This is a genomic window from Pseudomonas sp. B20(2017) (genome assembly GCF_002113125.1).
Classification (GTDB): domain Bacteria; phylum Pseudomonadota; class Gammaproteobacteria; order Pseudomonadales; family Pseudomonadaceae; genus Aquipseudomonas.
Genome location: NZ_NEJP01000011.1, coordinates 113,900 through 169,734, shown reverse-complemented (window position 1 = coordinate 169,734; position 55,835 = coordinate 113,900). Strand labels below are relative to the sequence as shown.

Below are 55,835 nucleotides of genomic sequence, written 5' to 3'. Positions count from 1 at the left end.
CGTCGATCTTCAGGCGCAGTCGACGAATCGCCACTTCGATCACATTGGTATCGCTGTCAAAATTCATGTCCCAAACCTGCGAGGCGATCAGCGATTTGGGCAGCACTTCGCCCTGGCGGCGCAGGAGCATTTCCAACAGGGCGAACTCTTTGGCGGTGAGGTCGATGCGTTGACCGCTGCGTTCGACCCGCCGACGGATCAGGTCCAGGCTCAGATCGGCCAGGCGCAGACTGGTTTCCTGAGGCGTGGAACTGCCGCGGCGCAACAGGCTGCGCACCCGCGCCAGCAGTTCGGAGAAGGCGAACGGCTTGACCAGATAGTCGTCGGCGCCCAGTTCCAGGCCGTGAACCCGGTCTTCAACGGTGTCCTTGGCGGTCAAAAACAGGATCGGCGTTTCCAGGCCGGCGCTGCGCACCGCTTGCAGGATCTGCCAGCCATTGCGACCGGGCAGCATCACATCGAGGATCAGCAGCGCATAGTCGCCGCTCAACGCCAATTGCTGGCCAGTGGTGCCGTCGGCCACCAGTTCGGTGTTGAAGCCGGCCTCGGTCAGGCCCTGGCGCAGGTACTGGCCGGTTTTGGGTTGGTCTTCGACGATCAGCAGTTTCATGGGCGACTCGGGTAGCGGGAACGAGGACGTTATACCGTGGGCAAACGCGGTGAGCGCCAACCTGACAAAGTTGTAATCTCCCTGTCAGGTCGCTGCCAGTGCAGGCGGGCTAGAGTTTCCCACAGGCTGAACCTTGATTTGTTGGAGTACGACTATGTTTTTGCGCAACCGTCTGGCCCTTGCCGCGTGTCTGCTGGCGCTGAGTTCGCCGCTGTGGGCATCGCCGGCGCACACCTATGACTTCGGCCAGCCAGCCCCGGCGGCCAAGGCCACCCGCAGCATTGAAGTGGTGATGGGCGACATGAGCTTCGATCCGAAAGCGATCGAGATCAAGGCCGGTGAGACCGTTCGTTTTGTGCTGGTGAATAAAGGCCAGTTGCTGCACGAATTCAACCTTGGCGACGCGACGATGCATGCAAAACATCAGCAGGAAATGTTGCAGATGCAACAAAGCGGCATGCTGACGCCTACCGGTATGAAGGAAATGTCCCACGACATGGCGGGCATGGATCATGCCTCGATGGGGCATGGCATGAAACACGACGACCCCAACAGTGTGCTGGTGGAGCCGGGCAAGACCGCCGAATTGACCTGGACCTTCAGTAAGGCGACCAGTCTGGAATTTGCCTGCAACATTCCCGGGCATTACCAGGCCGGAATGGTCGGCAAACTGACTGTCAGTCAATAAGCACTCAAAGGCGGGAGCAAAGGCTGGTAGAATCCGCTGATTCTTCAGTCAGGTTTCCGCCATGCATCCCGCAGCCGAACATTCGCCGCTGGGCAAATCCAGCGAATACATCGCCACGTACACGCCGTCCTTGCTGTTCCCGATCCCGCGCACCGCGAAATGGGCCGAGCTGGGCCTGACCGCCGAAACCCTGCCGTATAAAGGTGTGGATTTCTGGAACTGCTTCGAACTGTCGTGGCTGCTGCCCTCCGGCAAACCGGTGGTGGCGATCGGTGAATTCAGCATTCCGGCTGACTCGCCGAACATCATCGAATCCAAGTCGTTCAAGCTGTACCTGAACTCGCTGAACCAGACGCCGTTTGCCGATATCGCAAGCCTCGAAGCGACGCTGATCAAGGATTTGTCCGCTGCTGCTGGCAAACCGGTGGGCGTGCGGGTTCGCAGCCTGAAAGACGTCGAAGCCGAAGGCGTCGTGGCGTTGCCGGGCGTGTGCATCGACGATCTGGATATCAGCGTCAGCAATTACGAACATCCACGTCCTGAACTGCTGCGCTGCGACGATTCGCGCGTGGTGGAGGAGAGCGTGCACAGTCATCTGCTCAAATCCAACTGCCCGGTGACCAGCCAGCCGGACTGGGGCAGCGTGGTGGTGCAATACCGTGGCGCGGCGCTGGATCACGCCAGTCTGCTGGCGTACATCGTCAGCTTCCGCCAGCACTCGGACTTCCACGAACAATGCGTGGAGCGGATCTTCCTCGACCTGCAGCGCTTGCTTAAGCCGGAAAAACTCACGGTGTTCGCGCGTTACGTGCGCCGGGGCGGGCTGGACATCAACCCGTACCGCAGCACCGAAAGCGTGCAGCTGCCGAACCATCGTCTGGTTCGTCAGTAACCCGCCTCGCGGACATGAAAAAGCCCTGCCAGTGATGGCAGGGCTTTTTTGCATTCGCGGGTTTCAGATGCCCATGCTGACCAGGGAATTCATGATGTTGCGCAGTGTGCCGGCGATGGTGGGGTGATCAACTTCAAAGCGCTCAACGGCCAGGTTCACGCCATCGGCAATGTTGGAGTCCTTGGTTTTGGTTTCCAGTTCAAGTTCCAGTTCGATCTGTTCCATCAGGGCATGTAGATCAGCGCGCTCGGCTTCGGTCAGCGGAGGATTTTGATCCAGTTGCTCGCGCAGGGCATTGAGCTGTTTTTGCAGTTCTTGAGCGGGCATGGTTGTTTCCTTTTATCGAGAGGCACTGGCATAGACCGCAGCCGTGCGCCAAAGGTCTATGGCTCTCCTTAAGACTAATCCACTCTTGGCCAACCTGCATGATCCCGGTCAGGGCTTTTCACCTTTCGCGCGACGCAGATTGATGTCGGCCAGACAGGTGTCGAGTTCGCCCAAATGATCGATCACCGAGTGCACGCCGAGGCCGAACAGTTGCACGGTCGCCTTGCCGCGCCGTTGTTCGCGTTCCTTTTGGCTCAAGGCTTGCCATTCGCTGGGCGCCAGCCCGCACAGTGAGCCGCAGGACGCCAGGCCGATAGTCCACAGCCCTGCATTCAAGCCCGATTGCAGCAGGCGCGGTTCGCCGCTGACCAGTACGCAACCGTCGAGGCGATCGACATTCAAGCTCATAAGCGCTTGCCAGCAGGCGTTTGGCGCCGGCCAAGGATTGATTGTTGCCGAATATTGCGATGGTTTGATCCAGTCCGGCAGCGCTGATGCCAGTACCTGAGTGCTCGCGATGGACAACTCATCCAGCCAGGCGCAGGGAATTTGCTGGCGCTGCAGGCTGCGCAGGCTGTCGAGGGCGCCGGGTGTCACGTCGGCGTATTCCGGGCCGATGCTGGTCTGATGGCGGGCACGCGCGCCGAAGTCCACCAGACAACCGCTGAGTCCGAACAGCACGGCGGTCAGCGTCGGTGCCGCGAGGGGCGAGGCTTCGGCTTGAGGCATGGAAAACGTCCCTGAAATAGCGATCAGGCTAGGCAACATCGGTGACAGTTGCATGACAGGCCAATGACGAAGCGTCCTACAGAGGGTTTCACCGGGGAACTGCCTAAAGCGCCGTTTCCGTCTTATACTGACGCACTAATCGCCGCGGCCCAGGTGCTGCGTCCGTACTATCCAAGGAGTTTTCTATGCGCTGGAGCCATCCTCTTGCTCAGCTTTGTGTATGTGCCAGCGTAATGCTGGTGCCGTTCGCCGCTCAGGCCGCAACGGAAGAAGACCCTTGGGAAAGCGTCAACCGTCCGATCTTCCAGTTCAACGATTTCGTCGACACCTATGCGCTGAAGCCTCTGGCGCAGGGCTATGAATTTGTTACTCCGCAATTCCTGGAAGACGGCATCCACAACATGTTCCGCAACGTCGGTGATGTCACCAACCTGGCGAACAACATTCTTCAGGCCAAACCGGCCGCCGCAGGCGTCGACACCGCTCGCCTGATCTTCAACACCACCTTCGGCCTGCTCGGTTTCTTCGACGTCGGCACCAAAATGGGCCTGAACCGCAGCGACGAAGACTTTGGCCAGACCCTCGGCTACTGGGGCGTCGGCAGCGGTCCTTACGTGATGCTGCCGCTGATGGGCCCGAGCACCCTGCGTGATGCGCCGTCCAAGTATGTTGACAGCTACACCGGCCCATACCGTTACATCAACGATGTGCCGGTGCGTAACTCGATCTTTGGCCTGAACATCGTCGACACCCGCGCCAGTCTGCTGTCGAGCGAGAAGCTGATCAGCGGCGACAAGTACACCTTCATCCGCAACGCCTACCTGCAAAACCGCGAGTTCAAGGTCAAGGACGGGCAGGTCGAAGACGATTTCTGATCTCGATTGATCGGTATAAAAGGGCGACCGCGAGGTCGCCTTTTTTGTGGGCGCGACCATCCATTGGGTTACCGTTGAGGCCGTTCTTATAACTGCGAGTGATTTGACAAACAAAGTCTCCAAGCGGCGATCGGCGCATGCTTGAAACGCTCGAAGGATGGGAGTACCGTCTGCGCCTTAGAAGGGCACCTCTGGTGCAACCGCGTGCGGAGCAAACGCTTCAAAGCGGTGCAACAGAGAGGCTAGAAAGCGAATCCAGTAGTCTGCGCCGGGCTTTTGCCCCGCCTGCTACGCCAACCTAATTCTGGCGCCGTTTGCCCACATGCCAAAAACCAGTGCCACGCTGCTGATAATCGATGATGACGAAGTAGTGCGCGCGAGCCTCGCGGCCTATTTGGAAGACAGTGGTTTCAGCGTCTTGCAGGCCAGTAACGGCCAGCAGGGTCTTCAGGTATTCGAGCAAGACACGCCCGACCTGGTCATCTGCGATCTGCGCATGCCGCAGATGGGCGGTCTCGAACTCATCCGTCAGGTCACCGAGCGTTCACCGCAGACACCGGTGATCGTGGTCTCGGGCGCTGGCGTGATGAACGACGCGGTCGAGGCCCTGCGCCTGGGCGCGGCGGATTATCTGATCAAGCCTCTCGAAGATCTGGCCGTGCTCGAGCACTCCGTGCGCCGAGCCCTGGATCGTGCGCGTCTGCTGCTGGAAAACCAGCGCTACCGCGAGAAACTGGAAAAGGCCAATCGTGAACTCGCAGCCAGCCTGAACCTGCTCCAGGAAGACCAGAATGCCGGTCGCCAGGTGCAGATGAACATGCTGCCGGAGAGTCCGTGGAGCATCGACGAGTTCAGATTCGCGCACCAGATCATTCCGTCGCTGTACCTGTCGGGTGATTTTGTCGACTATTTCCGGGTCGACGAGCGCCGGGTGGCGTTCTACCTGGCGGATGTATCGGGTCATGGTGCCTCTTCGGCGTTCGTCACCGTGCTGCTGAAGTTCATGACCACGCGCTTGCTGTTTGAATCCAAGCGCAACGGCACGCTGCCGGAATTCAAGCCTTCGGAAGTCCTCGGTCATATCAACCGGGGGCTGATCAGTTGTAAGCTGGGTAAACACGTCACAATGGTCGGTGGAGTCATCGACGAGGAGACCGGTTTGTTGACCTATAGCATCGGCGGCCATCTGCCGTTGCCAGTGTTGTACACGCCTGACAGTGTTCGCTACCTCGAGGGGCGCGGTCTGCCCGTGGGGCTTTTCAACGAAGCCACCTACGAAGATCACGTGCTCGAGCTGCCACCGACGTTCAGCCTGACGCTGATGTCTGATGGCATTCTGGATCTTTTGCCAGAGCCCACACTCAAAGAGAAAGAAGCCGCTTTGCCCCAGAAGGTGAAGTCGGCGGGCGGCAGCCTGGATGGTCTGCGGCAGGTTTTTGGATTGGCCACGCTAGGGGAGATGCCGGATGATATCGCCCTGTTGGTGTTGAGCAGGAATCTTTGATGAGTACCGGTAGAATCCAGTTCGCCGAGCAGGACGGCACCTTCGTCCTGAAGTTCGTCGGTGAAGTTCGCCTGACCCTGTGTTCGGCGTTGGATGCGACTATTGAAAAAATCTTCACCGCGCTGAATTTCAACGCGATCGTGATCGATTTGACCGAAACCCGCAGCATCGACAGCACCACGTTGGGCCTGCTGGCCAAGCTGTCGATCCTGTCGCGGCAGAAGGTCGGCCTGCTGCCGACCGTGGTCACCACCCACGAAGACATCACCCGTCTGTTGCAGTCGATGGGTTTCGAGCAGGTGTTCAATATCGTCAACCATCCCGTGCCTTGCCCGGAATGCCTCGATGACCTGCCGGATCAGGATCAGTCGGAAGAGGTGGTGCGGATCAAGGTGCTCGAAGCGCACAAGATCCTCATGGGCCTGAACGACTCCAACCGCGAAGCCTTCCATGACCTGGTGAATGCCCTCGAAAGGCATTGATCGATCAAGCCGCCAGGCACAAAAAAGGGCGAACCTGTAAGGGTTCGCCCTTTTTGCGTTTGCGTTCGGCCGATTACAGCTTGGCTTGCAGCAGCGCCTCGAGTTTTTCCTGGTCGCGGGCAAACTGACGGATGCCTTCAGCCAGTTTCTCGGTGGCCATTGCGTCTTCGTTGGACAACCAGCGGAATTGCGCTTCGTTGAGGCTCAGGCGCGCTTCGCCGGCATGGCCCGGAGCAAGTTTGCGTTCCAGCTTGCCGGTGTCGGCTGCCAGTTTCTCGATCAGGTCCGGGCTGATGGTCAGGCGGTCGCAGCCGGCCAGTTGCTCGATCTGACTGAGGTTGCGGAAGCTCGCACCCATGACCACGGTCTTGTAGTCATTGGCCTTGTAGTAGTTGTAGATGCGCGTCACGGACTGTACGCCAGGATCGTCGGCACCGGTGTAGTCGTTGCCGTTGGCCTTCTTGTACCAGTCGTAGATGCGGCCCACGAACGGCGAAATCAGGAACACGCCGGCATCGGCGCAGGCAGCGGCCTGAGCGAAGGAGAACAGCAGGGTCAGGTTGGTCTGGATGCCTTCCTTTTCCAGGATCTCGGCGGCGCGGATACCTTCCCAGGTCGAGGCGATCTTGATCAGCACGCGGTCACGGCCAACGCCGGCCTTGTCGTACAGCTCGATCAGGCGATGGGCACGCTTGAGGATCGCGTCCTTGTCGAACGACAGGCGCGCATCCACTTCAGTGGAAATGCGGCCCGGGATCACTTTAAGGATTTCCTGACCGACCGCGACGCCGAAACGGTCACTGGCCAGGCCGACATCGCCCTTGCAGTCGCGCACGCTGGCGTTCAGCAGTTCGGCGTAGGCCGGGATGGCCGCTGCCTTGAGCAGCAGGGAAGGGTTGGTGGTGGCGTCGACCGGTTTGACCCGGGCAATCGCTTCGAAGTCGCCGGTGTCGGCCACGACGGTGGTGAACTGTTTGAGTTGTTCCAGCTTGGAAGTCATGAGCGTGCTCTGTCCTATGGGTCTGGTGACATTACCCGAGCGCCGGCAGCCACTCAAGGGCATGCAGGCGTATCGAGCGCCCCGGCGGCAACAACCTGAAAACGGCTGTTTGAAAGGCGGGGCGCGTTATCGATCAATACGATGCCAAAACAGACGACAGGTTCAAAGCAACTGACCTGTTGCAGCGCCTACTCAAGCTCCAATTGTGTCCTGACTGCCGTTTGTGCCGGTTTCGGCTGGCCGTCTGAGGTCAACAGACCGAAATTCTTCTCCCGGTCGTCTTTTCCCGAGTCGCTGTTTTTCCATTCGTAGATGGAAGTCAGCGGGATCTTGAGTCTTTTCACATCAGCGATGAACGCGGAGATTTTAGTGGCCTGGCCGTCTGGCCCGCCGTTGGAGGCAAGCGCCGAAATCCCCCATTCACTGATCACGCCCGGCAAATGGAAGTTCTGCTGAATGAAATTTTGGGCGTTGCTGATCTGCGTGGCTGTCATGCCGTAGGGGTGATAGGAAATGGCATCAAGGCAATTGGGGTAAGCCTCGATGAGGCTGTTGAGCGCCACGGTGGACGCCGATCCCGCAGTGGGTGGCCGGGCGAAGCCAAAGCCGACCAGAGGCGTGGATTGCGGTTGGCCCTGCAGGGTTTTGCACATGGCGCTCATGAACGGCACGAATGTGGTGTTGAAGTTGCCGGTCGGCCAGTAGGTGCCCAGATCCGGCTCGTTCCAGATTTCAATGGCGACCAGTTGCGAACTCCAGGTTTTTTCCAGCCCGCTGACGGCATTGGCAAATGCTTCGCCGGCTGTCGTGAGGTCGCCCGTCAATGGTTTGGTGGCGCGTACGGTCATCAAAACCGGCAGGCCGGCGGATTTGGCCGCCGCAAACGCATCGCTGATCTGCTTCTGATAGGCCTTGCCGCCGAGGCTGTCGCTCCAGACGCCGAAGCGGACAAAACTGAATCCTGCGGCTTTGATCTGCTCGGCGTCGGCCGCCGTGAAACTCTGGATCTTGACCTGAACGCCGATGGTTTTCGTCGGCAGCGCCGGGAACAACTCACTGGCCTGAACCTGGGCGGCTGCACCGAGCAACAACAAGGCGGCACCAAGATGTTTGAGATGTGCTGATTTCATGTCTGCTCTCCTGATGAGAATGACATCTAGCGAATGGTTATCTCGTTACATTGGTTTCGAGGGCAATAAAGATACTAAGTGCATGAATGTTATTTTTTGTCGGAAAACTTTCACTCGAAAATCACAGTTATTTTTAGTCCGGTAATTCTGGTTGGGGGACTTTTAGACGCCGTGGTACTTAATGCATCGGTATTAACGGGTGAATCTATTTCCGAGTGAAGGAAGGTCTTGCGGGTTCATTCGAATTTGCAAGACATGTTGGCCGATTGACATTACACGGGAAAGTAAACCTTGTTCAAAAAGATTCTTGTCGTCTGCGTAGGCAATATCTGCCGAAGTCCGACAGCGGAACTTCTGTTGCGCAATGCACTGACACCCTCGGCGATCAGCGTGACCTCCGCAGGCCTGTCTGCACGGGTCGGCGAAGGCATGGAGTCGACCGCGCGCCAGGTGCTGGAAGAGCGCGGCCACAGTGCCGAAGGGTTCAAGGCGCGGCAACTGACCGCGGACATCGTCAATGAATCAGACCTGATTCTGGTCATGGAAAAACAACATGTTAATCAAGTACTGAAGATTGCCTCTCACGCCAGGGGCAAAGTGTTTCTGCTGGGCAAGTGGCAGAGCGAACGAGAAATACAGGACCCGTATCGCCAAGGGCAAGCCGCTTTTATTCATGCCCATGCATTGATTGAAGATGCTGTTAGCTCATGGGCGCAACGCCTGGCGCGTTGATGAATATTCTTCAGTTCAGTGAATGGTAAGAAAGACTTATGCAGTTACCGTCAGTAATCGGCACCCGCGACAACGATCAAGACAGTATTGATCTTCTCGGCATCTTCGGCAGCCTGATCGACCAGAAATGGTTGATCGGCGCGTTCACCGGCGCATTCATGATGACCGGTGTGGCCTATGCGATCTTGGCCACACCGGTGTATCTGGCCAACGCGCTGGTGCAGGTCGAACCGAAAAAGAACGACATGCTCGGTTTTTCCGACCTCAACAGCATGCTCGGCGGGCAATCGCCGTCGGTGACCGAAATCGGCATCATCAAATCCCGCGCGGTGATCGGCAAGACAGTCGACGATCTGCGTCTGGATATCGACGTCACTCCCAACACCTTTCCGCTGATCGGCGGCTTTCTTTCTCGTCGCTATCGCGGTGAGACCGAACTCAGCGTCGCGCCGCCGCGTTTCGGCCTGAGCAGTTACGCCTGGGGCGGTGAACGCCTGGAGTTTGCAAAGCTCAATCTGCCCAAGGAACTGCTGGGCAAGAAACTCACCCTGATCGCCGGCGAACAACATCGCTTTCAACTGCTCGACGACAACGACAACCTGCTGGTCGACGGCGTGGCAGGCGAAGCCTTCGCGCAGGACGGCGTAGAAGGGCAGGTCGCGCAACTGTTGGCCAACCCCGGTACCCGTTTCGAAGTGGTGCGCTACCCACGAATCGTGACCATCCAGGGTTATCAGGACGCGCTGGACATTTCCGAGCAAGGCAAGGAATCGGGGATCATCCGTCTGGCCCTGGCCAGCAGCGACGCCGCCGAAGCAGTGAAGATTCTCAACAAGATCGCCTCGCTGTACGTGGATCAGAACGTACGCCGCACCTCGGCCGAAGCGGCGCAGAGCCTGGCGTTCCTGCAAAGCCAGTTGCCGCAGGTCAAGCGTGATCTGGCCAAGGCCAGCGATGCGCTCAACGCCTACCAGACCCACGGCAAGACCGTGAACATCTCGCTGGAAACCCAATCGGTGCTCGGCCAGTCCGTGGCGCTCGAAACGCGGATTTCCGAGCTGAAGCTGCAACAGGCGGAGATGGACCGCAAGTTCACCAAACAGCATCCGGCCTACCGCGCGTTGATGACCCAGATCGGCGAACTGAACCAGCAACAGCGCTCGCTGGAGGGCAAGGTTCAGGACCTACCGGCCACTCAACAGGAACTGTTGAACCTGACCCGCGATGTCGAAGTCGCCTCGCAGATCTACACCCAGTTGCTGAACAAATCCCAAGAGCTGGACATCATTCGCGCTGGTGCCGTGGGTAACGTGCGTCTGGTGGATACGGCGGATGTCGACCTGACCAGTCCGGTCAAACCGAAAAAAGCCCTGATCGTGTTGATCGCCACCTTCCTCGGTGCCTTCGTCGGCGTGGCGCTGGTGCTGTTGCGCAAATCCCTGAGCAAGGGCCTGGAAGGGCCGGAGGGCATTGAGCAGCTCGGCTTGCCGGTTTACGCGTCGATTCCCTACAGCGATCTGCAGCGCGAAGAGGACAACAAAAAGGTAAGGGCCAAGGTTTCGGCTGATACGCCGGCCTACCTGCTGGCATTGCGCAATCCGACCGACCTGTCCATCGAGTCGATTCGCAGCCTGCGCACTTGTCTGCACTTCGCCGCGCTGGATTCGACCAACAACCGGATCATGATTTCCGGGCCGAGCCCGCAGGTCGGCAAAACCTTCGTGTCTTCCAACCTCGCGGCGGTTATGGCGCAGAGCGGGCAGCGCGTTGTGCTGATCGACGCCGACATGCGCAAAGGGCATCTGCACAAGACCCTGAACACGCCGATCACCAACGGCCTGTCGGATCTGTTGGTCAAGCGCTGCACCCTCGATCAGGCGATCAACAAGGTCGAGGTCGACAATCTGCACTTCATCAGCCGTGGCCAGGTGCCGCCCAACCCTTCCGAGCTGTTGATGCACGCCAATTTCCGCGAACTGCTGGCGCAACTCAGCGAGCGCTATGACGTGGTGATCATCGACACGCCACCGCTGCTGGCGGTGACGGATGCAGCGATTGTCGGTCGCGAAGCCGGCATCAGCCTGATCGTCGCGCGGTTCGGGGTGAACCCGGCCAAGGAAATCGAAATGACGATCCGGCGTTTCGCCCAGAACGGTATCGAGTTGAAGGGCGCGGTGTTCAACGGCGTCGAGAAGCGCGCGGCCAGCTATTACGGCAACGGCAGCTATTACAACTACGAATACGCGTCCGACCAGTCCTGAATCTCAGCGACGGTCCTTACAGGCATGAAAGTGGGTGGGTTGTGAAAAAAATACTGCACGTGGCGGAAACGATCAAAGGTGGGGTGGCGACGGTCATCCGCACGATTTCGGCGGCGCCGGAAGACGGGCGCTATGAGCTGGTGTATCTGGTCCCGCTCGACCAGAAGAAAGAACTGCACGGCATCGATGAGCAGCAGATCCGTACCTTCGCCCGAAGTGGGCGGAATGTGCCGTCGCTGTTGCGATTTGCCTGGCAATTGACGCGGGTCCTGCTCAAGGAAAAACCCGATGTGGTGCATCTGCACAGCACCTTTTCCGGGGTAATCGGCCGTTGCGTGTGCGTGCTCCTGCGGCCGTGGCGCAAGCCGAAAATCGTCTACTGCCCTCACGCGTTTTCGTTCCTGATGGAAAGCTCGCCGATCAAGCAGAAAGTCTATGCGTGGATCGAGCGGGTGCTGCAGAAGGTCACGGACAAGATCATCTGCGTCAGTCAGTTCGAGCTGGACAAGGCCGCGAAATTTGGCATCGAGCGCAAGCGCATGACGCTGATCTACAACGGCATCGATCACAAGAATGAAGAGCGCAAGGCTGACGATCCGGCACCGATTCATCTGCTGTTTGTCGGTCGCCTCGACTACCAGAAAGGCTTCGACGTGCTGCTCAAGGCCTACACCGAAGCCAAGCGCAGCGACCTGAAACTGACGGTGGTGGGCAGTGCGGTGAATGAGGACGTCGTCGAATGTCCGCCGCTGGACGGGGTGGAATACCTGCCCTGGGTGACGCCCACCGAAGTGCACGCGCTGTATCAGAAAGCCGATGCGCTGATCGTCCCGAGCCGCTGGGAAGGCTTCGCGATGGTGCCGCTGGAGGGCATGGCGCTGGGCCTGCCGGTAATCGCCAGCGACTGCACGTCGTTGCCCGAACTGGTCACTCATGGTGTGTCCGGTTATGTGTTCCCCGCCGGTGACCACCAGGCGCTGGCCGATCGCCTCAAGCAAATCCAGAAGCCTGCGTTGTCGGCTCTCGGCATCGAAGGCCGGCGCATCGTCCGCGAGCGCTTCAGCGCCGCGTTGATGATCCGCCAGACCTACGACGTGTATTCCGCTCCCTCTTATTAGGTAGAACGCCGCTCATGAACGTAACGATTTTGCATGGCTACAGTGCCTCCAATTCCGGTGATGGTCTGCTGGTCGATCTGGCCATTGCGCTGGTGCAGCGCAACTTTGGCGAAGACACCGTGATCAGCGTCGTGGCCTCCGATCCGGACTCTTTCAAGTATCTGCCGCACCCGCGCTTTGATGCGCCGGTGATGGCGGCCAAGGGCCTGGGCCGGGTCAAGGAGGCGGTATTCCTCAACCAGTCCTACGCGGGGCTGGCGGATCTGTTGAAGAAAACCGACCTGATCGTCGGCGTCGGGGGCGGCTACATGCGCTCGAAAAGTGCCTTCGAGCACATCAAGCTGAAACTCGGTCACGCCAAGCAACTGGAAACCGCGATCCTCAGCAAAGTGCCGTCGGTGTACCTGCCGCAAAGCATCGGGCCGTTCCACGGCGACAGCGACAAGATTGTCGGCCACTACGCCAGCGCCGATGCGGTGTTCGTGCGCGATAACCGTTCCTCGGCGCTGTTCGATGCCTGTGAAAATGTCTACCGCGCGCCGGACCTCGCGGTGCAGGCCCTGGCCGGCAAGATCCTTCAGCAACCCAAGTTCACCCGCTGCGCGTCGACACCCGCGACGGTGTGCGTAGTGCTGCGCAAGCCGCCGGCATGGAGCAAGGAAAAGAAGCTCGCCTACGTGGCCAACTTGAAGGTGCTGCTGCAGCGTTTGAAGAACAAAAGCAAAGTGGTCTGCGCCGTACAGAGCGCCGTGCGCGGTAACGATGACGGCGCGTTCTATCGCGAACTGGGCATCACCGAAGACCTGCTGCCGTTGAAGGCAACGCTGGCCAAATACCAACCGGACCTGGTGATTTCCGTGCGCCTGCACGGCGCGATCGAATCGCTGCTCTCGGGTGTGCCGGCGTATCACATCAGCTACGAACGCAAAGGCTTTGGCGCCTATCAGGACATGGGCGTCGAGGACTGGGTCATCAACGGTGGCGACATCGATGTCGCCACCATCATCGACACGGTTTACGCGCCTGACGCACTGTCGAATTTCGGCAAACGCCTGACCGACACCTGCCGCGAGATCGAGGCGAAAACCGTGGCCATGGACGACATCATCAAGGGCGTCATTCGATGATATTCCGGCTGTTGCTGCGGGGCGGGGCACTGGGCGCGAAGTTCTTGCTGGTGCTCGCCATCACCCATTACCTCGGTTACGAGGCGCTGGGTTTTTACGGCGTGGTGGTCGCGGCGTCGTTGATCGCGTCGAAGTTCTACAGCGTCGGTTTCAGTTCCGAGATCAACCGGCTGATAAGCGTCGGCGGCAGTTCGCGTCGGGTCGTCGACAAGGTGTTGTTGTTGTACCTGGCCGTGGGCCTGGCGTTGTCGGTGCTGACGGTGGTGATTTATTCACTGTTCCAGCCGGTGGAAGCGACCACCGCGCTGATCGCCTGCGTGACGCTGGTGCTGCTCACCGAACACCTGTCGTTCGAGATCAACTCGTTCGTGTTCTCTGCACAGAAAGCCACGGCGGGTGCGCTGCTGTTTTTCATCAAGACCGGGCTCTGGGCGCTGCTGGCTGTGGGTGGAATGGCGCTCGGCTGGGTGTCCGGAATCGCCAGCGTGTTGTGGCTGTGGGTCATCGCCAACGTGCTGGTGATCGTCGCCGGTTATCTGATTGTGGCGAACGTTCATCGCGGGCGGGAAGAGGGAACACTGGCCACCGCCGCAGTGTGGAAAGCCGGGTTGCCGTTTTACCTCGGCACTGGCCTGATCGCGTTGAGTCAGTACGCCGAGCGCTTTCTGATCATCGATCTCGAACCCTACGCCAGCCTCGGTAAATACGTGTACGCGTGGTCGGCGGCCAACACCTTGCAGGCGCTGTCCTACGCGGTGGTGGCGGTGGTCGGGATTCCGGTTCTCGCCAAGCGTTATCAGGCTGATCAGCAACCGTTCACGGTCCGGCAGTTGTTCGTGAACAAATGGGTCGCGCGGTCGCTAGTGGTATCGGCGGCGGTCGCGGTGGGGATTTATCTGTTCTTCAACGTGGTGCTCGATTACATCGCCACCAGCGTTCCGCGTCCGGACAACGGTATCCTCGGCGTGCTGATTTTCTCCTTCGCCCTGCGTGCCATTGGTGACATCGTCTGGGGCGGGTTGATTGCGTCGAAAAACAGTCGGGTGTCCCTCGCGAGCGCGGCCATTTGTTTGCTGGTTTCAGTGCCGGTGAGTTACCTGCTGATCAAGCACTATTCAATCTACGGCGCGGCCTGGGGCAACGTCTTTGCGATCATCGTGCAGCTCGGTGTGATCGCCGTGCTGACCCGTGTGACCCGAGCGAAAAAGGCTGTCGTGTCATGGGCCTGAAACTGCCGTGCATCGAGTTTCGCGGCCGCCGACTCGATTCCTCGCTGTCGTTCCTGATCCTGTTCACCGGGCTGTTTCTGTCGGTGGCGATGCCGCTGCTGATTCCCCGCGATCCGGGCCCGGATGCGATGACCTTGTGGTCGTCCTACGCCCGGGCCGACAACTGCAATTTCTGGAACCCGTTCTCGCCGGATCGCTCGTCCTACGAGTGTTCGGCGTTCCTGCTGCGGCCCACCGGGATCAACCTGACCAACGCCTGGGCCTACGGGATGTTCTGCAACTTTTTCCTCACGGCGATTCCCGTGGTGGTGTTCCGGCGCATGCCGCTGACCATCTTCGGAACCCTGTGCCTGTGGGGCGTCGTGCGTTCGTTTTTCCTGGAAAACCTGACCAAGGAAATCATCGTGTCGGTGGCGGTGCTGAGCATTCTGTTCAGCTCGCTGACGCGCAAGTATCGCGGTGGATTCTTCCTGTCGGCGGTGATTTACGGCGTGCTGATCCGGCCCTACTGGATTCTGTTTTCGCTGTCCTGGGTCGGCGTTTGCGTGATGAAAAAATACGTCTCGCGCACGACCTTCTTCCTGATGCTGTTCCTGTTCTATCTCGCGGTTGCGATGGCGATTCAGCTGGCGCTGGGGTTTCCGGTGTCGTCGATTCGCGCCAGCAACAACGAATTGCGCACGGCGGGCGAGGAGGGTTCAAAATCGCTGATCGTCTCGTGGCTCAGCGGCAGTGACTTCGTCTCGCAGGCCCTGGACTCGATGATCATTTTCTTCCGGTTGTCGTTCCCCGTTGAGCTGATCCTGCTGTCCGGGCCGGGTCAGGTGATCTTCGTGGCGTTGATGATCATGACCGCGTTGCTGCTGTTCAAAGTCATCACCTCGACCGATTACAAGGGCGCACCGATCCAGACCAAGCCCAAGGAACTGATCGCGATTCCGTTGGCGTTCCTGCTGGTTCAAGGCTTGTTCGAGCCGGACTTCGGCTCGTTCGCCCGGCACTTTTCGATGGTGGTGCCGGTGCTGTTCGTGGGCCTTGGTCTGATGCTGCGAGCGAACAAACCGGTGAAGGTTGAATCAAGAATTCTGAATTGAGGCGGGTGCTTTATGTCGAGCAAGAAAAAGTCCCTGGAGATCGAAACCCTGCGCGGCTTGGCGTGCCTGCTGCTGGTGCTCTATCACGTGATCGGGCCGTTGGGCGGTGGTTTGAAAATCGACATCGGCTCGCCGTTCCGGGTGATTGCCGATTCGATGGTGTACGTGCGCATGCCGCTGTTCACCTTCATCTCCGGCTACATCTATTCCATCTACAAGATTCGCGGCAATGATTTTTCGGCGTTCTTCAGCGGTAAGGTGCGGCGCCTGATCGTGCCGCTGTTTTGTGTGGGTGTGCCGTTCTCGGTGTTGCAGGCGGTGGGGCCGGGCGTGAACAAGGACGTCAGCGTGATCGATGCGCTGTTGTCGTTCTATGTGCCGATCAACCACTTCTGGTTCCTGCAAGCAGTGTTCATCATTTTCATGTTCGTCGGCCTGCTGGAATGGCGCGGTTTGCTGCGCACGCCGACGCGTCTGTATCTGCTGTTCGCGTTCGCGGCGGCGGTGTTCCTGTTGCCGCCATTTCCGCTGGACGCATTCGGCATCAACGGGGCGATTTATCTGCTGCCGTTCTTCGTGGCGGGCATGATCGGCCAGGAGAAAGTCAGCGAGTTGAAGCAGACGTTCAAGGTGATCGGCCCGCTGGTGTTTGTGCTGATCTCGCTGACGTTGCTGTACGTGGCGTCGGTGGACCGTGAACTGATCGTCGATCGCCGCAGCCTTGTCGGCCTGACCGTGGGCTGCGTGTCCTGCATCGCGTTGCTGTCGAGTGACATGCGCTCGAAGGCGCTGACCTGGCTCGGCGGTTATTCCTATGCGATTTTCCTGTTTCATGTGCTGTTCGCTGCCACGTCGCGTTCGATCCTCGGTCGCCTCGGTGTGAAAGATGAAAGCGTACTGGTGTTCTGCGGCGTGATGTGTGGCTTGCTCGGGCCGGTGGTGTTGTCGATGATTTTCAGCCGGTTCAATTTCACCTCCGTGCTGTTCCTCGGCGAACGAGCCGCGACGAAAAAAAAACCGGCAGCGCCCACCGCTCCGGTGGCGCAAACCTGATGAAGGAAGCGATGCATGTTGGCAGTTGATGACGTCCGGCCGGTGGCGGCGTCGGTGGTGCAGGTCGGCGACGCTCGCGAGCGGTTTGGCCAGTGGCGCGAAGGCAAGGCCGGCAAGGTGTTGTCGATCTCGGTGATCGGCGACAGCTACAGCGCCGGGCAGGATTTCTACCTGAACAAACTGGTGCAGCGCGTGGCCGGGGAGGTCGGGTTTGCCGGGCCGGGCTACGTCGGCTTCAACCACGGCGCAGCGCTGGGTGGCACGCATTTCAAATACACCCGCAGCAGCGAGAAATACTTTGGTGGGGACTGGAAGGTGTCCGCTCTCGGTCAGGCCAGCCCCGACAGCCGCACGGTAACCGGCCGGCCCGGCGCCTGGCTGCAAGTCGAGGCCAGCCCGACGCCCGCCATCAACACCGCCGTCACTCAGGCGAAACTGCTCTACCTCGGCAACGGTGAGTCCAGTGAGTTGCGTTATCGCTGGTCACCTTCCGCCGACTGGCAGCCGTTGAAACTCGCAGGCGAGGGCGTTCAGGAAGTCCCGCTGCCTGGCACGTCGGCCGCGACCGATTGGGCTTTCAGACTGGAAGTGCTGAAGGGCGCGCCGACCCTGTTCGGCCTGTGGCTGAGCAATGATCAGAACGGAGTTCGGGTGTCGAAACTGGCGGCGTCCGGCGCGGCGTCCGCTGATTTCTATCACGACGATGCCCGCTGGCAAGCGCAGTGGAAAGCCGTGGTGTCGAAGATTCCCGCAGACATTTACCTGATCATGCTCGGTGGCAACGATCAGGGGTTTGGCGTGAAGCCCGAGCAGTATCTGCACAACGTTCAGGGGCTGGTCGGCATGCTTCGCGAGATTCAACCGGCGGCGAGCATCAACCTGATCCTGCGTCAGGACACCACCCGCTCCAGCGCGTATCCGATGTCGGCTTATGCGCAGGTCATCGAGCCCTGGGCCCGTGAGCAGCGTCTGGGTTATGCCAATCTGCAATGCGCGTTCGGCACCGACGTCAAACGCTACGCCGCAGCGATGATCGGGCCGGACAAGATTCATCCGGTGCCGGCCACCGGCGGGCGGGTGATTGCCGATTACTTCTATCGTTGGGTCGTGGGCGGACAGCAAAAAGTCTCGCCACAGGACAACTGTGGCGAGACTTCGCAGTAGCCGTCAGTTGTCGAACAGATCCAGATGGCTCAGCAGCTCTGTGGTTTTCTGCGGCATCAACTGCGTCACGCAACGGGTTTCCACGTTGACGATGATCGCCGGGTCGTTGCAGCAGATCCGCACCCGAAAACGCCAGTCGCTGAAGATCATCTTCAGGCCATCGCGGTCATCGACCTCCAGCGCCTGTTCGCCGTAGATCCGTTTCAGGTGGGCGAGCAGGGGCCAGGGATCGCGCATCGATCGGCGTATGTCCCCGGAGGAGGGGAACACGCCGATGCGGTCGACCAGCAGAAGTGTGCCCAGCCACGGGCCATTGGCGCTGGGCAATGGCTGATGGCGGGATAACCAGCTCATCACCCCGAGGTTGTCCACCTCACGTTCAATCTCTGCGGAATGTTGTGCAATGTTCATGGTTGCCTCGTTGGATGTGCGTGCTGCGATGGATCAGTGGGGGCCGCTCAGCGGCCCTTCAGGTAAACGTTTTCGTAGCAGAAGTTGGTCGCTTGCAGGTAGCCCTCGGCGTCGCCGCAGTCGAAGCGCAGGCCCTTGAACTTATAGGCCAGCACGCAACCGTTCTGCGCTTGTTTCATCAAAGCATCGGTGATCTGGATTTCGCCGCCCTTGCCCGGCTCGGTGTCGGCGATCAGGTCGAAGATGTCGGGCGTGAGGATGTAGCGGCCGATGATCGCCAGGTTCGACGGCGCGTCCTGCGGGGCCGGTTTCTCGACCATGTGGTTGACCCGGTAGATGCCGTCGGAAATCGCCTCGCCGGCGATCACGCCGTACTTGTGGGTCTGGTCGCGCGGGACTTCCTGGATGGCGACGATCGAGCAGCGGAATTTCTTGTAGAGCTCGATCATCTGCGTGAGCACGCCGTCGCCCTCGAGGTTCAGGCACAGGTCGTCCGCCAGCACCACGGCGAAGGGTTCGTCGCCGATCAACGGACGGCCGCTGAGAATCGCGTGGCCCAGGCCTTTCATTTCCACCTGACGGGTGTAGGAGAAGGTGCAGGTGTCGATCAATTCACGGGTGCCGGCCAGGAATTTCTCTTTCTCGGTGCCACGGATCTGATGCTCGAGTTCGTAGCTGATGTCGAAGTGGTCTTCCAGCGCGCGCTTGCCCCGGCCGGTGACAATGGCCATGTGTTGCAGGCCGGCGTCCCGTGCTTCTTCAACGGCGTACTCGATCAACGGCTTGTTGACGATCGGCAGCATTTCCTTGGGCATGGCTTTGGTGGCCGGCAAGAAACGCGTGCCATAACCGGCAGCGGGGAACAAACATTTACGAATCATAAAAGTATCCTGGACATTCATGGCGCAGGGCCATCGGTTAATGCAATAACAAAGGGTTGCAAGTTATTGAAGGTGTACTTTAATACCTGAGTCAGGATATGAGTGGCAAACAGGAATGAGTGTAAAACACGACAATGTTATGAGATGTCGGTTTTATAATTAACAGTTATTTTTAGTCGGTATCTGTTGATAGTGGTGTATGCGCGGGAGTGCTAATAAGTACCAGGCAATACAGTTTGGCTTGTAAAAATATTTATGGCCAGTGATTGAACTGTTTTTGTTTTTGGTTGTTGTCGCGCTGTTTGTGTGAATCAAGACACACATTAAACAAGCAGCGCTTGACACGCGAGTTGGCACTTTTTCCACTTATGGACCGCGCTATGAAGATTCTGGTAACGGGTGGCGCCGGCTATATCGGCTCGCACACCACACTTGCACTACTTGAAGCAGGTTATGAAGTTGTAGTTCTGGATAATCTTTGCAACAGCAGCGACGCCGCCTTGCACGCGGTGGAAGCCATTTGCGGCAAAAGTGCGCTGATGATTCGCGGAGATGTCTGTGACCGGGCCCTGCTGGACCGGATTTTCCAGCAGCACGCCATCGATGCCGTGCTGCATTTTGCCGGACTCAAGGCTGTCGGTGAGAGCGTGCGCAAGCCGCTGGAGTACTACGAAACCAACGTCAGTGGCAGCATCACGCTATGTCAGGCGATGGCGGCAGCGGGTGTCTTCCGGCTGGTGTTCAGCTCCTCGGCCACGGTCTACGGCGAGCCGACGCAAATGCCGATCCGCGAAGATTTCCCGACCGGCACCCCGACCAATCCCTACGGCCAGTCCAAGCTGATCGTCGAGAACGTGCTGCGCGACCTGTGTCAGTCCGACCCGCGCTGGAGCATTGCGCTGCTGCGCTACTTCAACCCGATCGGCGCGCATCACAGCGGCCAGATGGGCGAAGATCCCAACGGCATTCCGAACAATCTGGTGCCTTACATCAGCCAGGTCGCCGTCGGCAGCCTGCAAGAGCTGTCGATCTTCGGTAACGATTACCCCACGGTCGACGGCACAGGCGTGCGTGACTACATCCACGTCGTGGATCTGGCGGACGGTCACCTGAAGGCTTTGGAGTCGATTGCCGGGCGCACCGGCATCCACACCTGGAACCTGGGCACCGGCGATGGCTACAGCGTGATGCAAGTGCTGCGCGCCTTCGAGCAGGCGTGCGGGCGTCCCGTACCTTTCCGGGTCAAACCCCGGCGTGCCGGTGATATCGCCGAGAGCTGGGCCGACGCGTCCAAAGCGGCGAAGGAGCTCGGCTGGAAAGCCACGCGCAACTTGCAGGACATGGTCACCGACACCTGGCGCTGGCAATCGAATCATCCCCGGGGTTATCAGGGATGATGGCGTTTTAGTGCAATGTTAGTTTCAGTCAGGTTGTTAGATATCGTCGGGAAATTAGACTGGCAATGCCTTTTGCAAGTCCGTAGATATAAACCTGCCGTTCGACTTTTATCAGTTGGGTAAGACTGTGAAAGAACAACGGATCTTGTTCGCGCTTTTTGCGACTTGAACTCTACCACCTCTAACCAACACCCGATGTTCAGGTGCGATGTTAGAAAGGAGTTGATATGAAGAAAGTGATGGCGATCGCCCTGTTGACGATGTTGAGCAACTGGGCAGCCGCAGCTGAAGCGCCACTGACGGCGGTGACCAATGTTTCAGGCAGTGTAGCGGCTTCTACAGCCCCTGCAGCGAGTACTGCCATGGTCGCCAGTGCTGTCGCGGCGTCCAACAGTGGTGGAAGTGCCAACGGCGGTACAACGGGTACCACCGGTACCACGGGTACAACCGGAACGCACAACTAACTGAAGTCACTGTTGGTGCAGTACAGGGTCGCCCGGCGAAAGCCGGGTGACTTTGTTTTTGGATTCGCCCTTGAATAGCGTAGTGCCATTATGAATCGTCGTTTTACTCTTTTAATGTTGGCAAGTTTCGCTCTGCAAGGTTGCATGTTTTCCCCCGGTCAGTACCTGAGTACCAGCAGCATCACGCGTCAGGGTGCGAGCGAAAGCAGCCGGGTCGAGCTGATTCCGATCACTCCCAAGCTCATCGCCATGAACCGGGCCACGTACAAGCGCGAGTCGGTGCCGGCGGAGCTGTTGGCAACTCCGGCTGAATATCGCATCGGCAGCAACGATGTCCTGTACATCACCGTGTGGGATCATCCCGAGCTGACTGCCCCCTCGGGCGCGCAGCAACAGATCGATGCCAACGGCCGACTGGTGCGCTCCGACGGCACGCTGTATTACCCGTACATCAAGGAAGTCCAGGCCGCCGGCAAAACCATCCAGCAACTGCGCTCGGACATCGAGCAACGTCTCTCGGCGTTCATTGCCGAGCCGCAAGTGGATGTCGCGGTGCTGCGCTTCGCCAGCCAGAAAGTCGTAGTCTCGGGCGCCGTGGCCAAGGCCGGCCCCCAGGCGATTTCGACCAATCCGCTGAGCGTGGTCGAAGCCCTCGGTTCGGCCGGTGTCGATACCAACAATGCCGACTTGTCCGGGCTGATGCTGACGCGCAACGGGCGGGTCTATCCGCTTAATCTCGATGCCCTCAATCAGCAGGATTCCGAGTTGCAGAACGTCTACCTCAAGGGAGGCGATCAACTCTATCTGCCGTACAACGACAACAAGCGCATCTACGTGATGGGCGAGGTCAACCAGCCTCGCGCACTGAGTTTCAAGACCGCCACCATGAACCTGTCCGACGTACTCGGTTCGGTCGGTGGATTGAGTCAGACCACCTCCAACGGCAACGCCGTTTACGTCATTCGCGGGGTCGAAAACCTCGATGTCGAGCCTGCGAAAATCTACCAGCTGGAAGCCGAATCGCCGACCGCCATGGCGCTCGCGTCGCACTTCGAAGTACGGCCTCAGGATGTGGTGTATGTCGGGCCTGCCAACGTGACTCGCTGGAACCGTCTGATCAGCCAGTTGGTGCCGTCGGCATCGATTGTCGGTACGGGCGCTTCCGCTGCGAAGAACTGGAGCGAATACAGTAACAACAGCAAATAAGGCCGCCGACTGTGAAAACGTTGAAAGTGGGCGTCTGCCTCATGGCGGCCGTGTTGCTCAGTGGCTGCAATCCGCTGATGAGCGCTTCGTTGAACAACCTCAAGTCCGCCGTCATCGGGCCGGATGAACTGGACGTGTCGGCCGAGCAGGTCGCGGGGGTCAAGTATCCCCAGCTGAAACTGACCACGCCTTCCGGCTCCGGCGTGCTGGCGCTGGTGCGCGAGCGCGAGGACCTGCAGTTCTGGGTCGCCTCGGGCAAACAGGTGTTGTTGATGCGCGACGGGTTTGTGGTGCGGACCATCGGCCTGGGCGTGGAAGGCGATCTGGACGGGACGCGTCTGTCCGATGACTCGCCGTTCAAAAAGGGTCTTCAGAATATCCCCGACGGCTACACCAGCCGACGCTGGATCGATCTCTACAAAGGTCAGGAAGTCGGCATCATCCTCAACAGCCGCTTCTCGCGAAAGTCCCTGGAAACCCTCGAGATTCTCGACAAGGAATACACCGTGCTGCGTGTCGATGAGCAGATTGACGCGCCGGCCATCGGCCTGCGTGCGACCAATCGTTATTGGGTCAATCCGGCTGACGGATTCATTGTGCAGAGTGAGCAGCAACTGACTTCGCAACTGCGGGTCAGGATCGTGCAACTGACGCCTGATCGCAGGCACGTTCCGTGAAGCGGCTGAGAGCGCTTTCGGCGTGTCTGTTGTTGCTCACGGGTGCGAGCCAGGCAGCGGTCACCGTTACCGGTGATGTCGCCAATCCGGGGCCGGTCGAATTGCCGGCGGGCGGACGCTTGCGCGATGTGATTGGCGAGGCCGTACCGAATGCTGAAGGGTACTTTCTGGCGGGCATCCTGTTGCGTCAGTCACTACTGGAGGAACAGACGCGGCTCAAGGTCGGCGTGCTGTTCGATCTGGATGTGTTGCAGCGCATGGCGATGCTTTTCGATAAACCTTCGCGGGCAGCGCTGGCGCAGCAGGTGGCCGAGCAAGTCCGACAGATGCCGGTGACCGGACGGCAGATCGCCGATCTCGATCCGGTGGCGGTGGAAGTCGGCTTCGCCCGCAACATTCGTCTGGACGATGGCGATCGCCTGATCTACCCGAAGCGAGTCGACGAAGTCGAAGTGCTGGGCGCCGTCGCCGAGCCGTGCCGCCTGCCTTATCAGCCGTTGCAGGAGGCCCGCGAATACCTGCAGGGCTGCACGTTGCTGACGGCGGACGCCGATGCCGATTATCTGTGGCTGATCCAGCCCAATGGCGTTTCGCGCCGGGTCGGCATCGCTCACTGGAACCGTGAGAGCGGGCAGATGCCTGTCGCCGGCAGCAAGATTCTGGTGCCGTTGAAAAATGATGACCTTGATCCGCCTGTCCCTGAACTGAATCAGCAGTTGGCCGAATTGATTGCCACGCAGTTGGCTGAGGTGGTTCGTTGAATTTGCGTTTTGCAGCTGTGTTGTTATTGCCCTGCGGCCTGGTGCATGCCGAGCCGCGCATTACCCAGAATGATTTCGGTGGCGTCGGCCTGCTACAGACCCCGACCGCGCGCATGTCGCCCGCCGGTGAGTTGAGCGTCAACGCCAACCGCACCGAACCGTACAGCCGATACAGCGTTTCGTTGCAGCCACTCGACTGGCTGGAAGGTTCGTTTCGCTACACCGCCATCACCAACCGGCCTTACGGCTCCGAGGCGCTGAGCGGCAGCCAGAGCTATAAGGACAAGGCGGTCGACGCCAAGGTCCGGCTGTGGCAGGAAAGCCACTGGGCGCCGGAAGTGGCGCTGGGCTTTCGAGACATCGGTGGTACCGGTTTGTTTGCCAGTGAATTCTTCGTGGCCAACAAGCGCTATGACAACTTCGATTTCAGCGCCGGCATCGCCTGGGGTTATATCGGTAATCGCGGCGATGTCGACAACCCGTTGGGTTCGATCAGTGACCGCTTCAACACCCGCCCGGATCTGGAAGGCACCGGTGACGTCAACGCCGGCTCGTACTTTCGCGGCAAGCCGTCGTTTTTCGGCGGCGTGAGTTACCAGACGCCCTGGGACCGCCTCAGCCTGAAACTCGAATACGAAGGCAACGACTACAAGCACGAGCCCAAGGACAACATCATCAAGCAGGACTCGCCGATCAACCTCGGCGCGGTGTTCAAGGTGACCGATTCCGTCGATGTGAGCGCGGCCTGGGAGCGCGGCAACACGGCCATGTTCGGCATCACGTTCCACACCAATTTCGTCAGCCGCAAGGCCCCGGCCAAGACCTTCGATCCGCCGGCCGAACCGCTGCCGGTAAAGGCGCCGAGCACGACGATGGAGGAGGTCAACTGGGCCGACGTATCCCGCCGTTTGCAGCAGAACGCCGGCTACAAGGTGGAGCGCATCACCCAGCGCGATTCCGAACTGATCGTGTACGGCGAGCAGCAGCGTTATTTCCATTCGCCCAAGGCTGTTGGCCGCGCGAGCCGGATTCTCGACAACAGCGTCAACGACGACATCGACTGGTTCACCGTGGTCAACAAGCGCTACGACCTGCCGCTGGAGGAAACCAGCGTGCCCCGACAAACCTTCCGCGAAGTGATCAACAACGAGGAGCCGCTGCAAGCGCTGCATCGCACCACCGAGATCAACCCGGCGATGCCGCACAACGAGAAAACCCTCTACACCGAAGCGCCGCAGCACTTCAATTACGGCGTTGGGCTGGGCTTCAAACAGAACGTCGGTGGCCCCGATGGCTTGCTCTATCAGTTCACTGCGGATCTCGATGCGGAATACCGCTTTAACCGCAACACTTGGTGGAACGGTTTGCTCAGTCAGAACCTGATCAACAACTTCGACAAGTTCAAATACGACGCCCCCAGCGGCCTGCCGCGTGTGCGTACGGATTTGCGCCAGTACCTGACGACATCGGACACCACCATGCCGTTGTTCCAGGTCAGCCACGCCGAACAACTGGACAAGGATTTGTACGGCATGGTCTACGGCGGTTATCTGGAATCGATGTTCGCCGGGGTAGGGGGCGAGGTGCTGTTTCGTCCGACCGGCAAGCGCTGGTCGATCGGTGCGGATTTGAACTACGTGCGTCAGCGTGATTTCGACCAGGGTTTCGGCCTGCAGGATTACTCGGTCTGGACCGGCCACATCACCGGCTACACCGACTTGCCTTACGAAACGCTCGCGGCCGTCAGCGTCGGGCGTTACCTGGCGGGCGACTTTGGCGGCACGCTGGATATCTCCCGCGAGTTTTCCAACGGCGTGCGCTTCGGCGCCTGGGCGACGATCACCACCGCCGGCAGCGCCGAGTATGGCGAGGGTAGTTTCGACAAGGGCCTGTACCTGTCGATTCCGTTCGACGAGATGATGAGCATGTCGACCATGCGCCGCGCCAACCTGGTGTGGGCGCCGCTGACCCGTGACGGTGGTGCGAGACTCAACCGCAGCTTCCAGCTGCACTCGATGACCGACAGCCGTGAAGGGGACATGTTCTACCGGAACTTCGAGAAGATTACCGAGTAGGTTCGGGAGGGTGTGGAGTCAAAGCGGGAGCCTGTGGGCTCCCGTTTTGGTTTGTGGTGAAGGGGGATCTTGATGCAGCCGTGATTGCTGTGGGAGTCGGTGTGTTCTAGGTTCATACCTGATGGTGAATGATCCGGCGCCTTCGCGGGCAAGCCCGCTCCCACAAGTTTCGAGAGTGGCGAAGATTACGGCATCACCTAAAAACCTGTGGGAGCGGGCTTGCCCGCGAAGGCGTCTGTTCAGGCGACATAAGAGCATCTGTCACTCTTGGGTTCAGAACCCCGACCAACCCCCAAATCCCGCCCACAAAAAAGGGGACTCTCGTCCCCTTGCGGTGTTGCTTTCTCAAGCCCTGCGTCTCAGTAAATATCCTTCGACAACAGGGTAAACGGCGTCTTCACCAGAATCTTCAGGTCCAGCCACAGCGACCAGTTGTTGATGTACTTCAGGTCGATCTCGACGCGCTTTTCCATCTTGTCCAGCGTATCTGTCTCGCCCCGGCAACCGCTGATCTGTGCCAGACCAGTGATGCCCGGTTTGATTCGGTGGCGAGCCATGTAGGCGAGGATCTTGCCCGAGTAGTAGTTGTTGTGCGCCACGGCGTGCGGACGTGGACCGACCAGCGCCATGTGCCCTTGCAACACGTTGAACAGCTGCGGCAATTCATCCAGCGAAGTGCGACGGATGAAGCGGCCGACTGCGGTGATGCGTGAATCGTTGCGGCTGGCCTGCTTGACGTCACGGTCATCGTGTACGCGCATCGAGCGGAATTTCCAGACCTTGATCACCTTGCCGTTCCAGCCGTGGCGATCTTGCTTGAAGAACACCGGGCCCGGCGAGTTGAGCTTCACCGCCAAGGCCACGGCCAGCAGCACCGGGCTCAACAGGATGATGGCCAGCAGGGCGACGGCTTTCTCCACCAGGCTCTTGCTCAGCGCAGCGGTCGGGCGACTGGTCAGCGGGCTTTCGTTGAGGTAGATCGCCGGCAGACCGTCCACTACTTTCACCGAATGGTTGAGCAGCGTCAGGCTGTTCAGATCCGGCACCCAGACCACGTCGACGTTGGCATCCAGCAAGTCCACATACATGGCTTCGATCTTGGCGGCTTCCGACAGCGGCAGCGTGATGTACAAGCGGCGGATGTCGTGGTTCTGAATCAGCTCGAGCAACTCGTCCTGAGCGCCGACGACGCGTGGAGCGTCCGCTTCCAGGGAAGGGACTTCGCCGTTGCTGACCAAACCTACCAACGGCAGGTTTTCCAGCTGACTCAGCTTCTTCGCCAGTCCCAGCGCCAATTCACCGGTGCCGACAATCAGAGTCTTGTGTTCGCTTTTGCGCGAGCGCTGATAGAACTTCGAGAACGCGTGCAGCGGTGCGTACAGCAGTGCCTGGCCAAGGAAACCGTACACCGCCCACTCAAGGATGACTTGGCGGGAGAACAGCGCATCGGCCTTGCAGATGAAGGCGATGAACGCCAGACCGGCCATGGTCATGAACCAACCCACGAACAGTCGACCCAGCCCGGTCAGATAGTTGTCGCGCTTTCGATACGCGCCGCTGAATGTATAGGCCGGAACCGACGCCAGTACCGCGAGGATCGTGCACATCCGGTAGTAGAACTCGACGGTTCCGGTGTGCTGTTCGGCCAGAAAGAACAACAGTGAAACAATGAAAGTCTGTGCCAGCGCCCATTGGCCCCAAAAGGTCAGTCCCTTGAGGCCGGTGTTTCGATTGATACGAAGAGAAAGATCCATACGATATCCCCAAAAGACGTCCATTCAGGTTTCGACAGTAGAAAACCGAGTTGTTAAGCAGACTTGTTATTGTTGTTTGAGCCAGTGTCCTGAGGTAACAACGCCGGAATGCGGAACTGTCGTCAGTCAATAGACTAAGTTATTGCCGGGGATGCTGTCTGACGAGTTCTAACAAGATGGCACAGTGCCAACTTATTTAAATTTCCAATATTCAAACGTTAGAAAAGGTCGAAAGGCGGGGGGTGAATAATCGAGATCGGGTTTGCTATCGTAGGAAGGGTAGGGAGGCAGGGATGACTATAAGGACATGAGCCAAACAAAGTGCTTCTTTTATTCTTGTAATAGCACTTGTATCTGTTTGTTTTTTTGCGTTGGCGTTGTTGTCAGGCAACAACTTCCTGGATCAGGCAATAACCACGATTGCGCACGGCTCGAAACAGTCGTTCACCATTGCTGGCACTTTTGAATTTGTCCTGGAGACGACTCAGGCACATTTCCAGGCCCCGGTATTGCTCCGGTTCTCTGCCAATGCTGAGGATTAGGTCGTCTCGACTGACAACGCGTTCTTCGTGGTGCAGCATTTTGCGAACCAGTGCGGTTTCGAGCCCGGTGAGACTGATTTCGACGCCTTCCTTCGTCAATGCACCCTGGTCATTATCGAGATGCCATGCTTCGGTGCAGGACCCAGTGGATTCAAGCGTTCGGGACGTATGGGTGGTTTCTCCGGCTGTTGCCGAAGTGCTGTGAAACGGAGGGGCCGATTGCGCTGCGAGCCATTCCGATTCGAGGGTGGCCAGGATTTTCTGGGTATCGTGTTCAATGCTGCGTGCGACATGCTTCCTTGTGCCGCTTGGGTAAGTGAACTCCATCAGCATCGGAGCGGAAGAGGGCGAAGCAACACCTTCAATAAACATTTGTGCCTGAGACGTACCAAACGAATTGAAACGCTCACTGGAGAGAATGCTCTCGAGTTCGCGTTGCGACGCTGAGCTGTTAGTCACGACAACAAAGTATTTTCTTGGGAGGGTCGTGCTGGTTTCCATGTCTCTCTCCTAAAGTACACACCAAATTTGGCGAAAAAATAATGGCAGGCGAGCAATGTTTTCCTCGGAATTAATCGAAAGGCAGGGTCTGGGCCCAAAAAATGGCCCTCGATAAGTTCCACTCGGTCTGCGTTAGAGTAATGGTTTATTGTTATGTTTAAGTGTTGCAGCGCTCATGCAATTGACGGCTTTTTATTAGATGTGTGATGCGGTTAAAACTATGAGACAGCGGATTTTCAAAGAGTTGCATCAGACGTTCCCTCGTATGCTGCAAAAAGACTGATTCCTTGATTCAGGCGTTGGAGATCAACCCCCTCATCAGACGATAACCATACCCGCGAATGCTCTGTATGGCGTTCGTACCGTACACGTCCTTTATTTTCCCACGCAAGCGACTGATGGATTTTTCCAGCGCCCGAGGATCGTAGAAATGGGTGTTGAGCCCCATGATGCCGGCGATTTCGTCATGGCTGAGAATGTGATTGCCGGTCTGCGCGAAGGCTTGCAGGATCTTCATTTCGGCAAAGGAAATATCCAGTCGGCGGCTGGCGTCCGAGAGGCAGATGCGGGTGGAGTCCAGCACCAGGCTGATATCCCGTTGCCATTCTTCACTGTCGAAGAACTCGCCGAGCGGCTCCGTGCCATCATCGGACAAGGTATTGAGTTTGATACAGAAGTCGGCCCCGGCAAGAAAATACTTGATCTTGTTGTGGGCACCGCGACCTGTGATCACTGCACAAATAATCGGCTTCGAATTGTCGTTGCGCAGGTTTTCCACCAGTGCAAGGTTATCTTCCAGTGCCTGCGGGCTATCAATGACAATGAAGATGGCTCGATGGGAACCGTAATATTCGTTTTGCTGATATGAACTAGCGTAGGCGTCGGCTTCAAGCGCCACATTGTTCTGCACATGCTTTGCGATTAGCGCACTAAAATCTTCTGCCACGCCACGGGTACGAGCCAGGGTGAGAACACCTGGTTCGTTGCTTGTACGGCGCTGGATTTTAGTCGCTAAGTTACCTGTGAGCATCATGCATTGACTCGAAAAGGTGCTGACATCGGGATGTTAAAGCACCGGTTCTCATCTGTGACTGACAATTGGTAACATTTGCGCGGATTTTAGACGTGGCTCCCGAGTTTTCTAACAATAATTAAGCGATTCAAGCTTTTAGTTGATTTTTTCGGGGCTGTGAACTAACGGAATTGAGGCCGTTAGATGGTGGCAATGTGGAATGGTGCCACTATTTTGTAATTATCGCGACCTGTTTTTATGTCCCTTGGCCATCACTCAACTGCATACGTATCAGAGCAGTGTGAGGTGGGTCACATTTTATGGGCAGGCCTGTCTTTTGGCTATAACGTCGACAAGTTCACACACGGACGTTTATTAACATGCCTTGAGTGTGGCTTTTGATAAGACATATTCTCCGTCCCCGAGTCGGGCAATGGGTGTTCATCTGCCAATTGTTTTACTTCAGATACTCAATGCCTGAATGCATTTAACGGGGCGCCCGCAAAGAGCGCTCTGACGGAGGATTAATGGATTTACTGACCTTGTTCAAGGTGCTGATTCTTGGGGCGGTAGAAGGCCTGACCGAGTTCCTGCCCATTTCCAGTACGGGCCACCAGATTATCGTTGCCGACTTGCTGGAATTTGGTGGTGAACGCGCCATGGCGTTCAACATCATTATTCAACTGGGCGCCATCTTGGCCGTGGTCTGGGAGTTTCGCCCGAAGATTTTCGAGATCGTCAAAGGCCTGCCGACCCAAAGCAATGCCCAGCGTTTTACCCGCAATCTGCTGATCGCCTTTTTCCCGGCGGTCATTCTTGGCGTGTTATTCGCCGACACGATTCATGAATACCTGTTCAACCCGATCACCGTAGCGGTTGCATTGGTCGTGGGCGGCATCGTGATGTTGTGGGCCGAGCAGCGCGATCACGTAGTGAGTGTCGACCATGTGGACGACATGAAGTGGGCCGACGCTCTGAAGATCGGTTGCGTACAGTGCCTGGCGATGATTCCGGGCACGTCGCGCTCCGGTTCCACCATCATCGGCGGTTTGCTGTTCGGCCTGTCACGCAAGGCCGCCACGGAGTTCTCGTTCTTCCTGGCGATGCCGACCATGGTCGGCGCTGCGGTGTATTCCGGCTACAAGTACCGCGAACTGTTCCAGAGCGGCGACCTGCCGGTCTTCGCCCTGGGTTTCGTCGTAGCATTCATCTTCGCGATGATCGCCGTGCGCGGCCTGCTGAAGTTCATTGCGAACCACAGCTACGCCACCTTCGCCTGGTACCGGATCGGCTTCGGCTTGCTGATCCTTGCCACCTGGCAATTTGGTTGGGTTAACTGGACGGCGGCCGCAGCCGCCTGACCTCAAACGAGCAGGTCGGGCCTCAACGCCCGGCCAACAACTCCGCCGCCTGATCCAGCAACGCCAGCGGATCCTTGGCCTTGTGGATATCCACCGACAACAACTGACGAAACTTGCGCGCACCCGGAAACCCGGTGCCCAGGCCCAGCACATGCCGGGTGATGTGATGCATCGCGCCGCCGGCCAGCAAATGCTCGGCTATATAAGGCCGCAACTGCGCCAGCGCCTCGGCCCGGCTGATCACCGGCGCGCTGCTGCCGAACAACTGCTGATCCACCTCGGCCAGCAGATACGGATTGTGATACGCCTCGCGCCCCAGCATCACCCCGTCAAAGGTCTGCAAATGCTCATGGCAGGCCTCCATCGTCTTGATCCCGCCGTTCAGAATGAACTCCAGCTCCGGAAAATCCGCCTTCAACCGCGCCGCCACGTCATAACGCAACGGCGGAATGTCACGGTTCTCCTTCGGCGACAACCCCTCCAGAATCGCAATCCGCGCATGCACCGTAAAACTGGTGCACCCGGCATCCCGCACCGTGCCGACGAACTCGCACAGTTCCTCATAACTGTCCCGCCCATTGATCCCGATCCGATGCTTCACCGTCACCGGAATCGACACCGCATCACGCATCGCCTTCACACAATCCGCCACCAACTGCGGATGCCCCATCAGGCACGCCCCGATCATATTGTTCTGCACCCGATCACTCGGGCAGCCAACGTTCAGATTCACCTCGTCATAACCGTGCTCCTGCGCCATGCGTGCGCAAGCGGCCAGATCCAGCGGAACACTACCGCCCAACTGCAACGCCAGCGGGTGCTCGGCTTCGTTGTGACGGAGGAAACGCTCGTGATCGCCGTTGAGCAGAGCGCCGGTGGTGACCATCTCGGTGTAGAGCAGGGCGTTTTTCGACAGGATGCGTAGGAAGTACCGGCAGTGACGGTCAGTCCAATCCATCATGGGCGCGACGGAGAAACGGCGGGAGAGTGGGGCGGGTGTGGCGGAGATTGGGGGCATTGGGGGTACGGAATCGGTGTGGCTGGGAGGTGGGGGAGTTTATCAGGAATAGGGGAGGAGGGGCTTGGGAGCATCGGAAGAGTGGGCCGAGAGGTTTTGGGCCTAAACTGAACGGTACTGAGCCTTTTTAGGAAGGATCGTAACTGGGGTATAGTGCCAGCAGTATGTATAAGTAAATTAGATTGTTCAGGGGGGTTTATGGCGAAGAATAAGAGCTTTGAAGATTTTGTAGCGAAACATTCAACTGAAAGTGAGGCGCCCACTTTTGATCCTGAAAATGAAATCCAAGAGTGGCGGGCTGCCCTCGATTCGCTTTATATATCGATCGAGAATTATGTCCTTCCCTATAAGGAGACAGGAAGCATTGATCTTAAGTTAGTGACAACTACCTTGCATGAAGAACTTCTGGGTGCCTACAAGGTCAATAAGGGCGTTTTGATGGTGGGCAATGCTAAATACATTCTTGCTCCTGTTGGTACAATGTTAATAGGTTCTAAAGGACGGGTTGATGTATTGGGGCCGGCCGGAACTGGGATGCTTGCCTTGGTCAGGGGTGACGGACCAAAAATAAATTTCAGGGTGACTATTGGTAGTCAGGCAGTGCCCCCAGTAAAGAAAATCGAGTCTGAAAAAATCGAGTTGCCATGGAAATGGAAAATTGTCTCAAATAAACCTCCTTATATATACACGGACCTTAACGAAAACAATTTTCTGTCCTTGCTGATGGAAATTGGTGCATGAAGAGAATCGATTTCAATCCTTCTGGGCTGAATCTCGATCTGATAGATATAGCTCACCATTTCGAACTTATGAATTCGGCAATGGCCTCCTACTACAACGATAATGGAGCTTCATTTTTAACTAGATATACTTTTTCCACGCCCCAACAAATAGAGCTCGAATATAAAGATGCTCGCCGTGAGTTTGAGGTGACGGTATGCTTGACTATCTTAGCTGCATTGGAAGCAAGCTTTCGGTTGGATTACCTCGTTAGAGTTGACAGGAAGCTTAAGGATGAACTTAGTCGTGCCTTCATAAAGATTTACAGGCGAAATAAAAACAGGGTGGGTTTTGAAGATTTGCTAGAAGCTTGGAAACGACACGCCCCCAGTTCAACAGACTACGTAAGGGAGCTCAAGGGAGCCTTAGCATTTAGGAACTGGATGGCGCATGGTCGCTACTGGGTTCCGCAACTAGCTAGGACGCATGGTTATACAGATATTTATCGGCTGGCTTATAATATTTTTGATAACTTCCCGTTTGAGAAATAATTACTTCAGGAAAGTTTCATCAAAAGTGGGGTTAGATTTATGTGTTTTAGTGGTAATTAAATTCGCAACCATTGTTTTTGATCATGGTGGCAAATGATATGTCCTAATTTTTTGTGGTCCCCATTTTTGGTTCATTTTTCACCATTTTTCACTTGTTGTTAAATTAAAATAGCCTACTTATTATTTTCGGCTACTTTATTGATGTTGGTATTTACCAAATAGTGCAAAGCTCGTCGAAATTCAATAGCCTTTTAATGTCAAAGCCATGTCCAAATCCATAGTATCTTCCCCCTTGCTGCTTATGCTCTTCAATTAAAGGTGTAAGATCTGTCTTGGAGCTTATTTTTAGCAATGATTTAATTTTCTCGAAATATTGCTGAGAAGCTGCCCGGCTGAATATTTCGAAAGCGCCTGGGAAGTGACCAAGATAAACGAGGGTTTTAGGCCACCAAAAACCAGATTTGTCTAAGCTGTTTCTTACGTAAAGAATAAAGTCAGTTTGCATTAATAGGTGGAAGTCCACTCCTGTGCCGTTGTTGTTGTCTTTTGTCAAGTCGGCGCTGATCGATGCTCTATTCAGATTTAATCGGTTGTTTCTGTATTCTAGGCTTTCGGGGTTTTCGTAGAAGCACTGGCAAGATGTTAGGTGCGGAACTCCGTTGTTCGAGGATTTTATATAGTAATTGCTGTTCAGTATTTCGGCTGCTGCTTGGTATTTATTGTGTTTTATTAGTATGGTTATTGTGTAGAGAAAAATCTCGCCAATGATGAACTTGTAGTTGTCGAAGTCTGAGGTTCTATAGCTTGAGCGGCCATTCAACTCAGTGAAGTATTTGGTTAAAGACTCTAGGAATTTGTGCATGACCTCAGCGAACTCTTGCTGCGATAGGTACCGGCAAGACGTATCTACAATTTGTAATAGCTCATTTCGAACAGGAATAAATAATTGGATACTGCTGACTACGGCGTCATCAAACATTACTTCAGGAGTAGTACTTATGCGGATCTGTTCCAGATTGTCTGAGAAGGTTACTAAATACTCATCAAGAGCTGCTGCAGCGAAAGGTTTGTGCTCCCGGACAGCAGCGATCGCTCGCTTAAATAGTGCAGATGTTCCCAGATTGATGCTGGCCTCGGAATTCAAATATTCAGGTTTTTTTCCAAGTGCAGGCTTTTTAAATTGTGGCTGCCCATGAATGCATCGAATCAATGAGTCGAATCCATCAGCATAGCGATCGGGCTCACTCAGATCTATGTACAGTCGAGAATGATAAAATAAAGGTGTATAAGCTTTCCCATCTAGATCCTTTTCCGCAATTACGGCAATAAAGCGCTCTTGATCAACTTGGTCGTATATTTTTTTCGATATTATTTGAGTTTCTGTCCCAACTCCTCCTGATCGGTTGTCAGCTTTTTCTGCGTAAACTTTATCGGAAATTATCAATACTTTGTCGATGGAGGGGTCTTTTACCATTTGCTCCATGAAGTCTATGGAGTCTTGTCCAGGTTTTAAGTCCCACTTATCAAGTATTACATTGATTCCGGACTCAATCAGCTCTTCGGCCAAATCAAGTACCCAGCGTTCATGAGTGGGTGTCGACCAGCTATAAGAAATAAAAACTTTTGGCTCGCTCAATTTTTAGCTTCCTTTCTTTCGCTTGTTTGTGAAAGTCAATTCTCGTGTGAGCTGGTAAATGGAAATCGAACCAGCCTCTGGATCAGGCCTCCTATGCCGCCCTTACGCTTTCCGTGGGATTTTAGTTGCCGTATAGGTTTTTGTCACAAACTCCTTAGCTAAGCAGGTTGGGGGGCTTCGCATTGTCCAAATCGATCAAGGCAGATAGCGCACGTGCAGAAAACTGCTGATTCGACGTGAGGGCGTGCCTTTCCGAAGGCACGCAAATTCCGTTCTTCTTGAGCAACCTGTGCGGCCCAACCGAAGCGCGATACGCGTCTCTCACAGTCTCAGCCACCAATGACCCGGTCAGTTTTAAGCGAACAAAAGCGAACAAGAGGGATCAGGTTTATTTGTTTTAAATTTCTAGGTGGCAAATAAATCTGTCTCCTGTTTGGTCTTGCGGTTGATTTGTTATTAGTGGGGCGGCTGTTTACAAAAAATCTGTAGGCGATCGATAATCATAGGTGAGCGATTCAAATAGTTTCTCATCGAACGATAGGCGGAAATTCATAACGACGAGTTGGCTTGCACTTCTGACGCTTTCTGTATGTATAATTCCGGTATTACTGTCTCGCCAAGTTGCCACTAACTGCTTTCCGCCAGGAAGGTTTTGAGTCCTCAGCCAAATATCGCCAAGCACATTTGTAACTGTTAATTTAAAATTGCCTTGTGTTTCTATGCTTGAGTTTTTTCCAAGCGTGACAATCATTGTCGTAAGAAGATTACCTTGGTCAGATAATTGGAAGAAATCGGTGCTTTTCGTAAGCCAGTCTATCGAATCCCCTTTTTTTGTTATGATGTTCTTGATTAATTGCGGTTCCTTCAACAAGCGACCGGGCTTTGCAAGCATAGCGTAACCGCCATCAAGTTTTAAAACTATTCGTTTAGGGCCAAACTTCTCATCCGACATCCCTATTTTTCCATCTATTTCAACAACTTTAGTAAATAGGTCGGCGAGTTTGTAAGCGTCAGAGTTTACAGCAGATGGTAATGTTTCTCCAAGACCTGATACTAACTCGAGTAAGTTAGACTGCCAGTATTCTGATTTTTGTTCTATTAGAATTTGTACGTAGCGTAGTGCCGGATCGTATTGCCCCGACTCTCTCGCCAGATAAAGAACTAGGTTTGGTTTCAGTCTTGGCGTTATATTGTCTACATTCTTGTTTGCGAAAGCGATAGCTAACTCCGAATCAAAATTTTTTACATTCTCAAATGCTGCTAGGCGAACATAAATGCTTTGATTTTCGTCATTCAAAATCGACTTCGAATAGGGGAGTAGCGCAGCATCTCCGTTCATTTTCTCTAATATCAGCCTTTTTTTCTCAGGTGATATTTCTTCTACGGTAAGCAAAGATGCTATTTTTTTTCCTACGTCATCTTCCGAAAGAGCAAATCTGAAAGGGCCACGATTTTTAACGATAATTGTTAGGATGTCGGAAAAGTCTGAGTATTTTGTCGTTGGCGTTTGCAGGACGTCTAATAAGCGTTTTTCTTCCGCTCCGTTAATTGGGAAAAGTGATTCACTCGACGAAGAGTAATTTCGTGCAAGTCGAATCATGTACGCGTTGATAATTGCCTCAGTGCGGAGCTCATCGAGTGCTCTTTTCCCCCCACTTCCTTGCTCATCAAATTGCATCCATTTGGTAACTCTGTCTTTGAAAGCGTCGGTTAGAGTATTTACAAGGTTGTTATATCCTAGAAAGCCGCCTAGGAGGAAAATTGCTGAAATAAAAACGGCTGCGATACCTACCCATTCTTTTACTTGCTTAATAATAAAAAGCGTTTTATCAATTGCTTTTTCCGTGATTCTGTTTTCAGCATTTGTGATCTTGTTTTCTACATCGGCAAGCAAGCTCTTGCTAGAATTCGTTAATGCCTCCAGCTCTAGTCGTATACTTTGATTTTCTTTAAGTAGTTCAGTGCGTATTTTGGAAGTTTCGTTCTCTAGATATAGCGATAAGAATTCATTATCTTTTTGCACTTTTGTTCCTGGCCTTTGTTTTTTTTGTATTTGAGAGTTAAGTTGTAATTGTAGGTGGAGGTTTGTGTGTTTGTTTCTGTTCGTTGTTTAACTTGATTTAGCTTAAGGTGCTATGCGAAGGCCATCTGCTTTGTAGTGTTCTCTTATAGATCTATCGATCGCATCTACTACACGACTCGACGAGACTTTAAGCGACTCTCCTGAGAGGTGATACGCGCTTTCAACAATTGCTGCACGTAGTTCTCTATTTGCGAATAATTGAACGGTTACTAGCAGGTTGGGTAATGTGCAAAATTCAATAATTAAACTACGTTGTTTTTTAATTTCGCGTTCGAGCACATCTAACTCGGCAAGCTCATTGAAAACTGATTCAGCCGTTGCCAGCTCGTCTTTAGTAAGTCGTTTTTTTAATGAAATGTTTTGAAGTTTGTGTAGGAACTCATATAGACGCTGTGCGTAGTTTTGGTTTTCTGCTTGTAGCCATGTCCCAAGACCCTTTAACGTTCCACATTCATGAGAATGCCAAGATTTTTCTACGTCGGTCCTTCCACTTTTATCTTTTTCACGTTTAATGATTAGATACTCGCAGCTAACCTTTAGCGCGTTTCGTTTCCACCGGTCAGATAGGGTTTTAACCAGTTGCGTAGGTAAAGACGCGAGCACTTGGCTAGCATCCGATTGTAGTAGCTTCACTTCCCCAAGTATTTGCTTCACATCTCGAGTTAACGTCTCCTTTTTTGCCAAAAGAACATCGATCTTGCTTCGACGAATTTCATCCCTTTCAGTTGCCGAAAGTCGTTTGAAGTCGTTTCGGACTTTTTCATCATCTAAGCCGAGATGGTTCAGAGCACAACAGTGTCCAATGAGAACTTTTTTGTTGTCGCATGTCTCAACTACGAAACCGTGTTGGTGTTGTTGTCCGCAAGTCTTGTTTTTTTTCAGGAATTGACATTTGGCATCTGGATTTATCAGCTCGTATGGCCGGAGGGGGCGACGATATGCATCCTTTGTCAATGTATAGTCATGCTCGATTTTGAATAGGTGATTGATTTCTTCAATCGTTTTAATTTCACTGATAGCAGAAGCGACTGAAAACATAAAATGGTCCTCTAGTGGCAGAGTGCCTAGCTCAGATTTTAATTGGATCCTAAACGCCTGATGCTGGATATGCAATCAGACTGTTTGCCTATACAGTTTTTTCGGACAAGGCACTTTCTTTCGCGCTCTGTCGTCCCCCAACGCGCCTGCGCAGTAAATGGTTTTTTTCCGCAGTCCTGCACGCGACTGAAAGCCGCTGTGGCCGGGAGTCGCCCTTGTAATCATCGAGGACAAAAAAATCTGCGAATTCTTGCGAGGGTTGGGTCACTTAACGTGTCACGGCACGCGGTCGGCAGTTATGGGGCTGCGCTTGGGTTCGCTTTTCAGGAGCGCATTTGGAAAAAAGTAATAATCATGGCATCAGTACGCCGCCGAAAGCCCTGAATTCATTGTCTTTGCTGGATTGCATCAGAAGGTAATTAATAATGAAAAGGTGATGTTTTCGTAACTGGTTGATTTGTATTGGGTACAGAAAAAGAAATGACTTCCTTGAAAGTTAATTACCTTCCCTATTTATTATTTGAAAATTACCTTTTACCGATCCTTTGCAGACACCTGAAATCAAGGCTCTAAGCCGAATAAAACGTTCGGCTTACCAAAATTACTTTTTTCTGATGTCTTTCCCGAAAATCTGACATCTCCTGTAGGGCGGTGCTGCGCTTCGTCTCGCTCGTACTTATGCAAATGACACAGACACACTTCCGCCCAGGTGCTTCGTGCTCGCGCAGGAAAGCTTGTAGGGAGTGCTTTGGATTGGAGCGACAGACACACGCGTCAACGAGGAATATTGGCGTGCCGCGTGGTGAGACAGAAGAAGGGTGGTACGAAAGTGGTACGAGATTTCTTTATGGCGCTGAAGGCTACGAGTTTTAAGGCCTACAGAATTAGCTCATCCAATCCATCATTGGCCCGACGCGCTGCGCTACCCGTAGCGCATGGCTAGTCACTACTCCTTGAGCTTGTTTTAAACAGCAACGTTAGATCGTTTAATTGAATACTATCGACGTCATCTAGGACCTACACAACCTTGCGCCACCCCCTACACCTAAGACAGAATCCGCCGGCTTGTGCGTCTACCCCGTGGCTTTTATCGTTCCCAAGTCACTGAAAACCAGTGGTCGGGTTTGGTAGCCCGTGTGTTAGATGTACAGCGTCATCGTCTCCGGTCGTGCTTTGATCGGGGTCTATGGTGGTCATGTACAGGGCGTCTTCGGGCGCGCCGGCTCCTGACACCCGGTCTACCAACCTGTTCATGGCCGCCACCCTTCGTTTGGTAGCGAAAGGGTGAAGCCTTCACTAAAAGTGTTAGGAGTTTCATCCATGTTCAAACCAACACCCAACCCACCAGAAACCGATCCAGTTTCCCCCTACAAATTCCCCGATTCACGAACCCTGAACGAAGCCGCCGAACGCGCCCTCGATCACTACCTCACCCCACAGCAACGGATCATGGGCAGCCACACCCAACACGATCCGATGTACTTTGCCAACCCGGCCTACGACACCGAATCCCTGCTCGCCAACGCCAGCGAATCCTTGGGATCAGCCTCCGAAATGCTCAACAACTTCGCCGCCTCCCTGGAACCCGCCCACCGTAAAACCGCCATCGGCATTGCGCAGTTGGTGATGTTGGGGTCGTTGGCGGTGAATCAGGCGTTGGATAACGTCGAGCCGAAGTAGGTCGTTGCGGCCCTCTGTCGTGGAGGGCCGCTTTTCTGTGGCTCAAGCACCAAAATTAAACGCAATCGAAATCCTTGGCCTCGTCCCTTCAAACCGTCGAACTGAATGCATCAGCCACGATGGAAACATGATGAAGGTGCCGCTGCTGGCGGCGCAGGTGCTGCTGAAGCCTGCGGTTATGCAGTCTTCGACGCGCATTCGCAGTGCGGGGTTGTAGGTGGAGGCGACCATGCCGCGTGGGTCGGCGAATTCCAGGTCGCCGCCGACGGTCGGGTCGTCTTCTCGGCCGCCGGCATCCACCCAGTAGACGCCTGACCAGAAGGCGCCCGGATGTCCGTGGAGGGCGTTGCTGTGGCCGGCGGTATTCACGTTGGCCCAGGCGTTGAGTTTCCATTCGAAACTCGGTTCGATCAGTCCGAATTGTTCGCTGTGCACTGCCGTCATTTGCACGGCGAACGCTTTGGCGAATTTCACCAGGGCGTCGCTGGCTTCTTCGCCCCATTCATGGAAGTCGTTCGCGGACTGCCAGCCGCCCTCGTTGCTGCGCTGGGCGCCGCTACGATCTTGCGCCATGCGGGTCGTGATGATGGTTTTCAGTTGGGAATTAAGTTTTGCGGCATCGGGGTACTGGATGCTGGCGAGGGGTGTTGTGAACAGCCGTCGAATCTTTATCAGGTCAGGATTTACCAACTGGCTGGTCGACGGCATTGCGGGTTCTCTGGGTTGCTCAAGTTGCAAAAAACTATACCGAGCGAACTGAAAAACCGATGTAAACCTTTGTGAAAGACCGAACCTGAACCCCCGCTGAAAACCCCGCAAGTTTCATCTTCCCGCCACCCGCACAGGCCTACGATCCCTCCACAAGATCCCGACCCCACCCGAGCGCCACACACCATGAACAATCCACTCAAAGCGCTGTTGATCGTCGCAACTGTCTCGGTTCTAAGCGCCTGCTCCGGCTCCGGTGGCTTGACTACCACCAGTTGTTTCTCCAGCGACTGTCAGTCGCCGGAGGCGCGGAACGTGAATACGTTGAAGTTTGGCGGGAGCAATATCGGCAACAGTTTCAACCAGTACAGCTCCGGCCTGATGCATGACGACTGAGGTTCACTGAGCCGCGGGTACGGCGATCCATTCGCTCAGGACTTTCTGGTATTTGCCGGTGACTTTGCTCAGGTGCAGCCACTGGTCGACGTAGAGTTTCCAGCTGATGTCGTCGCGCGGCAGCAGGTAGGCTTTTTCGCCGTATTGCATGAACTGGCTCGGGTTGACGGCGCACAGGCCGGGTTTGAGTTTTTGTTGGTAGAGGGCTTCGGAGGCGTCGGTGATCATCACGTCGGCCTTGTTGTCGAGCAGTTGCTCGAAGATGGTCACGTTGTCGTGCAACGCCAGTTGCGCCTTGGGCAGGAAGGCGTGGACGAAGGCTTCGTTGGTGCCGCCGGCGGGTTCGACCAGGCGCACGTTGGGCTGGTTGATCTGCTCAATGGTCTGGTATTTGGACTGGTCGGCGCAGCGCACCAGCGGGATCTTGCCGTCGACGTCGAGGGTGTTGCTGAAGAAGGCTTTTTTCTGGCGTTCGAGGGTCACCGAAATGCCGCCGACGCCGATGTCGCACTTGCCGGCCTGCATGTCCGGCATCAGGGTTTTCCAGGTGGTCTGTACCCATTCGACCTTGACGCCGAGGCTGTCGGCCAGGGATTGCGCCATGGCAATGTCGATGCCTTCGAATCCGCCGTCCGGGCGTTTGAAGGTGTAGGGCTTGTAGTCGCCGGTGGTGCAAACGCGCAACTGGCCCTGTTGCTGAATGGTATCGAGGTGCGAGGCCGGCTCTTGTGCCTGAGCGGCGCCGGCCATGGCCAGCAGGCCGCAGAAGATCATCGTGCTTTTTGGAATTGTCATTGTGATCGGGCTTGTGCAGTGGGAGTGCGGGCCAGTGTAGTGAATGGGTTTGCCGGGTGTCACCCCGGTTCCGGGCTCAATGTACCCAGCCACGCCACCAGTCCCACGATCAGAAGCGCAATCATCAGCTCCAGTGCCACGCTGCGGCGCAAGGCGTTGGCCGCCACTTGATGCTGCCCCGCGCGCAAAGATTGCTCGAGCAACGGCCCGAGGTGGAAGCGGTTCAACGCGGCCAGCACCAGCATGCCCCCGAACAACACAACCTTGATCGCCAGCAGAATCCCGTAGGTGCCGAGCAGGACTTCGCCCAGTGACGGGCCGACAATGAACAGGTAATTCGCCACGCCGGTGACCGACAGGATGAGCACAATTGCCGCGCCGACGCCTTCGAAGCGTTTGACGGAATCCGCCAGCGAACGAATGCGCGCCTCGCTGCACAGTGCGTCGAGCCGCGCCATCAAGATCAACGCGAGCATGGCGCCTAACCACGCACCCGCCGCGAGCAAGTGCAGGATGTCGCTGAGCAGATGCCACGCGTTATCCATCGCGCCGTGTCCGCTCCAGGCCAGGGAGGCGAGGGCGACGGCGCCGGCCATCGATGCCAGCCACAATCCCGGCCAGATCATCACGACGATCAGCGTAATCATCCGCAGCGCCCACGCCAGCCCGACGTCGGTTTCCAGCACCATCATTTGCAGATGCGGCCACAGCGCCGCGAACTCCGTTTCGCCACTCATGGCGCGGGTCATCAGCACCAGTCCCGCCACTGACAGCAGCGCCCCGATCAACGCCATCCCGCGCAGCATCGGCCGAAACCGCAGCACCGCTTCAACGCTGTACAGCCCGAACAACGCGAGCCCGAACAACAGCAGCAAATCCACATACAACGCCAGACGCAGGAGGATGTTGATCAGTTCAGCCATCGCTCACTTCACTTTGAACGTGACGTTGCCGGTGATCGGGTGCGTGTCCGACGATACTGCGCGCCATTCGACCTTGTAGCTGCCGGCGGGCAGAGGCGAGAGCGGGGTGACGAGCATGGTTTTCGGGTCGCTGCCGGCGCTGACTTTGGCCTTCATCGGCATCGGCGAGTGGGCCATGCCGGGCATTTCGGTCATCACCAGTTTGGCGCCGGAGAACTGGGTCAGCAGATCCTCCGAAAACCGCAGTTCGATCTTGCCGGGCGCCGCGCCGTCGGCACCTTCGGCCGGGGTCGACGACAGCAGTTTCGGATGGGCCTGGGCCAGGGTGCTCAGGAGCAGACCGCCGGCGAAGACGAGGGAGATTTTCAATGTGCGCATGCAAGACCTCGGTGTTGTTTTTTGATGGGATTCAGAACCACAGCCGCACGCCGAGGACGAGTCGCGCTTCGCTGCGATCCTCGCCTTCTTCCCGTGCGTAATCGGCGGTGTGGCCGTAGGTGCGGTTCCAGGTCACGCCGATGTAGGGCGCGAATTCGCGGCGGATTTCATAGCGCAGGCGCAGTCCGGCTTCGGTGTTCGCGAGGCCCGAGCCGATCCCGCGTTGCGGGTCGTTTTTGCCGTAGACGTTGAGTTCGGCGGTGGGCTGCAGGATCAGGCGATTGGTCAGCAGGATGTCGTAGTCGCCCTCCAGCCGCAGCGCGCTCTGGCCGTTTTCGCCGATGAAGGCCGTGGCTTCGGCTTCGAAGTTGTACAGCGCCATGCCCTGCAGGCCGAACGCGGCCCAGGTTTGTGGAGCGCCGGGTTTGAAGTCCTGGCGCACGCCGCTGACCACGTCCCACCACGGCGAAATCGCGTGGCCCCACAGCGCCTGGATTTCCGCATCTTCGGTCTTGCCGTTGCTGCGTTCGCCCTCGGAGCGCAGCCAAAGCCGATCGATGTCGCCGCCGATCCAGCCGGACAAGTCCCAGGCCAGAGTGCTGGCGTCGTCGGCGTCCTGCCATTCGAGTTTGTCGGCGAGGAAGTACGTGTTGATGGCGCTGTCGTGGACCTGATGTCCGGCGTGGCTGGTGAACACGGCGGCGCGGTCGGCGTCGGTCAGCGCCGGAATCGGCGTGCGGCTTTCGGTCGGCGCGGCGGGCTGCATCATGCCCTCGTCCATGCTTTGCAGATCGCCCATCCGGCTGTGATCCATGCCCTGCATGTCGCTGGCGGCGAAGGCCTGGGCCATCGACAGGAGTGACAACGAAAACGCGGCAAATCGAGTCATGGTCGGCGTCCTCATTCTTCCACCCGCACTTCGCGGAACATGCCCATTTCCATGTGGTACAGGAGATGGCAGTGATAGGCCCAACGGCCGAGCGCATCGGCGGTGACGCGGTAGCTGCGGCGGGAGCCGGGCGGCATGTCGATGGTGTGTTTGCGCACCTGGAAATTGCCGTTTTCGTCTTCCAGATCGCTCCACATGCCGTGCAGGTGAATGGGGTGGGTCATCATCGTGTCGTTGACCAGCACCAGGCGGATGCGCTCGCCGTACTTCAAACGCAGGGGCTCGGCGTCGGAGAACTTGATGCCGTTGAATGACCAGGCGAATTTCTCCATGTGGCCGGTGAGGTGCAGCTCGAGGGTGCGGCTCGGGTCGCGGCCGTCCGGGTCTTCGAACGTGCTGCGCAGGTCGGCGTAGGTCAGCACGCGGCGGCCGTTGTTGCGCAGGCCGAGGCCGGGGTCGTCGAGTTTCGCGGCGGTGGTCATGGCTTGCATGTCCACCAGCGGATTGTCCTTTCCGCTGTCGGGGTGCGACTGCATCGGGCCCATGTTCATGCTGGCGTGGTCCATGCCGCTCATGTCCATCGAGCCATGATCCATGCCGCCCATGCCCATGTCGTCCATGGTCACCAGCGGTCGCGGGTCCAGCGCCGGCACCGGGGCCGACAAACCGGCGCGGGCGGCGAGGGTGCCTCGGGCGTAACCGGTGCGGTCCATGGCCTGGGCGAACAGGGTGTAGGCGTCGGCGGCGGGCTCGACGATCACGTCATAGGTTTCCGCCACGGCGATGCGCAACTCGTCGACGCTGACCGGTTTGACGTTCAGGCCGTCGGCGGCGACCACGGTCATTTTCAAGCCGGGGATGCGCACGTCGAAGTAGGTCATGGCCGAGCCGTTGATCAGCCGCAGCCGCAGCTTTTCGCCGGGGCGGAACAGACCGGTCCAGTTGTTATCCGGGGCGTGGCCGTTCATCAGGAAGGTGTACGTGGCGCCGCTGACGTCGGCGATGTCGGTGGGATTCATCTTCATCTGCGCCCACATCGTGCGATCGGCGACGGTGGCGCCCCAGCCTTTTTCGCCGACGTCGTGGATGAAATCGCCGACGGTGCGTTTGTGGAAGTTGTAGTAGTCGGACTGCTTTTTCAGGGTCTTCATCAGGCTGGCCGGGTCTTCGTCGGACCAGTCGCTGAGCATCACCACGTAGTCGCGGTCGTACTGGAACGGCTCCGGTTCCCGGGCGTCGATCACCAGCGGCCCGTAGACGCCGGCCTGTTCCTGCAAGCCGGAATGGCTGTGATACCAGTAGGTGCCGTGCTGGCGAACCTTGAACTGGTAGACGTACACGCCGCCCGGCTCGATGCCCTTGAAACTCAGGCCCGGCACGCCGTCCATGTTGGCCGGCAGCAGAATGCCGTGCCAATGGATCGATGTGTCTGCCTTGAGCCGGTTGCGCACCCGCAACGTCACCGTGTCGCCTTCACGCCAGCGCAGCAGCGGGCCGGGCAGGCTGCCGTTGATGGTCATCGCGGTGCGGGGCTGGCCGGTGAAGTTGACCGGGGTTTCGCCGATGAACAGCTCGAAGTCGGTGCCGCTTAACTCGTTCACCTGGCCGGGGCTGTTCAAGGCCCAGACCGGCGTGCGCCACAGGCCGAGGCCGCCGAGCAGACCGCTGGCGGCGAGGCCTTTGACGAAAGTGCGTCTTGAGGTGGTGGAAGGCATGCGCTGGAAGTCCCCGTTTGACCAATGACGGGGAGCCTAACCAGCGGCAGCTTTCAGCTGGCTGAGGGGCGGATTACAGTTTTGTCAGGTCCGGCCTACAGACCGAGCCCTTCCTGGACTACCAACAGCAGGTTGTTTTCCGTCAACGCAATCGCATCCAGTTGTTGCCCGGTCTCGATGGTCTGCAACCACCAGTGACTTTCGCCGTGTTCGTCGACGGTGCGCAGCAGCGAGGTTTCCTTGCCCGGCAGGTTGATCTGCACGCGCCCGGCGCCGTCTTCGGTGAAACGGGCGATGGGATCGAACGTCAGGCTGTGGTGGTTGGCTTCGATGATCAACTGGTCGATGGCGTAGTCGTGGGTCTCGCCATCCGGCGAACTTTCGCAAACATGAGTAGGATTGCGCCGAATCTTCAGGCCTACCTCGGTGACCGGTTGCAACCAGCCCTCGATACGGTGATACAAGGCGTAGACCTGAGCCGGCCAGCAATCGATTTCCAGGTCGGCGCAGGTGATTTCGTCAGCATGGGTGTGCCGGGTTTGTTTGAGTTTCGCGGCGAGTTCGTCTGCTTTACTCATGTCGGTTCCCTGTGGTGATTTCAACTTCATCGTAGTCCTTTCAAAGTAATGCAGGTTTTGCCCTGCGTCATGCGCTTGCAACACGGGCATGACTCAATCAGCGTCTGACCAAGTGATGGTCAGGCCACAGAAACCACGGACGCACGCGTCCCAAGGAGCGGGAACATGAAAAAGCTTTTTACAATTATGGCGCTGATTGCGCTGACGGTCGGTAGCATCGGCCTGAGTTCGGCACGCCAGTCGTCCGCCAGCAAGGCGGAATCGGTGGCGGGGGTATTCGATTACTACCTGCTGACGTTGTCCTGGTCGCCGACCTTTTGCCTGACCCACAAGGACGACCCTCAATGCACCGGCAAGGGCTACGGTTTTGTCCTGCATGGCCTGTGGCCGCAATACGCCAAGGGCGGCTGGCCTGAATCCTGCCCGCCACTGACCAACCTGTCGGCTGCCGAAACGGCCAAAGGCCTGACGCTGTTCCCGACCAAAAAACTGCTCGATCACGAATGGAGCAAGCACGGCACCTGCAGCGGCCTCGGCGCGATGGGTTATCTGGACGAAGCGGACAAAGCCGTGGCCGCGGTAAAAATCCCGGAAGAGCTGCAACCATTCAGTAGCTCTTATTACTTCGAAGCGCAGGAAATTGCCGACCTGTTCCGCAGGAGCAATCCGGGCATCCCCTCAGACGGCATCGCCGTCATCTGCAACGGCCCGGAACTCTCGGAAGTGCGCGTGTGCATGGGCAAGGACCTGCAATTCGGCGCCTGCGGCAAGGGCGTGAAAACCCAGTGCCGGGCGGGGGACATTCGAGTGCCGCCGTCGCGTTGACCGGAGCGGTTACCGGTCATAAAAAACAGGCGCCTTTTCAGGCGCCTGTTTTTTTTTGCAATCGGGTTTGATCAATGGAAGGACTTTGTTCATGCTGCGCGCCCCACGGATGATGACGCGATACTGCAAGGAGCTTTTTCATGAGCGGAAAACCCGCTGCCCGAGTGACCGACCCGACCGCTTGCCCATTGCCGGGGCATGGCACCAACCCGATTGTCAGCGGTTCACCGAATGTGAATTTCGACGGGCTGCCCGCTGCGCGAATGACCGACAAGTCGGCGTGCGGCAGTCCGATTACCGGTGGCGTTGCCTCGACGGTTTTTATCAATGGCCTGAACGCCGCCACCCTGGACAGTACCGGTGGGCATGGGAATGTGGTCATCGGTGGATCTGGCACCGTGATCATCGGCGATACCGTGGTGAACGCCCCTTTCAGCGGCCTGCTGCCAATGCCGGTGCACTTCACCGACAAGTTGCAGTTGGTGAACGACACGACCGGCGAACCGATGCCGAATCATCCGTACATGATTCAGCGCGCGGACGGTCGGATGGAGCACGGCGTGTCTGACGCCGCCGGTTTTACCCACACGATCAGTTCGCACCTTCCGGAAACCATCAAACTGTTTCTGGAGGAATGAGGCATGGGTGCGGAAACGGTCACGTGCGAGAAAGGCAACAATTACAAGCTGCACAAGGAACATACGCTGACGGACAAGAAGGATGTCAGTGTGAAGGCTGTTCCGGTGGAGAGTACCAAGGCGGTTGTTTTTTTTATCGGCGGGGCGGGTGACAAGGAGAGCTATTACTTTTCCGGCCCCTTTGAAAACGTTAACCAAGCTAAATCTGGCTTTGATGATCGAAACGGTAAGCTGGAAAAAGAGGGCAAGTATAAATCCGAGTGGCTTGGGTACAACGAGGTTCGGGGGAAGAAGGATATTCAGAAATATGTTCTGAACCTGATTCCTTATAAATCCTGCCCTATCTATATAGTGGGCCATAGTTTGGGTGGATGGAACGGAGCCCACTTGACCCGTGTCATGTCTGAGTGGGGATACAGGATCAATATGTTGGTAACGCTGGATCCTGTGGGGGAGGGCACTCTGGTGTGGCTGGGATCTGATATATACGGAGAGAAACCGACGCCGGTGGCCGATTATTGGATCAATATCAAAGCCACACCCTCGAGGCCCGATCAGTCCGATTCGGTAGCCGACTTTGGAGAGAAGTGGCAAGTGGTCAGTGGACCCAATGTCAATGTGAATATGGATACGAACCACGCCAATGCCCAAGCGATGTTCACCAGGCCCATCGCTCAGGGAAAGTCAGCCAGTGACCTTATGTTTGAAGCTATCAACAAGGACGTTTGCTGATATGAAAAACGCTCTTTTACTTCTACTGATTACCTTGTGTTCAGCCTGCGCTAAAAACCATACGGTCCAGCCTGCAAATCTCAATTTTCTGGCGATAGAGAGAAAGCCCAACGGCCTGTATTACGAAATTTACTACGGCTCTGATGTAAATCTTTTGGATCTGTTTGGGAGAGGAATGAGGGAAGGCGCCGCTTCGACAACTCTGAAATGTGCGCTGGGTGACGATCAGGACTTCTCTATCACTAACCGCTTCAGGTATTCGGCGTACGGACTGATTGATGTAGATGAGGCCAACAAGGCAGGTGGGAAATACAACTACGTGACGAGTGCAACTTTAAGGCAGACCGTAAATAACGGTTCAACTCAGGAATTTCTTTCAACTCAGGAGTTGAATGGCCTGTTGTCCGGAAAGCTCCAGGTCCCCTGCAAAGTCGTCATTACCGCTTGGGGCTACAAACCCTACTACTCAAACACCATGAGCCTCCCGGTCGCAGACCTGCTGCGCGAAGTCAACAAGCCCTGAGCTCAGCGCCATTTGGGGGATCAAGCAAATCCCCCCGCATCCACCCCCAATTCCCCCCGCAGAAACTCCACCAACCCTCGCTGCAATCCACTCAACACCCCTTCGCGGCTGACCAGCGCCAGCTCCGTCGGCGGCAATGGTGGCAAGTCCGTGCACACCCGATGCTCCGGCAACACCGCCGACGCCGGCAGCACCGAAACCCCGAGCCCGGAGGCCACCGCCGCTTGAATGCCGGTCAGGCTGTGGCTGCCGAAGGCCACACGCCATGGGCGTTGCGCCACGTCGAGCAGGCGGATTGCCCGTTGTCGGTACAGGCAGCCCTGGGGAAACAATGCCAGCGGTAACACGCCACTGGATGAGTCGAACTCAGCACCCTTGACCCAAACCAGTCGTTCCGGCCAGGTCGCCCAGGCCGGGCCGCTGTCGGGTTCGCGTTTGATCAGGGCGATGTCGATTTCTCCGCTGTCGAGGCGTTGGCGCAAGTCGAGGCTCATGCCGCTGACGGTTTCCAGCCGCGCTTGCGGGTGGCTGCGGGTAAAACCCGCGAGGATCAGCGCCATACGCCGGGCGTCGAAATCTTCCGGCATACCGATGCGCAGGATCTCCAGATCCAGGTCGCTGGCCAGTGCTTCGCTGGCCTCGGCGGACAAGGCCAGCAGGCGGCGGGCGTAGTGGATCAGCAGTTCGCCGTGCTCGGTGACGCTGACGTTCAGCCCGGTGCGGTCGCGCAACAGCAGGGCGTGGCCGACCAGGTCTTCGAGTTTGCGCACCTGTTGGCTGACCGTGGATTGGGTGCGGTGGACGCGTTCGGCGGCGCGGGTGAAGCTGCCTTCATCGACCACGCAGACGAAGGTTTTCAGCAGTTCCAGATCCAGCATGGCGGCGGTCTCGATATTTGCTTGGCAACTGACGGTTGGCTATTTATTTAATTTCACACTATCACCCCAAGTTCATAAGCTGAAGCCCTCACTTGCAGAGGAATGCCCCCATGACCTTGATCAACACACCGCGCCCGCAATGGCTGACCTTCGATTGCTACGGCACCTTGATTCAATGGGACGAAGGCCTGCGCGCCGTGGCCGAACGGATCCTGAGCGAGAAGGGCGAGCACCGGGTTGACGCCGGGCGCCTGATCAAGGTCTACGACCGCCACGAACATCGCCTGGAACAGACGCCGCCGCACCGCTCGTTTCGCGAGCTGAGCACCCTCGGCCTGCAACTGGCCCTGGAAGAACTGGGCCTGGCGAGTGCCAGCGAAGACAGTCAGCGTCTGGCCACCGCGATCCCGCAGATGCCGCCGTTTCCCGAAGTCGTCGAGACCCTCGCGCAGCTCAAGGCCAAGGGTTTCAAGCTGTGCATCGTCTCCAACACCGATGACGACATCATCGCCGGCAACGTCGCTCAACTCGGTGGTCACATCGACCGGGTGATCACCGCGCAACAGGCCGGCGCCTACAAACCGGCGCCGAGGCTGTTCGACTACGCTCATGAGCAATTGGGCGTCAGCCGCGATCAGGTGGTGCACATCTGCGCCAGCCCGATGCTCGACCACACGGCGGCCCGCGACATGCATTTTCGCTGCGTATGGATCGATCGCGGGACCGGTCGTCAGTTGCTGCCGGACTATCGGCCCGACGCCATCCTCAACACGTTGGACGAAGTGCTCCCGCTGTTCGCGTCCCTCGGCTGGTAATAAAAGGAGTTTCGCTATGGCCCATATCCTTACCGGCAGCGCCCGACCCGCGCATTTCGGCTCGTTGAACCTCGACAGCGAAGCCATCATCACCGCCCGCCAAGAGCTGGCGGCGTGCTTTCAACTGGCGGCGCTGCACGGGCTGGAGGAGGGGATCTGCAATCACTTTTCGGCAATGTTGCCGGGACACGATGACCTGTTTCTGGTCAATCCCTACGGCTATGCGTTTTCCGAAGTGACGGCGCACAACCTGCTGGTCTGCGACTTCGACGGCAACGTGGTGGACGGCGAGGGCCAGCCGGAGGCCACTGCTTTCTATATTCACGCGCGCCTGCACCAGCGGCTGCCTCGGGTGAAAGTCGCGTTCCACACCCACATGCCGAACGCGACCGCGTTGTGCCTGCTGGAAGGGCCGCCGCTGTTGTGGTTGAGTCAGACCGCGCTGAAGTTCTACGGGCGCACGGCGGTGGACGAGCATTACAACGGGCTGGCGCTGGACGAGCGTGAAGGCGACCGGATCGCCGGAGTCATGGGCGAGGCCGACATTCTGTTCCTGAAAAATCACGGGGTGATTGTCGCGGCGCCGACCATCGCCGAAGCATGGGACGATCTGTATTACCTGGAGCGTGCCGCCCAAGTACAACTGCTGGCGATGGCCACGCAACGGGTGTTGAAACCGGTGCCGCACGCGGTTGCGCAACGGGCGTACGAGCAGATGCGCGAGGGCGATCCGGAAAGTGCGCGGGCGCATCTGCACAGTGCGATGCGGCGGTTGGCCCGTCAGGGCTGATGCGGGCAAAAAACGGGCAGGCAAAAATAATTCGCGCGGCAGGTCATCCAATTGCCCTGCGCGCCGATAGCAACAGGGTCGGGATTGTCGCGGTGGCACTTGGTTGCCCCACACAACCCGGTGGGCTACGCTCACAAAAAACAAGGGTTTCGGGCCTTTGCCCCTGTCGTACCTGCCCAGGACACGCTTTTGCCTATCCCCATTCACGATCCGCACCAGGCCCCCGGCGGCACCCTCAAGCGTTTGCCCCTGCGCAAGGCGGCGGTGTTGTTCATCGTTGCGGTGTGTCTGAGCCTGTCCGGTTTGCTGTATTTGCAGATCGAGCAGTCGCGGCGCCAGGATCTGGCGACCGCGCAGATGTCGTCGGCGAACCTGACCCGGGCCATGGCGCAGCAGGCCGAAGACACCTTTCAGGCGGCTGATCTGGTCATGACCAGCCTCGTCGACTGGATTCAGGACGATGGCTACGGCACGACGCAGAAGCCGCGTCTGCAGAAAACCTTCGCCCGACGGGTGCAGCAACTGGAGCAGTTGCACGGGCTGTTTCTGTTCGATCGCGATGGTCAGTGGGTGATTACCTCGTTCCCGGATCTGCCGCGCGGCAACGGCGTGGCGGATCGCGAGTACTTCAAGTTTCACCAGCAGAACGTGTCGAGCGTGGCGCATATCGGCCCGGCGATCCGCAGCCGTGAGAACGGCGAGTGGATCATCCCGATCTCGAAACGGGTGAACGACCATGCCGGCAACTTCCAGGGCGTGTTGCTGGCCGGGATCAAGATGTCCTACTTCGACCAGTTCTTCAAAAGCTTCAGCCTGGACGACAACGGCACCATGTTCCTCGGCCTGACCGACGGCACCTTGCTCGCCCGTCGGCCGTTCGACGAGTCTCTGATCGGCACCTCGCTGGCCAAGGGCGAGATCTACGGGAAGCTGCTGCCCAATGCCTCTGCTGGCACGGCGATGATCGATTCAGTGGTCGACGGCGTGACGCGCCTTTACGGTTACCGGCAGCTGGAAAGTTATCCGCTGGTGGTGGCCGCCTCTTCGTCGCGGGACACGATTCTTCAGGGCTGGCATGACCGGGCGTTCCAGTCCAGCGTGATCGTGGCGCTGGTGATGCTCGGCGTGGGGCTGTTCGGCTGGGTGTTCATTCATCAGGTGCGCGATGGCGAGCGGATCGAGAAAAACCTGCGCAAGGCCCAGCGGGCGCTGGAGCAGATCGCCACCCACGACAGTTTGACCGGGCTGGCCAACCGGCGCCTGTTCGAGCGTTCGCTGGAGGTAGAGTTTGCCCGGGGCGCACGGCAGTCGAGTCCGGTCAGCCTGATCATGCTCGATATCGATTTTTTCAAAAGCTACAACGACGCCTACGGCCATGTGGCCGGCGACCATTGCCTGACGCAGGTCGCGCAGGTGGTGAAAAACTGCTGCCAGCGCAAATCCGATCTGGCGGTACGCTATGGCGGTGAAGAGTTCGCGGTGTTGCTGCCGGACACCGACATCAACGGCGCGTTGGCAATTGCCGGGCAGATTCGCCGCAGCGTCATGGACAAACACATCACCCACAGCGGCTCGCCCACCGGTTATCTCACGGTGAGCCTGGGCTGCTATTCCTTCATTCCGCTGGGCAACGACAGCCCGGAGCTGTTCATCCAGCGTGCCGATGCGGCGCTGTATCAGGCCAAGAACGCCGGCCGCAATCGCGCGGCCGTGTTGTCGATGGACGTCGGCCTCGGCGAATTGCTGCGCTCGGATCGCTGACAAAAAACCAATCGGGTTCAGCCACAGGCCATGGTCTTCACCATGACCTGCTCTTGTTCGTTCAGCCGCCCGTGCCACCGCCGGCACCGCCCGTACCGCCACCGGCCGAACCGGTACCACCTCCAGCTCCCGAGCCCGAACCGCTGGCGCCGCCATTGGTGCCGGTGCCGCCACCCGCACCGCTGCCGCCGGACGGCGAGCCCGGTGTGTTGTCGGGCGGCATTTGTGAACCACTGGTGGAGCCGGATTTGGTGCCCGTGGCATCGGCGCCGTCGTTGGCCGCGAACGTGGCGGCCGAACCGCTGGCCAGCAGGCCGATCAGCAACAGCGAGGTGAGTTTGCGCGTCATCATGGTCTGTCTCCGGAAAGGGGATCACCTGATATTGGTCAGACGCGCCGAACCCTTGGTGCCGGCCGGATGACGAGCGGTCAGAAGTCCACGGTGGCCGAAACCTTCAGCGTACGCGGCGTGCCCTGAGTCAGGTAACCGCCGTTGGCCGAAGCCCAATAGGCTTCGTTGGCGACGTTCTCCAGATTGGCCCGCAGGGTGATCTGCTTTTCATCCAGTTTGAAGGCATAGCGTGAGCCGAGGTCGAAGCGGTTCCACGCCGGAATGCTCTGGGTGTTCGCCGCGTTCAGGTACTGACCGCCAGTGCGCAACATCCGCGCGCTGAGGGCGGCGCCTTCGAGGCCCGGAACGTCCCAGTCGGCACCGAGGTTGAACTGGAAGCGCGGTACCCCGACGGCGCGGTTGCCGTCATTCACGCCGTTGCTGCTGCCTTCCAGTTCAGTCTTCATCACGGTCGCGCCGCTGAGCAGGCGCAGGCCGTCGAGTGGTTCGCCGTAGACGTTGAGTTCCACGCCTTTGTTGGTCTGCTGGCCGTCGACCCGGAAGATCCCGTCCTGGGTGTAGCTCGACGGTTGCTCGATGCGATAGACGCCGAGGTTGGCGCCGTAGCTGCCCATGTCCAGCCGCACGCCGGCCTCGATCTGTTTGCTGCGCACCGGGGCGAAGGTTTCGTCGCGGTTGATTGCCGTGGTCGGCGGCGTCGGGCCCTTGGCCAGGCCTTCGATGCGGTTGGCGTAGAACGACACGTGTTCCCACGGCTTGATCACCAGGCCGTAGACCGGGGTGGTGATCGATTCTTCATAGCTGGAGGTGCGGGCGCCGGTGGCGGTGCTCCAGCCGTCGACTTTCAGTGCCTGGCGGCGCACGCCGAGGGTCAGCAGGATGCGGTCATCGACGAAACCGAGGGTGTCGGAAATCGCCTCGCTGCGCAGGATGTTCTTGCCGGTGATGCGCGGGTCGTTGATGTCGCTGGCAAACGAGGTTGGCGTCGGGCGCGGTTTGTCGGTGACGTTGTACAGGTTGGTGCTGTAGCGCCCGGCCGCGCCGATGGTTTCGAACGCCGAGCGTTGCTCGCCCCAGATGCCCGCCCAGCCGAGGTTCAACTGGTGCGTGACGGGGCCGGTGTCGAAGCGGCCGTTGAGCCCGGCCATTGCGCTTTTATTGTCTTCATCGTGTGGCGAATAGAGCATGCCGCCACGGGCGTTGCCGTTGAGGTCGGTGACGGTCAGCGACGAGTACACGCCGTTTTCGCGGGTGTGCTTGGCGCCGCCGGACACGTAGGCGGTCCAGTTGTCGTTGAGGTCGTATTCGGCGCGGGCCATGCCGAAGGTGTCTTCGAGTTGTGAGTAGCTCCAACTCTGGGCGTAGCTGGCGTTGGCGTGCGGCACCTTGGGGGCTTTTGTCAGGCTCGAATCGACATAGATCACCGAGCGCCCCTGATTGATCACCTGCTTCTGATAACCGAAATCGGTCGAGACCCGCAGGCGATCGCCGCGATAGTCCAGGCCGACGCTGAACAGCGACGAGCGCTGATCTTCGTCATCGACGGCGGTGTCGCCTTCGCGCTGCATCAGGTTGACCCGCGCGCCAAAGCGGTTGTCTTCGCCGAAGCGCTGGCCCAGATCCAGATGCCCGCCGACCCGGCCGTCGGCGCTGTAGTCGAGGGTGACGCTGCGCGTTGGCGTGTCCATCGCGCGTTTGGGTTGCAGGTTGATCCCGCCACCGATGCCGCTGCCGCTCGGGGTCACGCCGTTGACGAAGGCGTTCGGGCCCTTGAACAGTTCGACCCGGTCCAGCGCCTCGACGGCGATGATCTGCCGGGGCAGCACGCCATAAAGGCCGTTATAGGAAATGTCATCAGAGGCCAGCGGCAAGCCGCGGATCATGAACATTTGCGAGAAGTTGCCGAAGCCGTTGGACTGGCGCACCGAGGCATCGTTGAGCAACACATCGCCGACGGTTTGCGCCTGCTGATCGGCCATGGTCTTGGCGGTGTAACTGGTGACGCTGAAGGGCAGGTCGTTGACCTCCTGGTTGCCGAGCATGCCGATCTGCGCGCGGCGCGCGACCTGCTCGCCGCCGTAGGTATCGCCGCTGTCGTCGCGCAGGGCGCTGACGTTGGTGGCGCCCAGTTCCAGCGCACCGTCCGCCACAACTTTCGGGGCGACGGTATAACCGTTGTGGCCGGTGCTGATCAGCTCGAAACCGCTGCCTTCCAGTAACCGGGCAAAACCGCTCTGCGCGGTGTAACTGCCTTGCAGGCCGGGGCTCTGGCGATTGCCCAGTTGCGCCGGATCGAACGACAGCGGCACACCGACGCTGACCGCAAATTGCGCCAGCACATGGCTGAGCAGGCCGG

The 55,835-nt window shown here is 57.4% G+C and carries 55 protein-coding genes (2 of these 55 running past the window's edge); 31 read left to right on the top strand and 24 right to left on the bottom strand.

Going from position 1 to position 55,835, the window contains the following annotated elements:
• On the bottom strand, nt 1-610 hold the 5' portion of the coding sequence (locus tag CAF63_RS17560) for a heavy metal response regulator transcription factor (protein WP_011335179.1). 71 nt of this gene lie to the left of the window's left edge; only the first 610 of its 681 coding nucleotides appear in the window; it begins with the start codon at nt 608-610; the stop codon falls past the left edge of the window.
• A gap of 154 nt (nt 611-764) precedes the next feature.
• Here CAF63_RS17560 and CAF63_RS17555 point away from each other — a divergent pair, with 154 nt between their 5' ends.
• On the top strand, nt 765-1,298 hold the full coding sequence (locus CAF63_RS17555) for a plastocyanin/azurin family copper-binding protein (protein ID WP_085686799.1): 534 nt from the start codon (nt 765-767) through the stop codon (nt 1,296-1,298).
• A 61-nt stretch (nt 1,299-1,359) separates the two neighbouring features.
• A complete protein-coding gene (queF, locus tag CAF63_RS17550; protein WP_085686797.1) occupies nt 1,360-2,190 on the top strand; it encodes an NADPH-dependent 7-cyano-7-deazaguanine reductase QueF in 831 nt (276 codons plus the stop codon).
• A gap of 63 nt (nt 2,191-2,253) precedes the next feature.
• Here queF and CAF63_RS17545 read toward each other — a convergent pair whose 3' ends face one another.
• Nucleotides 2,254-2,517, bottom strand: coding sequence for a DUF4404 family protein (locus CAF63_RS17545; RefSeq protein WP_039772780.1), 264 nt, complete (start codon nt 2,515-2,517; stop codon nt 2,254-2,256).
• 108 nt (nt 2,518-2,625) lie between these two features.
• Nucleotides 2,626-3,246, bottom strand: a complete 621-nt coding sequence (locus tag CAF63_RS17540; protein WP_085686795.1) for a phosphatase — start codon at nt 3,244-3,246, stop codon at nt 2,626-2,628.
• A 185-nt stretch (nt 3,247-3,431) separates the two neighbouring features.
• Here CAF63_RS17540 and CAF63_RS17535 point away from each other — a divergent pair, with 185 nt between their 5' ends.
• From CAF63_RS17535 to rssC, 3 genes are all read left to right on the top strand, one after another.
• Nucleotides 3,432-4,121, top strand: coding sequence for a VacJ family lipoprotein (locus CAF63_RS17535; RefSeq protein WP_007951614.1), 690 nt, complete (start codon nt 3,432-3,434; stop codon nt 4,119-4,121).
• Nucleotides 4,122-4,443: 322 nt separating this feature from the next.
• Nucleotides 4,444-5,625 carry a two-component system response regulator RssB gene (gene rssB, locus CAF63_RS17530; RefSeq protein WP_085686793.1) on the top strand — a complete coding sequence of 394 codons (1,182 nt, stop codon included), beginning with the start codon at nt 4,444-4,446 and terminating at the stop codon, nt 5,623-5,625.
• Nucleotides 5,625-6,107 carry an anti-sigma factor antagonist RssC gene (rssC, locus tag CAF63_RS17525; protein WP_003226553.1) on the top strand — a complete coding sequence of 161 codons (483 nt, stop codon included), beginning with the start codon at nt 5,625-5,627 and terminating at the stop codon, nt 6,105-6,107. The genes rssB and rssC overlap by 1 nt, the downstream gene beginning before the upstream one ends.
• Before the next feature lie 73 nt (nt 6,108-6,180).
• Here rssC and tal read toward each other — a convergent pair whose 3' ends face one another.
• Both tal and CAF63_RS17515 read right to left on the bottom strand, forming a co-directional pair.
• Entirely contained in the window at nt 6,181-7,107 is a 927-nt protein-coding gene (gene tal / locus CAF63_RS17520) for a transaldolase (protein WP_085686791.1), read from the bottom strand.
• Nucleotides 7,108-7,295: 188 nt separating this feature from the next.
• On the bottom strand, nt 7,296-8,237 hold the full coding sequence (locus CAF63_RS17515) for a glycosyl hydrolase family 5 (protein WP_085686789.1): 942 nt from the start codon (nt 8,235-8,237) through the stop codon (nt 7,296-7,298).
• 291 nt (nt 8,238-8,528) lie between these two features.
• Here CAF63_RS17515 and CAF63_RS17510 point away from each other — a divergent pair, with 291 nt between their 5' ends.
• From CAF63_RS17510 to CAF63_RS17475, 8 genes are read left to right on the top strand one after another with little or no spacing between them, the layout of a single operon-like run.
• Nucleotides 8,529-8,969: a low molecular weight protein-tyrosine-phosphatase gene (locus CAF63_RS17510; RefSeq protein ID WP_011335170.1), complete on the top strand. Its 441-nt coding sequence runs from the start codon at nt 8,529-8,531 to the stop codon at nt 8,967-8,969.
• Between the two features lie 38 nt (nt 8,970-9,007).
• Nucleotides 9,008-11,230, top strand: coding sequence for a polysaccharide biosynthesis tyrosine autokinase (locus CAF63_RS17505; protein ID WP_085686787.1), 2,223 nt, complete (start codon nt 9,008-9,010; stop codon nt 11,228-11,230).
• A 41-nt stretch (nt 11,231-11,271) separates the two neighbouring features.
• Nucleotides 11,272-12,348, top strand: coding sequence for a glycosyltransferase (locus CAF63_RS17500; RefSeq protein ID WP_085686785.1), 1,077 nt, complete (start codon nt 11,272-11,274; stop codon nt 12,346-12,348).
• Nucleotides 12,349-12,362: 14 nt separating this feature from the next.
• On the top strand, nt 12,363-13,475 hold the full coding sequence (locus CAF63_RS17495) for a polysaccharide pyruvyl transferase family protein (RefSeq protein ID WP_085686782.1): 1,113 nt from the start codon (nt 12,363-12,365) through the stop codon (nt 13,473-13,475).
• The gene (locus CAF63_RS17490; protein WP_085686780.1) at nt 13,472-14,704 is read left to right on the top strand and encodes a polysaccharide biosynthesis C-terminal domain-containing protein; all 1,233 of its coding nucleotides are present in this window, start codon (nt 13,472-13,474) and stop codon (nt 14,702-14,704) included. Before CAF63_RS17495 ends, CAF63_RS17490 begins: the two co-directional genes overlap by 4 nt.
• Nucleotides 14,695-15,798 (top strand): hypothetical protein, encoded by a 1,104-nt coding sequence (locus CAF63_RS17485; protein WP_085686778.1) that lies wholly within the window; start codon nt 14,695-14,697, stop codon nt 15,796-15,798. The genes CAF63_RS17490 and CAF63_RS17485 overlap by 10 nt, the downstream gene beginning before the upstream one ends.
• Before the next feature lie 12 nt (nt 15,799-15,810).
• The gene (locus CAF63_RS17480) at nt 15,811-16,851 is read left to right on the top strand and encodes an acyltransferase family protein (protein ID WP_085686776.1); all 1,041 of its coding nucleotides are present in this window, start codon (nt 15,811-15,813) and stop codon (nt 16,849-16,851) included.
• 15 nt (nt 16,852-16,866) lie between these two features.
• Complete coding sequence (locus CAF63_RS17475; protein ID WP_085686774.1) at nt 16,867-18,015, top strand: GDSL-type esterase/lipase family protein; 1,149 nt, start codon at nt 16,867-16,869, stop codon at nt 18,013-18,015.
• Nucleotides 18,016-18,018: 3 nt separating this feature from the next.
• Here CAF63_RS17475 and CAF63_RS17470 read toward each other — a convergent pair whose 3' ends face one another.
• Both CAF63_RS17470 and galU read right to left on the bottom strand, forming a co-directional pair.
• Complete coding sequence (locus CAF63_RS17470; protein WP_085686772.1) at nt 18,019-18,426, bottom strand: mannose-1-phosphate guanylyltransferase; 408 nt, start codon at nt 18,424-18,426, stop codon at nt 18,019-18,021.
• Nucleotides 18,427-18,473: 47 nt separating this feature from the next.
• Nucleotides 18,474-19,307 (bottom strand): UTP--glucose-1-phosphate uridylyltransferase GalU, encoded by an 834-nt coding sequence (gene galU, locus CAF63_RS17465; RefSeq protein ID WP_085686770.1) that lies wholly within the window; start codon nt 19,305-19,307, stop codon nt 18,474-18,476.
• Nucleotides 19,308-19,687: 380 nt separating this feature from the next.
• Between galU and galE the strand changes: the two genes are divergently transcribed.
• From galE to CAF63_RS17435, 6 genes are all read left to right on the top strand, one after another.
• The gene (gene galE, locus CAF63_RS17460) at nt 19,688-20,704 is read left to right on the top strand and encodes a UDP-glucose 4-epimerase GalE (protein WP_085686768.1); all 1,017 of its coding nucleotides are present in this window, start codon (nt 19,688-19,690) and stop codon (nt 20,702-20,704) included.
• Between the two features lie 227 nt (nt 20,705-20,931).
• Nucleotides 20,932-21,168 carry a hypothetical protein gene (locus tag CAF63_RS17455; RefSeq protein ID WP_085686766.1) on the top strand — a complete coding sequence of 79 codons (237 nt, stop codon included), beginning with the start codon at nt 20,932-20,934 and terminating at the stop codon, nt 21,166-21,168.
• A 90-nt stretch (nt 21,169-21,258) separates the two neighbouring features.
• Entirely contained in the window at nt 21,259-22,374 is a 1,116-nt protein-coding gene (locus tag CAF63_RS17450; RefSeq protein WP_178081300.1) for a polysaccharide biosynthesis/export family protein, read from the top strand.
• A gap of 11 nt (nt 22,375-22,385) precedes the next feature.
• Complete coding sequence (locus tag CAF63_RS17445) at nt 22,386-23,051, top strand: YjbF family lipoprotein (RefSeq protein ID WP_085686764.1); 666 nt, start codon at nt 22,386-22,388, stop codon at nt 23,049-23,051.
• Complete coding sequence (locus CAF63_RS17440; protein WP_085686762.1) at nt 23,048-23,812, top strand: capsule biosynthesis GfcC family protein; 765 nt, start codon at nt 23,048-23,050, stop codon at nt 23,810-23,812. Before CAF63_RS17445 ends, CAF63_RS17440 begins: the two co-directional genes overlap by 4 nt.
• On the top strand, nt 23,809-25,887 hold the full coding sequence (locus tag CAF63_RS17435) for a YjbH domain-containing protein (protein WP_085686760.1): 2,079 nt from the start codon (nt 23,809-23,811) through the stop codon (nt 25,885-25,887). Before CAF63_RS17440 ends, CAF63_RS17435 begins: the two co-directional genes overlap by 4 nt.
• Nucleotides 25,888-26,246: 359 nt before the next feature.
• On the opposite strand, the gene CAF63_RS17430 is transcribed toward CAF63_RS17435, so the two are convergent.
• The 3 genes from CAF63_RS17430 to CAF63_RS17420 form a co-directional block, all read right to left on the bottom strand.
• Nucleotides 26,247-27,641: an undecaprenyl-phosphate glucose phosphotransferase gene (locus tag CAF63_RS17430; RefSeq protein WP_085686758.1), complete on the bottom strand. Its 1,395-nt coding sequence runs from the start codon at nt 27,639-27,641 to the stop codon at nt 26,247-26,249.
• 383 nt (nt 27,642-28,024) lie between these two features.
• Nucleotides 28,025-28,684 carry a helix-turn-helix domain-containing protein gene (locus CAF63_RS17425; protein ID WP_085686756.1) on the bottom strand — a complete coding sequence of 220 codons (660 nt, stop codon included), beginning with the start codon at nt 28,682-28,684 and terminating at the stop codon, nt 28,025-28,027.
• A 292-nt stretch (nt 28,685-28,976) separates the two neighbouring features.
• Nucleotides 28,977-29,717 carry a winged helix-turn-helix domain-containing protein gene (locus tag CAF63_RS17420; protein WP_085686754.1) on the bottom strand — a complete coding sequence of 247 codons (741 nt, stop codon included), beginning with the start codon at nt 29,715-29,717 and terminating at the stop codon, nt 28,977-28,979.
• Between the two features lie 506 nt (nt 29,718-30,223).
• Between CAF63_RS17420 and CAF63_RS17415 the strand changes: the two genes are divergently transcribed.
• Nucleotides 30,224-31,057, top strand: coding sequence for an undecaprenyl-diphosphate phosphatase (locus tag CAF63_RS17415; RefSeq protein ID WP_085686752.1), 834 nt, complete (start codon nt 30,224-30,226; stop codon nt 31,055-31,057).
• Nucleotides 31,058-31,079: 22 nt separating this feature from the next.
• On the opposite strand, the gene dusA is transcribed toward CAF63_RS17415, so the two are convergent.
• A complete protein-coding gene (dusA, locus tag CAF63_RS17410; protein WP_085686750.1) occupies nt 31,080-32,075 on the bottom strand; it encodes a tRNA dihydrouridine(20/20a) synthase DusA in 996 nt (331 codons plus the stop codon).
• A gap of 198 nt (nt 32,076-32,273) precedes the next feature.
• On the opposite strand from dusA, the gene CAF63_RS17405 reads away from it, so the two are divergent.
• Nucleotides 32,274-32,816: a hypothetical protein gene (locus CAF63_RS17405; RefSeq protein WP_085686748.1), complete on the top strand. Its 543-nt coding sequence runs from the start codon at nt 32,274-32,276 to the stop codon at nt 32,814-32,816.
• Nucleotides 32,813-33,346: a hypothetical protein gene (locus tag CAF63_RS17400; protein WP_085686746.1), complete on the top strand. Its 534-nt coding sequence runs from the start codon at nt 32,813-32,815 to the stop codon at nt 33,344-33,346. Before CAF63_RS17405 ends, CAF63_RS17400 begins: the two co-directional genes overlap by 4 nt.
• Nucleotides 33,347-33,557: 211 nt before the next feature.
• Here the strand turns inward: CAF63_RS17400 and CAF63_RS17395 are convergent, their stop codons facing one another.
• The 3 genes from CAF63_RS17395 to CAF63_RS28490 all read right to left on the bottom strand — a co-directional run bounded on the left by CAF63_RS17395 (nt 33,558) and on the right by CAF63_RS28490 (nt 38,103).
• Nucleotides 33,558-34,982, bottom strand: coding sequence for a toll/interleukin-1 receptor domain-containing protein (locus CAF63_RS17395; protein ID WP_085686744.1), 1,425 nt, complete (start codon nt 34,980-34,982; stop codon nt 33,558-33,560).
• Nucleotides 34,983-35,454: 472 nt separating this feature from the next.
• Nucleotides 35,455-37,005: a hypothetical protein gene (locus tag CAF63_RS17385; protein ID WP_085686742.1), complete on the bottom strand. Its 1,551-nt coding sequence runs from the start codon at nt 37,003-37,005 to the stop codon at nt 35,455-35,457.
• A gap of 102 nt (nt 37,006-37,107) precedes the next feature.
• A complete protein-coding gene (locus CAF63_RS28490) occupies nt 37,108-38,103 on the bottom strand; it encodes a hypothetical protein (RefSeq protein ID WP_143492465.1) in 996 nt (331 codons plus the stop codon).
• Between the two features lie 1,320 nt (nt 38,104-39,423).
• Here CAF63_RS28490 and CAF63_RS17375 point away from each other — a divergent pair.
• Complete coding sequence (locus CAF63_RS17375; RefSeq protein WP_085608241.1) at nt 39,424-39,783, top strand: DUF6124 family protein; 360 nt, start codon at nt 39,424-39,426, stop codon at nt 39,781-39,783.
• Nucleotides 39,784-39,825: 42 nt separating this feature from the next.
• On the opposite strand, the gene CAF63_RS17370 is transcribed toward CAF63_RS17375, so the two are convergent.
• Nucleotides 39,826-40,491 (bottom strand): TIGR02466 family protein, encoded by a 666-nt coding sequence (locus tag CAF63_RS17370; RefSeq protein ID WP_085686738.1) that lies wholly within the window; start codon nt 40,489-40,491, stop codon nt 39,826-39,828.
• A gap of 186 nt (nt 40,492-40,677) precedes the next feature.
• Here CAF63_RS17370 and CAF63_RS17365 point away from each other — a divergent pair, with 186 nt between their 5' ends.
• Entirely contained in the window at nt 40,678-40,887 is a 210-nt protein-coding gene (locus CAF63_RS17365; RefSeq protein WP_064380963.1) for a hypothetical protein, read from the top strand.
• A 3-nt stretch (nt 40,888-40,890) separates the two neighbouring features.
• Here the strand turns inward: CAF63_RS17365 and CAF63_RS17360 are convergent, their stop codons facing one another.
• The 6 genes from CAF63_RS17360 to CAF63_RS17335 all read right to left on the bottom strand — a co-directional run bounded on the left by CAF63_RS17360 (nt 40,891) and on the right by CAF63_RS17335 (nt 46,165).
• A complete protein-coding gene (locus CAF63_RS17360; protein ID WP_178081299.1) occupies nt 40,891-41,682 on the bottom strand; it encodes a transporter substrate-binding domain-containing protein in 792 nt (263 codons plus the stop codon).
• Nucleotides 41,683-41,741: 59 nt separating this feature from the next.
• On the bottom strand, nt 41,742-42,605 hold the full coding sequence (gene copD, locus CAF63_RS17355; protein WP_085686734.1) for a copper homeostasis membrane protein CopD: 864 nt from the start codon (nt 42,603-42,605) through the stop codon (nt 41,742-41,744).
• A 3-nt stretch (nt 42,606-42,608) separates the two neighbouring features.
• Complete coding sequence (gene copC / locus CAF63_RS17350) at nt 42,609-42,983, bottom strand: copper homeostasis periplasmic binding protein CopC (protein ID WP_085686732.1); 375 nt, start codon at nt 42,981-42,983, stop codon at nt 42,609-42,611.
• Between the two features lie 31 nt (nt 42,984-43,014).
• Nucleotides 43,015-43,872, bottom strand: coding sequence for a copper resistance protein B (locus CAF63_RS17345; RefSeq protein WP_085686730.1), 858 nt, complete (start codon nt 43,870-43,872; stop codon nt 43,015-43,017).
• A gap of 11 nt (nt 43,873-43,883) precedes the next feature.
• Nucleotides 43,884-45,587 carry a copper resistance system multicopper oxidase gene (locus CAF63_RS17340; protein ID WP_085686728.1) on the bottom strand — a complete coding sequence of 568 codons (1,704 nt, stop codon included), beginning with the start codon at nt 45,585-45,587 and terminating at the stop codon, nt 43,884-43,886.
• A gap of 95 nt (nt 45,588-45,682) precedes the next feature.
• Nucleotides 45,683-46,165, bottom strand: a complete 483-nt coding sequence (locus CAF63_RS17335; RefSeq protein ID WP_085686726.1) for a hypothetical protein — start codon at nt 46,163-46,165, stop codon at nt 45,683-45,685.
• 165 nt (nt 46,166-46,330) lie between these two features.
• On the opposite strand from CAF63_RS17335, the gene CAF63_RS17330 reads away from it, so the two are divergent.
• The 4 genes from CAF63_RS17330 (at nt 46,331) to CAF63_RS17315 (ending at nt 48,883) form a co-directional block, all read left to right on the top strand.
• A complete protein-coding gene (locus CAF63_RS17330; RefSeq protein ID WP_085608249.1) occupies nt 46,331-46,990 on the top strand; it encodes a ribonuclease T2 in 660 nt (219 codons plus the stop codon).
• 140 nt (nt 46,991-47,130) lie between these two features.
• Nucleotides 47,131-47,628 (top strand): PAAR domain-containing protein, encoded by a 498-nt coding sequence (locus tag CAF63_RS17325; RefSeq protein ID WP_011335137.1) that lies wholly within the window; start codon nt 47,131-47,133, stop codon nt 47,626-47,628.
• Between the two features lie 3 nt (nt 47,629-47,631).
• On the top strand, nt 47,632-48,360 hold the full coding sequence (locus tag CAF63_RS17320; RefSeq protein WP_085686724.1) for an alpha/beta hydrolase: 729 nt from the start codon (nt 47,632-47,634) through the stop codon (nt 48,358-48,360).
• Between the two features lies 1 nt (nt 48,361).
• Nucleotides 48,362-48,883 carry a hypothetical protein gene (locus CAF63_RS17315; protein ID WP_085686722.1) on the top strand — a complete coding sequence of 174 codons (522 nt, stop codon included), beginning with the start codon at nt 48,362-48,364 and terminating at the stop codon, nt 48,881-48,883.
• Nucleotides 48,884-48,903: 20 nt separating this feature from the next.
• On the opposite strand, the gene CAF63_RS17310 is transcribed toward CAF63_RS17315, so the two are convergent.
• Nucleotides 48,904-49,761 carry a LysR substrate-binding domain-containing protein gene (locus CAF63_RS17310; protein WP_085613159.1) on the bottom strand — a complete coding sequence of 286 codons (858 nt, stop codon included), beginning with the start codon at nt 49,759-49,761 and terminating at the stop codon, nt 48,904-48,906.
• Between the two features lie 110 nt (nt 49,762-49,871).
• Between CAF63_RS17310 and CAF63_RS17305 the strand changes: the two genes are divergently transcribed.
• The 3 genes from CAF63_RS17305 (at nt 49,872) to CAF63_RS17295 (ending at nt 53,127) form a co-directional block, all read left to right on the top strand.
• Nucleotides 49,872-50,576: a haloacid dehalogenase type II gene (locus tag CAF63_RS17305; RefSeq protein ID WP_085686720.1), complete on the top strand. Its 705-nt coding sequence runs from the start codon at nt 49,872-49,874 to the stop codon at nt 50,574-50,576.
• A gap of 16 nt (nt 50,577-50,592) precedes the next feature.
• Complete coding sequence (locus CAF63_RS17300; RefSeq protein ID WP_085686718.1) at nt 50,593-51,366, top strand: aldolase; 774 nt, start codon at nt 50,593-50,595, stop codon at nt 51,364-51,366.
• Between the two features lie 189 nt (nt 51,367-51,555).
• Nucleotides 51,556-53,127: a GGDEF domain-containing protein gene (locus CAF63_RS17295; RefSeq protein ID WP_085686716.1), complete on the top strand. Its 1,572-nt coding sequence runs from the start codon at nt 51,556-51,558 to the stop codon at nt 53,125-53,127.
• Between the two features lie 61 nt (nt 53,128-53,188).
• On the opposite strand, the gene CAF63_RS17290 is transcribed toward CAF63_RS17295, so the two are convergent.
• Both CAF63_RS17290 and CAF63_RS17285 read right to left on the bottom strand, forming a co-directional pair.
• The gene (locus tag CAF63_RS17290; RefSeq protein ID WP_085686714.1) at nt 53,189-53,479 is read right to left on the bottom strand and encodes a hypothetical protein; all 291 of its coding nucleotides are present in this window, start codon (nt 53,477-53,479) and stop codon (nt 53,189-53,191) included.
• Nucleotides 53,480-53,556: 77 nt separating this feature from the next.
• Nucleotides 53,557-55,835 carry the 3' portion of a TonB-dependent receptor gene (locus tag CAF63_RS17285; RefSeq protein ID WP_085686712.1) on the bottom strand. It continues 151 nt past the right edge of the window, so 2,279 of the gene's 2,430 nt are visible here — the last part of the coding sequence; its start codon lies beyond the right edge, outside the window — the gene reads right to left on this strand; it ends in the stop codon at nt 53,557-53,559.

Excerpts from the sequence above, each read along its gene's own strand:
- CAF63_RS17515 (WP_085686789.1), bottom strand. The coding sequence starts at position 8,237 with ATGAAATCAGCACATCTCAAACATCTTGGTGCCGCCTTGTTGTTGCTC.
- CAF63_RS17480 (WP_085686776.1), top strand. The coding sequence starts at position 15,811 with ATGTCGAGCAAGAAAAAGTCCCTGGAGATCGAAACCCTGCGCGGCTTG.
- copD (WP_085686734.1), bottom strand. The coding sequence starts at position 42,605 with ATGGCTGAACTGATCAACATCCTCCTGCGTCTGGCGTTGTATGTGGAT.
- CAF63_RS17495 (WP_085686782.1), top strand. The coding sequence starts at position 12,363 with ATGAACGTAACGATTTTGCATGGCTACAGTGCCTCCAATTCCGGTGAT.
- galU (WP_085686770.1), bottom strand. The coding sequence starts at position 19,307 with ATGATTCGTAAATGTTTGTTCCCCGCTGCCGGTTATGGCACGCGTTTC.
- dusA (WP_085686750.1), bottom strand. The coding sequence starts at position 32,075 with ATGCCCCCAATCTCCGCCACACCCGCCCCACTCTCCCGCCGTTTCTCC.
- CAF63_RS17345 (WP_085686730.1), bottom strand. The coding sequence starts at position 43,872 with ATGACTCGATTTGCCGCGTTTTCGTTGTCACTCCTGTCGATGGCCCAG.
- CAF63_RS17340 (WP_085686728.1), bottom strand. The coding sequence starts at position 45,587 with ATGCCTTCCACCACCTCAAGACGCACTTTCGTCAAAGGCCTCGCCGCC.
- CAF63_RS17330 (WP_085608249.1), top strand. The coding sequence starts at position 46,331 with ATGAAAAAGCTTTTTACAATTATGGCGCTGATTGCGCTGACGGTCGGT.
- CAF63_RS17375 (WP_085608241.1), top strand. The coding sequence starts at position 39,424 with ATGTTCAAACCAACACCCAACCCACCAGAAACCGATCCAGTTTCCCCC.
- CAF63_RS17545 (WP_039772780.1), bottom strand. The coding sequence starts at position 2,517 with ATGCCCGCTCAAGAACTGCAAAAACAGCTCAATGCCCTGCGCGAGCAA.
- CAF63_RS17300 (WP_085686718.1), top strand. The coding sequence starts at position 50,593 with ATGGCCCATATCCTTACCGGCAGCGCCCGACCCGCGCATTTCGGCTCG.
- CAF63_RS17505 (WP_085686787.1), top strand. The coding sequence starts at position 9,008 with ATGCAGTTACCGTCAGTAATCGGCACCCGCGACAACGATCAAGACAGT.
- CAF63_RS28490 (WP_143492465.1), bottom strand. The coding sequence starts at position 38,103 with ATGTTTTCAGTCGCTTCTGCTATCAGTGAAATTAAAACGATTGAAGAA.
- CAF63_RS17455 (WP_085686766.1), top strand. The coding sequence starts at position 20,932 with ATGAAGAAAGTGATGGCGATCGCCCTGTTGACGATGTTGAGCAACTGG.
- CAF63_RS17535 (WP_007951614.1), top strand. The coding sequence starts at position 3,432 with ATGCGCTGGAGCCATCCTCTTGCTCAGCTTTGTGTATGTGCCAGCGTA.
- CAF63_RS17305 (WP_085686720.1), top strand. The coding sequence starts at position 49,872 with ATGACCTTGATCAACACACCGCGCCCGCAATGGCTGACCTTCGATTGC.
- rssB (WP_085686793.1), top strand. The coding sequence starts at position 4,444 with ATGCCAAAAACCAGTGCCACGCTGCTGATAATCGATGATGACGAAGTA.
- queF (WP_085686797.1), top strand. The coding sequence starts at position 1,360 with ATGCATCCCGCAGCCGAACATTCGCCGCTGGGCAAATCCAGCGAATAC.
- CAF63_RS17430 (WP_085686758.1), bottom strand. The coding sequence starts at position 27,641 with ATGGATCTTTCTCTTCGTATCAATCGAAACACCGGCCTCAAGGGACTG.
- copC (WP_085686732.1), bottom strand. The coding sequence starts at position 42,983 with ATGCGCACATTGAAAATCTCCCTCGTCTTCGCCGGCGGTCTGCTCCTG.
- CAF63_RS17450 (WP_178081300.1), top strand. The coding sequence starts at position 21,259 with ATGAATCGTCGTTTTACTCTTTTAATGTTGGCAAGTTTCGCTCTGCAA.
- rssC (WP_003226553.1), top strand. The coding sequence starts at position 5,625 with ATGAGTACCGGTAGAATCCAGTTCGCCGAGCAGGACGGCACCTTCGTC.
- CAF63_RS17475 (WP_085686774.1), top strand. The coding sequence starts at position 16,867 with ATGTTGGCAGTTGATGACGTCCGGCCGGTGGCGGCGTCGGTGGTGCAG.
- CAF63_RS17335 (WP_085686726.1), bottom strand. The coding sequence starts at position 46,165 with ATGAGTAAAGCAGACGAACTCGCCGCGAAACTCAAACAAACCCGGCAC.
- CAF63_RS17485 (WP_085686778.1), top strand. The coding sequence starts at position 14,695 with ATGGGCCTGAAACTGCCGTGCATCGAGTTTCGCGGCCGCCGACTCGAT.
- CAF63_RS17315 (WP_085686722.1), top strand. The coding sequence starts at position 48,362 with ATGAAAAACGCTCTTTTACTTCTACTGATTACCTTGTGTTCAGCCTGC.
- CAF63_RS17470 (WP_085686772.1), bottom strand. The coding sequence starts at position 18,426 with ATGAACATTGCACAACATTCCGCAGAGATTGAACGTGAGGTGGACAAC.
- CAF63_RS17325 (WP_011335137.1), top strand. The coding sequence starts at position 47,131 with ATGAGCGGAAAACCCGCTGCCCGAGTGACCGACCCGACCGCTTGCCCA.
- CAF63_RS17415 (WP_085686752.1), top strand. The coding sequence starts at position 30,224 with ATGGATTTACTGACCTTGTTCAAGGTGCTGATTCTTGGGGCGGTAGAA.
- tal (WP_085686791.1), bottom strand. The coding sequence starts at position 7,107 with ATGACTTCCAAGCTGGAACAACTCAAACAGTTCACCACCGTCGTGGCC.
- CAF63_RS17425 (WP_085686756.1), bottom strand. The coding sequence starts at position 28,684 with ATGGAAACCAGCACGACCCTCCCAAGAAAATACTTTGTTGTCGTGACT.
- CAF63_RS17420 (WP_085686754.1), bottom strand. The coding sequence starts at position 29,717 with ATGATGCTCACAGGTAACTTAGCGACTAAAATCCAGCGCCGTACAAGC.
- CAF63_RS17360 (WP_178081299.1), bottom strand. The coding sequence starts at position 41,682 with ATGACAATTCCAAAAAGCACGATGATCTTCTGCGGCCTGCTGGCCATG.
- CAF63_RS17320 (WP_085686724.1), top strand. The coding sequence starts at position 47,632 with ATGGGTGCGGAAACGGTCACGTGCGAGAAAGGCAACAATTACAAGCTG.
- CAF63_RS17365 (WP_064380963.1), top strand. The coding sequence starts at position 40,678 with ATGAACAATCCACTCAAAGCGCTGTTGATCGTCGCAACTGTCTCGGTT.
- CAF63_RS17370 (WP_085686738.1), bottom strand. The coding sequence starts at position 40,491 with ATGCCGTCGACCAGCCAGTTGGTAAATCCTGACCTGATAAAGATTCGA.
- CAF63_RS17405 (WP_085686748.1), top strand. The coding sequence starts at position 32,274 with ATGGCGAAGAATAAGAGCTTTGAAGATTTTGTAGCGAAACATTCAACT.
- CAF63_RS17310 (WP_085613159.1), bottom strand. The coding sequence starts at position 49,761 with ATGCTGGATCTGGAACTGCTGAAAACCTTCGTCTGCGTGGTCGATGAA.
- CAF63_RS17400 (WP_085686746.1), top strand. The coding sequence starts at position 32,813 with ATGAAGAGAATCGATTTCAATCCTTCTGGGCTGAATCTCGATCTGATA.
- CAF63_RS17555 (WP_085686799.1), top strand. The coding sequence starts at position 765 with ATGTTTTTGCGCAACCGTCTGGCCCTTGCCGCGTGTCTGCTGGCGCTG.
- galE (WP_085686768.1), top strand. The coding sequence starts at position 19,688 with ATGAAGATTCTGGTAACGGGTGGCGCCGGCTATATCGGCTCGCACACC.
- CAF63_RS17290 (WP_085686714.1), bottom strand. The coding sequence starts at position 53,479 with ATGATGACGCGCAAACTCACCTCGCTGTTGCTGATCGGCCTGCTGGCC.
- CAF63_RS17490 (WP_085686780.1), top strand. The coding sequence starts at position 13,472 with ATGATATTCCGGCTGTTGCTGCGGGGCGGGGCACTGGGCGCGAAGTTC.
- CAF63_RS17540 (WP_085686795.1), bottom strand. The coding sequence starts at position 3,246 with ATGCCTCAAGCCGAAGCCTCGCCCCTCGCGGCACCGACGCTGACCGCC.